General features: G+C 67.6%; 54 protein-coding genes (2 of these 54 only partly in view). 31 read left to right on the top strand and 23 right to left on the bottom strand.

Features of this window, described 5'->3' with window-relative positions:
- Positions 1–40 carry the start of a Rid family hydrolase gene (locus ASG67_RS11850; RefSeq protein ID WP_056530184.1) on the bottom strand. The gene continues 344 nt to the left of window position 1, outside the view, so only the first 40 of its 384 coding nucleotides appear in the window; it begins with the start codon at positions 38–40; its stop codon lies beyond the left edge, outside the window.
- A gap of 13 nt (positions 41–53) precedes the next feature.
- A complete protein-coding gene (rutB, locus tag ASG67_RS11845) occupies positions 54–788 on the bottom strand; it encodes a pyrimidine utilization protein B (RefSeq protein ID WP_056530620.1) in 735 nt (244 codons plus the stop codon).
- A gap of 98 nt (positions 789–886) precedes the next feature.
- Here rutB and ASG67_RS11840 point away from each other — a divergent pair, with 98 nt between their 5' ends.
- Positions 887–2044, top strand: a complete 1158-nt coding sequence (locus ASG67_RS11840; protein WP_056530617.1) for a winged helix-turn-helix domain-containing protein — start codon at positions 887–889, stop codon at positions 2042–2044.
- Between the two features lie 3 nt (positions 2045–2047).
- Here the strand turns inward: ASG67_RS11840 and ASG67_RS11835 are convergent, their stop codons facing one another.
- Complete coding sequence (locus ASG67_RS11835) at positions 2048–2698, bottom strand: TetR/AcrR family transcriptional regulator (RefSeq protein ID WP_056530181.1); 651 nt, start codon at positions 2696–2698, stop codon at positions 2048–2050.
- Between the two features lie 69 nt (positions 2699–2767).
- Between ASG67_RS11835 and ASG67_RS11830 the strand changes: the two genes are divergently transcribed.
- From ASG67_RS11830 to ASG67_RS11815, 4 genes are all read left to right on the top strand, one after another.
- Entirely contained in the window at positions 2768–4018 is a 1251-nt protein-coding gene (locus tag ASG67_RS11830) for an efflux RND transporter periplasmic adaptor subunit (protein ID WP_056530178.1), read from the top strand.
- A 2-nt stretch (positions 4019–4020) separates the two neighbouring features.
- Positions 4021–7224 carry an efflux RND transporter permease subunit gene (locus ASG67_RS11825; RefSeq protein ID WP_056530175.1) on the top strand — a complete coding sequence of 1068 codons (3204 nt, stop codon included), beginning with the start codon at positions 4021–4023 and terminating at the stop codon, positions 7222–7224.
- Positions 7196–8758: an efflux transporter outer membrane subunit gene (locus ASG67_RS11820; protein WP_056530614.1), complete on the top strand. Its 1563-nt coding sequence runs from the start codon at positions 7196–7198 to the stop codon at positions 8756–8758. Before ASG67_RS11825 ends, ASG67_RS11820 begins: the two co-directional genes overlap by 29 nt.
- Before the next feature lie 105 nt (positions 8759–8863).
- Positions 8864–10504 (top strand): inorganic phosphate transporter, encoded by a 1641-nt coding sequence (locus ASG67_RS11815; protein ID WP_056530171.1) that lies wholly within the window; start codon positions 8864–8866, stop codon positions 10502–10504.
- A 48-nt stretch (positions 10505–10552) separates the two neighbouring features.
- Here ASG67_RS11815 and ASG67_RS11810 read toward each other — a convergent pair whose 3' ends face one another.
- Positions 10553–11230 (bottom strand): hypothetical protein, encoded by a 678-nt coding sequence (locus ASG67_RS11810; RefSeq protein WP_056530611.1) that lies wholly within the window; start codon positions 11228–11230, stop codon positions 10553–10555.
- A gap of 108 nt (positions 11231–11338) precedes the next feature.
- Here ASG67_RS11810 and ASG67_RS11805 point away from each other — a divergent pair, with 108 nt between their 5' ends.
- Complete coding sequence (locus ASG67_RS11805; RefSeq protein ID WP_056530169.1) at positions 11339–12007, top strand: response regulator transcription factor; 669 nt, start codon at positions 11339–11341, stop codon at positions 12005–12007.
- Entirely contained in the window at positions 12004–13371 is a 1368-nt protein-coding gene (locus ASG67_RS11800) for a sensor histidine kinase (RefSeq protein WP_056530166.1), read from the top strand. The genes ASG67_RS11805 and ASG67_RS11800 overlap by 4 nt, the downstream gene beginning before the upstream one ends.
- Positions 13372–13379: 8 nt before the next feature.
- Here ASG67_RS11800 and ASG67_RS11795 read toward each other — a convergent pair whose 3' ends face one another.
- Both ASG67_RS11795 and ASG67_RS11790 read right to left on the bottom strand, forming a co-directional pair.
- Positions 13380–13592 carry a hypothetical protein gene (locus tag ASG67_RS11795; protein WP_056530163.1) on the bottom strand — a complete coding sequence of 71 codons (213 nt, stop codon included), beginning with the start codon at positions 13590–13592 and terminating at the stop codon, positions 13380–13382.
- A 2-nt stretch (positions 13593–13594) separates the two neighbouring features.
- The gene (locus ASG67_RS11790) at positions 13595–13858 is read right to left on the bottom strand and encodes a hypothetical protein (RefSeq protein ID WP_235535175.1); all 264 of its coding nucleotides are present in this window, start codon (positions 13856–13858) and stop codon (positions 13595–13597) included.
- Between the two features lie 89 nt (positions 13859–13947).
- Between ASG67_RS11790 and ASG67_RS11785 the strand changes: the two genes are divergently transcribed.
- Complete coding sequence (locus ASG67_RS11785; RefSeq protein WP_056530160.1) at positions 13948–15789, top strand: ABCB family ABC transporter ATP-binding protein/permease; 1842 nt, start codon at positions 13948–13950, stop codon at positions 15787–15789.
- Positions 15790–15792: 3 nt separating this feature from the next.
- Here ASG67_RS11785 and ASG67_RS11780 read toward each other — a convergent pair whose 3' ends face one another.
- Both ASG67_RS11780 and ASG67_RS11775 read right to left on the bottom strand, forming a co-directional pair.
- Positions 15793–16065, bottom strand: coding sequence for a GNAT family N-acetyltransferase (locus ASG67_RS11780; RefSeq protein ID WP_056530157.1), 273 nt, complete (start codon positions 16063–16065; stop codon positions 15793–15795).
- Positions 16066–16094: 29 nt separating this feature from the next.
- Entirely contained in the window at positions 16095–17093 is a 999-nt protein-coding gene (locus ASG67_RS11775; protein ID WP_156460777.1) for a hypothetical protein, read from the bottom strand.
- Positions 17094–17110: 17 nt separating this feature from the next.
- Here ASG67_RS11775 and recQ point away from each other — a divergent pair, with 17 nt between their 5' ends.
- From recQ to ASG67_RS11755, 4 genes are read left to right on the top strand one after another with little or no spacing between them, the layout of a single operon-like run.
- Positions 17111–18880, top strand: coding sequence for a DNA helicase RecQ (recQ, locus tag ASG67_RS11770; RefSeq protein WP_056530153.1), 1770 nt, complete (start codon positions 17111–17113; stop codon positions 18878–18880).
- 51 nt (positions 18881–18931) lie between these two features.
- Positions 18932–19360 carry a TIGR01244 family sulfur transferase gene (locus ASG67_RS11765; protein ID WP_056530150.1) on the top strand — a complete coding sequence of 143 codons (429 nt, stop codon included), beginning with the start codon at positions 18932–18934 and terminating at the stop codon, positions 19358–19360.
- Positions 19357–19776, top strand: a complete 420-nt coding sequence (locus tag ASG67_RS11760; protein WP_235535174.1) for a hypothetical protein — start codon at positions 19357–19359, stop codon at positions 19774–19776. The genes ASG67_RS11765 and ASG67_RS11760 overlap by 4 nt, the downstream gene beginning before the upstream one ends.
- The gene (locus tag ASG67_RS11755; protein ID WP_056530147.1) at positions 19773–20123 is read left to right on the top strand and encodes a hypothetical protein; all 351 of its coding nucleotides are present in this window, start codon (positions 19773–19775) and stop codon (positions 20121–20123) included. The genes ASG67_RS11760 and ASG67_RS11755 overlap by 4 nt, the downstream gene beginning before the upstream one ends.
- A gap of 176 nt (positions 20124–20299) precedes the next feature.
- On the opposite strand, the gene ASG67_RS11750 is transcribed toward ASG67_RS11755, so the two are convergent.
- The 3 genes from ASG67_RS11750 to ASG67_RS11740 form a co-directional block, all read right to left on the bottom strand.
- Positions 20300–21727, bottom strand: a complete 1428-nt coding sequence (locus ASG67_RS11750; RefSeq protein ID WP_056530601.1) for an ammonium transporter — start codon at positions 21725–21727, stop codon at positions 20300–20302.
- Between the two features lie 11 nt (positions 21728–21738).
- A complete protein-coding gene (locus ASG67_RS11745; protein ID WP_056530143.1) occupies positions 21739–22077 on the bottom strand; it encodes a P-II family nitrogen regulator in 339 nt (112 codons plus the stop codon).
- Between the two features lie 142 nt (positions 22078–22219).
- Positions 22220–22420: a DUF2007 domain-containing protein gene (locus ASG67_RS11740; protein WP_056530598.1), complete on the bottom strand. Its 201-nt coding sequence runs from the start codon at positions 22418–22420 to the stop codon at positions 22220–22222.
- A gap of 48 nt (positions 22421–22468) precedes the next feature.
- On the opposite strand from ASG67_RS11740, the gene ASG67_RS11735 reads away from it, so the two are divergent.
- Together ASG67_RS11735 and ASG67_RS11730 are read left to right on the top strand one after the other, a co-directional pair.
- Complete coding sequence (locus ASG67_RS11735) at positions 22469–22714, top strand: type II toxin-antitoxin system CcdA family antitoxin (protein ID WP_056530140.1); 246 nt, start codon at positions 22469–22471, stop codon at positions 22712–22714.
- Positions 22714–23010 carry a CcdB family protein gene (locus ASG67_RS11730; RefSeq protein WP_056530136.1) on the top strand — a complete coding sequence of 99 codons (297 nt, stop codon included), beginning with the start codon at positions 22714–22716 and terminating at the stop codon, positions 23008–23010. The genes ASG67_RS11735 and ASG67_RS11730 overlap by 1 nt, the downstream gene beginning before the upstream one ends.
- 4 nt (positions 23011–23014) lie before the next feature.
- Here the strand turns inward: ASG67_RS11730 and tldD are convergent, their stop codons facing one another.
- Complete coding sequence (gene tldD, locus ASG67_RS11725; RefSeq protein ID WP_056530133.1) at positions 23015–24436, bottom strand: metalloprotease TldD; 1422 nt, start codon at positions 24434–24436, stop codon at positions 23015–23017.
- Between the two features lie 140 nt (positions 24437–24576).
- Entirely contained in the window at positions 24577–24825 is a 249-nt protein-coding gene (locus ASG67_RS11720; RefSeq protein ID WP_056530595.1) for a zinc-finger domain-containing protein, read from the bottom strand.
- 80 nt (positions 24826–24905) lie between these two features.
- Here ASG67_RS11720 and ASG67_RS11715 point away from each other — a divergent pair, with 80 nt between their 5' ends.
- Positions 24906–25826, top strand: a complete 921-nt coding sequence (locus ASG67_RS11715) for an ABC transporter ATP-binding protein (protein ID WP_056530130.1) — start codon at positions 24906–24908, stop codon at positions 25824–25826.
- On the opposite strand, the gene ASG67_RS11710 is transcribed toward ASG67_RS11715, so the two are convergent.
- Positions 25818–27188: a hypothetical protein gene (locus ASG67_RS11710; protein WP_056530128.1), complete on the bottom strand. Its 1371-nt coding sequence runs from the start codon at positions 27186–27188 to the stop codon at positions 25818–25820. The two genes, ASG67_RS11715 and ASG67_RS11710, sit on opposite strands and share 9 nt — an antisense overlap.
- Positions 27189–27248: 60 nt before the next feature.
- Between ASG67_RS11710 and ASG67_RS11705 the strand changes: the two genes are divergently transcribed.
- The 7 genes from ASG67_RS11705 (at position 27249) to ASG67_RS11675 (ending at position 36184) form a co-directional block, all read left to right on the top strand.
- Positions 27249–27758: a hypothetical protein gene (locus tag ASG67_RS11705; protein WP_056530125.1), complete on the top strand. Its 510-nt coding sequence runs from the start codon at positions 27249–27251 to the stop codon at positions 27756–27758.
- Positions 27759–27783: 25 nt separating this feature from the next.
- Entirely contained in the window at positions 27784–28215 is a 432-nt protein-coding gene (locus ASG67_RS18915; protein WP_156460776.1) for a hypothetical protein, read from the top strand.
- A 153-nt stretch (positions 28216–28368) separates the two neighbouring features.
- Positions 28369–28686 (top strand): hypothetical protein, encoded by a 318-nt coding sequence (locus tag ASG67_RS11695; RefSeq protein WP_156460775.1) that lies wholly within the window; start codon positions 28369–28371, stop codon positions 28684–28686.
- A 128-nt stretch (positions 28687–28814) separates the two neighbouring features.
- A complete protein-coding gene (nadB, locus tag ASG67_RS11690) occupies positions 28815–30404 on the top strand; it encodes an L-aspartate oxidase (RefSeq protein WP_056530116.1) in 1590 nt (529 codons plus the stop codon).
- 115 nt (positions 30405–30519) lie between these two features.
- Entirely contained in the window at positions 30520–31641 is a 1122-nt protein-coding gene (locus tag ASG67_RS11685; protein ID WP_200940791.1) for a serine hydrolase, read from the top strand.
- A gap of 75 nt (positions 31642–31716) precedes the next feature.
- Positions 31717–34473, top strand: a complete 2757-nt coding sequence (gene polA / locus ASG67_RS11680) for a DNA polymerase I (protein WP_056530113.1) — start codon at positions 31717–31719, stop codon at positions 34471–34473.
- Positions 34474–34669: 196 nt separating this feature from the next.
- On the top strand, positions 34670–36184 hold the full coding sequence (locus ASG67_RS11675; RefSeq protein WP_056530110.1) for a lipopolysaccharide biosynthesis protein: 1515 nt from the start codon (positions 34670–34672) through the stop codon (positions 36182–36184).
- A gap of 96 nt (positions 36185–36280) precedes the next feature.
- On the opposite strand, the gene purH is transcribed toward ASG67_RS11675, so the two are convergent.
- The 4 genes from purH to ASG67_RS11655 form a co-directional block, all read right to left on the bottom strand.
- On the bottom strand, positions 36281–37867 hold the full coding sequence (gene purH / locus ASG67_RS11670) for a bifunctional phosphoribosylaminoimidazolecarboxamide formyltransferase/IMP cyclohydrolase (protein WP_056530107.1): 1587 nt from the start codon (positions 37865–37867) through the stop codon (positions 36281–36283).
- Between the two features lie 87 nt (positions 37868–37954).
- Entirely contained in the window at positions 37955–39631 is a 1677-nt protein-coding gene (locus tag ASG67_RS11665) for a heparinase II/III domain-containing protein (protein WP_235535192.1), read from the bottom strand.
- 82 nt (positions 39632–39713) lie between these two features.
- Positions 39714–40400, bottom strand: a complete 687-nt coding sequence (gene rpe, locus ASG67_RS11660; protein ID WP_056530586.1) for a ribulose-phosphate 3-epimerase — start codon at positions 40398–40400, stop codon at positions 39714–39716.
- Positions 40401–40449: 49 nt separating this feature from the next.
- Entirely contained in the window at positions 40450–41718 is a 1269-nt protein-coding gene (locus tag ASG67_RS11655; RefSeq protein WP_235535172.1) for an RsmB/NOP family class I SAM-dependent RNA methyltransferase, read from the bottom strand.
- A gap of 120 nt (positions 41719–41838) precedes the next feature.
- Between ASG67_RS11655 and ASG67_RS18395 the strand changes: the two genes are divergently transcribed.
- On the top strand, positions 41839–42000 hold the full coding sequence (locus ASG67_RS18395; protein WP_082543477.1) for a DUF1674 domain-containing protein: 162 nt from the start codon (positions 41839–41841) through the stop codon (positions 41998–42000).
- A 71-nt stretch (positions 42001–42071) separates the two neighbouring features.
- Complete coding sequence (locus ASG67_RS11650; RefSeq protein ID WP_056530104.1) at positions 42072–43913, top strand: AsmA family protein; 1842 nt, start codon at positions 42072–42074, stop codon at positions 43911–43913.
- Positions 43914–44056: 143 nt separating this feature from the next.
- Here the strand turns inward: ASG67_RS11650 and ASG67_RS11645 are convergent, their stop codons facing one another.
- Positions 44057–45034, bottom strand: a complete 978-nt coding sequence (locus ASG67_RS11645) for an NAD(P)H-dependent glycerol-3-phosphate dehydrogenase (protein WP_056530101.1) — start codon at positions 45032–45034, stop codon at positions 44057–44059.
- Complete coding sequence (gene tsaD, locus ASG67_RS11640; protein ID WP_056530097.1) at positions 45031–46059, bottom strand: tRNA (adenosine(37)-N6)-threonylcarbamoyltransferase complex transferase subunit TsaD; 1029 nt, start codon at positions 46057–46059, stop codon at positions 45031–45033. The genes ASG67_RS11645 and tsaD overlap by 4 nt, the downstream gene beginning before the upstream one ends.
- Before the next feature lie 60 nt (positions 46060–46119).
- On the opposite strand from tsaD, the gene hemC reads away from it, so the two are divergent.
- From hemC to ASG67_RS11625, 3 genes are read left to right on the top strand one after another with little or no spacing between them, the layout of a single operon-like run.
- Positions 46120–47031: a hydroxymethylbilane synthase gene (gene hemC / locus ASG67_RS11635; protein WP_056530094.1), complete on the top strand. Its 912-nt coding sequence runs from the start codon at positions 46120–46122 to the stop codon at positions 47029–47031.
- The gene (locus ASG67_RS11630; RefSeq protein ID WP_056530090.1) at positions 47028–47708 is read left to right on the top strand and encodes a uroporphyrinogen-III synthase; all 681 of its coding nucleotides are present in this window, start codon (positions 47028–47030) and stop codon (positions 47706–47708) included. Before hemC ends, ASG67_RS11630 begins: the two co-directional genes overlap by 4 nt.
- A 37-nt stretch (positions 47709–47745) precedes the next feature.
- A complete protein-coding gene (locus ASG67_RS11625) occupies positions 47746–48657 on the top strand; it encodes a hypothetical protein (RefSeq protein WP_056530087.1) in 912 nt (303 codons plus the stop codon).
- Between the two features lie 188 nt (positions 48658–48845).
- Here the strand turns inward: ASG67_RS11625 and ASG67_RS11620 are convergent, their stop codons facing one another.
- Positions 48846–49652 (bottom strand): DUF72 domain-containing protein, encoded by an 807-nt coding sequence (locus tag ASG67_RS11620; RefSeq protein WP_056530085.1) that lies wholly within the window; start codon positions 49650–49652, stop codon positions 48846–48848.
- Positions 49649–50521: a LysR family transcriptional regulator gene (locus ASG67_RS11615; protein ID WP_056530082.1), complete on the bottom strand. Its 873-nt coding sequence runs from the start codon at positions 50519–50521 to the stop codon at positions 49649–49651. Before ASG67_RS11615 ends, ASG67_RS11620 begins: the two co-directional genes overlap by 4 nt.
- Positions 50522–50611: 90 nt before the next feature.
- On the opposite strand from ASG67_RS11615, the gene ASG67_RS11610 reads away from it, so the two are divergent.
- From ASG67_RS11610 to ASG67_RS11600, 3 genes are read left to right on the top strand one after another with little or no spacing between them, the layout of a single operon-like run.
- Positions 50612–51778: an isovaleryl-CoA dehydrogenase gene (locus ASG67_RS11610; RefSeq protein ID WP_056530079.1), complete on the top strand. Its 1167-nt coding sequence runs from the start codon at positions 50612–50614 to the stop codon at positions 51776–51778.
- Between the two features lie 16 nt (positions 51779–51794).
- Positions 51795–53396 carry a carboxyl transferase domain-containing protein gene (locus tag ASG67_RS11605; protein WP_056530076.1) on the top strand — a complete coding sequence of 534 codons (1602 nt, stop codon included), beginning with the start codon at positions 51795–51797 and terminating at the stop codon, positions 53394–53396.
- A 4-nt stretch (positions 53397–53400) separates the two neighbouring features.
- On the top strand, positions 53401–55353 hold the full coding sequence (locus tag ASG67_RS11600) for an acetyl/propionyl/methylcrotonyl-CoA carboxylase subunit alpha (protein ID WP_056530073.1): 1953 nt from the start codon (positions 53401–53403) through the stop codon (positions 55351–55353).
- 15 nt (positions 55354–55368) lie between these two features.
- On the opposite strand, the gene ASG67_RS11595 is transcribed toward ASG67_RS11600, so the two are convergent.
- Positions 55369–56688, bottom strand: coding sequence for a dihydroorotase (locus ASG67_RS11595; RefSeq protein ID WP_056530069.1), 1320 nt, complete (start codon positions 56686–56688; stop codon positions 55369–55371).
- Positions 56689–56736: 48 nt separating this feature from the next.
- On the opposite strand from ASG67_RS11595, the gene ASG67_RS11590 reads away from it, so the two are divergent.
- Positions 56737–56833, top strand: the 5' portion of a protein-coding gene (locus ASG67_RS11590) for a YgfZ/GcvT domain-containing protein (protein ID WP_056530066.1). The gene runs 626 nt beyond the window's last position; 97 of the gene's 723 nt are visible here — the first part of the coding sequence; it begins with the start codon at positions 56737–56739; its stop codon lies off the right edge, out of view.

The following is a 56833-nucleotide window of genomic DNA, read 5'->3' as shown; positions in this document are numbered from 1 at the left end:
GGGTGGGAAACTCGGGCGGATTGATCGGTTCGAAGGGCATGGGGTTTCCTCGATCAGACGGCGGGTTGTTGGCCGACGGCACCGCAGAAATCGGCGACGGTCGATACCCAGCCAAAGAACTTCTCGACATTGTAGACGGTCGCCGCCTGGATGAAGTCCGGCCCCAGGTGATGCGTCGCATCCTCCAGCATCACGCCGAAATATTCGAGGTGAAAGCCGTCGCGCAGCGTCGATTCGACGCACACGTTGCTGGCGATGCCGACGAACACGATCGTGCGGATGCCGCGCGCGCGCAGGATGCTGTCGAGTTGTGAATTGAAGAACGCCGAATAACGCGTCTTGTGGACGCGGATGTCGCCGGGCTGCGGGGTCAGCGCATCGACCAGTTCGTAATCCCAGCCACCGCGTGCCAGCAATTGCCCGGCAAGCTCCGGTTGCGCGCGCATCGTCTTCAGCGCGTTCGATTTATGCCAGTTGGGCGAGGCGGGCGTGCCGGCCTCGACATACTCGCCGTCCCAGCCGTTCTGCAGGAAGATCACCGGCATCCCCGCGCTCCGCGCCGTATCCAACACCTGCGCGATGCGGCCGATGACAGAGGCGGCGCCGGCGATGTCGAAGCCGGCCAGATCGACATAACCGCCCTCGGTCGCATAAGCGTTCTGCATGTCGATCACTACGACCGCAGTATCGGCGGGCGACAGGCGAATCGGTTCGGGCCGTGCGGGCAGCACCATGGTGCCGGCGGTCTGCGCGGGACGGTGATCGACGACGCCGAGCTGTTGATCCATGTCGCGCATGATTGTGCAGATGCACAATTTGTACAAGCGCCTCGTGTCGACCCGTTCGGCGCTTGCCGTCCGGCATCCCACCGCCCACGATCGCCGCCGTGATCGAACACATCCCCCTCGCCCAGGCCCGCCGCATTGCCCTGGCCGCCCAGGGTTTTGGCGATCGTTCCGCTCTGGCCGATGCGCCGATCAATCAGGGCCATCTGCGCCGCGCCATCGACCGGCTCGGCCTACACCAGATCGACAGCGTCAACGTGCTGGTCCGCGCGCACTACCTGCCCGCCTTTTCGCGACTTGGCGGCTATGACCGGACGCTGCTCGACCGGGCGGCCTGGGGACCGCGCGGGGAACGCCGGATGTTCGAATATTGGGCGCATGAGGCATCGCTTCTCCCGCTGGCGTCGCACCCCCTGTTCCGCTGGCGCATGGCGCGCGCCGATCGCGGCGAGGCGGGTTACGGCAGCATGCGCCTGTTCGCGGGCGAGCGCCGGGCGGAGGCGATGGCGTTGCTGGACCGCATCCGCACGGACGGCCCACTCGCCGCGTCGGACATCGAAACGGGCCGCACTGGCTGGTGGACGTGGAGCGAGCCGAAACGGATGCTCGAATGGCTGTTTTATGCCGGCCATATCACCACCCTGACCCGGCGGCGGGGGTTCGAGCGGGTGTACGACCTGACCGAACGAGTGATCCCGCCCGCTATTCTCGCCCTGCCGACGCCCGACGAGGCGACCGCGCAGCGGATGCTGATCGATCGGGCGGCCCGCGCGATGGGCATCGCCACCGCCGGCGAGCTGCGCGATTATTTCCGCCTTGATCCCGCTTCCACGCGGCTGGCAATCGCCACGCTGTGCGAGGAAGGCGTGCTCCGGCCAGTCGAGATAACCGACTGGCCGGCGACCTTCCTGCACCGCGACGCCCGCCGCCCGCGGCGGATCGTCGCACAGGCGCTGTTGGCGCCGTTCGACCCGCTGATCTGGGAACGGGCCCGCACCGAACGGCTGTTCGGATACCGCTATCGCATCGAGATCTACACGCCGGCCGATCGCCGCCAGCATGGCTATTACGTCCTGCCGTTCCTGTACGGCGAGCACCTGATCGCGCGGGTCGACCTGAAGGCGGACCGTGCCGCCCGACGACTGCTGGTGCAGGCGGTGCACTGGGAAGCAGGTGCACCATCCGAGGCGATCGCGGCGCTGGAAACCGAACTGCAACGGATGGCGGTGTGGCTCGACCTCAATACCGGACTGGCTTGACCGTCAGGCGTCCGACAGGCTGGCGATCTGCTGATCGATGAACAGGCGGATGCCGCTGTCCATCTGGGCCGGGTCGTCCTGAACCAGGGCGATCCGGCGGCAGCAGACGCCCATCATCACCATCATCATCAGGTCCGCCGCGATCGCCACGCGGTCGTCCGCCGCATCGGGTACCGCCTGGCAGAGGGCACGGACGGCATTCTGCCGAATCCGCGCATCGCATTGGAGCATGATGGCGTTGATCCGCTCGTTGCGGGCCGATTCGGCGAGCAGCTCGGGCATCAGCGATGCGTCGTCCGGCGTCGTCTTGCGCAGGATCAGATCGATCATCCAGGTGCGGACAGCCGCCAGATCGCGCCGGTCGATCGCCTGCCGCAGTCCTTCCTCGTCCAGCAATGTCGCCATGTTCTGTTCGGCGATCGCGGCGACGATATCCTCCTTACAGGCGAAATCGCGATAGATCTGGCCGACCTTGATCCCGGATGTCGTGGCGATCTGGGCGATGCCGGTACCGTGAAAGCCATGTTCCGCGAACAGCGTGCGCGCCGATTCGACGACCTTGTTGCGACGAATGGCCGCCCGGTTTGTCTCGGCCGGACCCGTGACATCGACAATTTCGGCGTTGTGCACCGCAGCATCCTTCTTGACGAACATGAACGATCGGTTTAGCCGCCGAAACAGGTGAGTGAACGCTCGCTCACACCTTTGTCGCCGAGGACCCCGATGGTCAAGCATGTCGCCCCGCTCTTTTCGCTGCTCTTTCTGGCAGGTTGTGGCGGGAAGGAAGAGGCACCGCCCGCCCCGCCACCCCCGCAGGTCGGATTCGTGACGGTGCGCCAGGAACCGGTGACGCTGACCACCGAGCTGCCCGGCCGCACCAGCGCCTATGAAACATCGGAAGTCCGCCCGCAGGTGAACGGCCTGGTGACGGCGCGCCTGTTCCAGGAGGGCGATTTCGTCCGCGCCGGCCAGCCGCTCTATCGCATCGATCCCGCGCCTTACCAGGCACAGGTCGCCAGTGCGCGCGCCGCCGTGGCCCGCGCGCGCGCCGCCATCGCGTCGAGCAAGGCACTGGCACGCCGGTACGGCGAACTGGTGAAGATCAACGCCATCTCGCGGCAGGATTTCGAGAACGCGACTACCTCCGCCCAGCAGGCGGAGGCAGATGTAGCCGCGCAGCAGGCGGCGCTGCGTACCGCGCAGATCGACCTCGCCCGCACCACCATCCGCGCGCCGATCGCCGGCCGGATCGGCCGTTCGGTCTTTACCACCGGTGCGCTGGTATCGGCCGCGCAGACCAATCCGCTGACCACGATCCAGCGGATCGACCCGATGTACGTCGACATCCAGCAGTCGAGCGCGGATCTGCTGAAGCTGCGCCAGCAGATCATGGCCGGTTCGCTGTCGCGTGGCAGCGGTGCCGCCCGCGTCCAGCTGAAGCTGGAAGACGGGTCGACCTATGCGACCGAGGGTACGCTGAAATTCGCCGATGTCACCGTCGATCCGGCGACCGGCACGCAGTCGATCAGGGCGATCTTCGGCAACCCGCGCGGCCTGTTGCTGCCGGGCATGTTCGTGCGCGCCGAACTGATCCAGGGAACCCAGGCGAACGCCATGCTTGTCCCGCAACGCGCCGTGACCCGCGACGAAAAGGGCCAGCCGACCGTCCTGGTCGTCGGCCAGGGCAACAAGGTGGAGGGGCGCACACTCACCGCGCCGCGCACCATCGGGGCCAACTGGCTCGTCACCGCCGGCCTGAAGCCGGGTGACAAGGTGATCGTCGAGGGCGCACAGAATCTGCGGCCCGGTACGCCGGTGAACCCGGTCGTGTTCAGCGAGAAGCCCGCGCCGCAAGGTCAGGCGGCTCCAGGTCAGCCTGCACAGGGTCAGCCTGCACAGGGTCAGCCGGCTCAGGCCCAGCCCGCTCAGGCGCAGCCCGCTCAGGCGCAGCCCGATAACGGTCAGGCCAAGTAACGATGGCCCGCTATTTCATCGATCGGCCCATTTTCGCATGGGTCATCGCGATCATCCTGATGCTTGCCGGCGTGCTGGCGATCCGCAGCCTGCCGATCGCGCAGTTCCCGACGATCGCACCACCCGCCGTCACCATCACCGCGACCTATCCGGGCGCCGATGCGACGACGCTGGAAACCACGACGACGCAGATCATCGAACAGCAGCTGAAGGGCATCGACAACCTTCGCTACTTCTCGTCTTCGTCATCGTCGGCCGGCATCGTCACCATCACCGTGACGTTCGAGCAGGGCACCGACCCCGACATCGCGCAGGTGCAGGTCCAGAACAAGCTGCAGGCCGCCACCGCCCTGTTGCCGCAGGAGGTGCAGCGCCAGGGGCTGCAGGTCGCGAAATCGGCCGCCAACTTCCTGCTGATCGTCGGCCTCTATTCCGCCGACGGCTCGCACACCGGCAGCGATCTGGCCGACTACACTGTGTCGCGGTTGCAGGACCCGATCAGCCGTGTGGACGGCGTCGGCGAATTGCAGATCTTCGGCGCGCAGTACGCGATGCGCATCTGGGTCGATCCGACCAAGCTCAACAGTTACCAGCTGACGATCGCCGACGTGACGGCGGCGGTGCAGGCACAGAACGCGCAGGTTTCCGCCGGCCAGATCGGCGGCCTGCCATCGCCCAAGGAGCAGATGCTGAATGCGACCGTCTCGGTCCAGTCGCGGCTCCAGACGCCCGAGGAATTCGGCAACATCCGCCTGAAGACCGACACCGGCGGCGCCGTCGTGCGACTGCGCGATGTCGCGCGGGTCGAACTGGGCGCCGAGAATTACGGCTTCGACCTTCAGTATAACGGCCATCCCGCGTCCGGCTTCGGCGTGAAGCTGGCGCCGGGGTCCAACGCGCTCGACACCGTCACCCTGGTCAAGGAACGCGTCGCCGAGATCGCCAAGGGCTTCCCCGGCGACGTGAAGGTCATCTATCCGTACGACACGACGCCGTTCGTGCGGCTGTCGGTGGAGCAGGTGATCCACACGCTGGTCGAGGCGGTGATCCTCGTCTTCCTCGTCATGTTCCTGTTCCTGCAGAACTGGCGCGCGACGATCATTCCGACGATCGCGGTGCCGGTCGTGCTGCTCGGCACGTTCGGCGTGATGGCGCTGGCCGGCTATTCGATCAACACGCTGACCTTGTTCGGCATGGTGCTGGCGATCGGCCTGCTCGTCGATGACGCCATCGTCGTCGTCGAGAACGTCGAACGCCTGATCCAGACCGAGGGGCTGTCACCCAAGGAAGCCGCGCGCAAATCGATGGACGAGATCACCGGCGCGCTGGTCGGTATCGCCCTCGTCCTGTCGGCGGTGTTCCTGCCGATGGCGTTCTTCGGCGGATCGACCGGCGTGATCTATCGCCAGTTCTCGATCACGATCGTGTCGGCGATGGTCCTGTCGGTCATGGTCGCGCTGATCCTGACGCCGGCGCTGTGCGCCACGATCCTGAAGCCGCACGATCACGACAAGCCAGAGGGCAAGGGACCGCTCGCGCGCTTCTTCCGCTGGTTCAACGACAAGTTCGATCGCGGTACCGACAAGTATGAAGGCGCCGTCAAGGGCACCGCCCGCGGCTGGAAACGGTCGATGCTCGTCTATCTGCTGATCGTCGGCATCATGGCGTTCCTGTTCATCCGCCTGCCCACGGGCTTCCTGCCCGACGAGGATCAGGGCACCGTCATCGCGCTGGTGCAGGGGCCGTCCGGCGCCACCGCATCGCGCACCGACAAGGGCCTGACGCTGGTCCGCGATCACTTCCTGAACGCCGAAAAGGCGAACGTGGAGGGCGTGTTCACGATCAACGGTTTCTCGTTCGCGGGCCAAGGCCAGAACGCCGGCCTCGCCTTCATCCAGTTGAAGGAATGGGCCGATCGTTCGGGCGCCGACAACAAGGCACAGGCGATCGCCGCACGGGCAATGGGGCCGTTCTCGCAGTTCCACGATGCGATGATCTTCGCGCTGGTGCCGCCAGCCGTGCAGGAACTCGGCAACGCCACCGGCTTCGACGTCCAGCTCGTCGACACCGGCGGCATCGGTCATGAAAAGCTACTCGCCGCGCGCAACATGATGCTGGGCATGTCGATGCAGGATCAGCGGCTGGCACAAGTCCGCCCGCTCAGCCTAGAGGATGCGCCGCAGTTGAAGGTCGATATCGATCAGGACAAGGCGCGTGCGCTGGGTCTGGATCTGGCAGAGATCAATTCGACCATCTCGACCGCGTGGGGTGGTGCTTACGTCAACGACTTCATCGATCGCGGTCGCGTGAAGCGCGTCTATATCCAGGCCGATCAGCCGTTCCGCATGGCGCCGGAGGATATCGCCGACTTCTTCGTGCGCGGCTCGACCGGGGCGATGGCACCGTTCACGTCGTTCTCGACGCTGAACTGGGCGCAGGCACCGGTGCAGCTGACCCGCTATAACGGCCAGCCGGCGATGCAGATTCAGGGCTCGCCGGGTCAGGGCCTTAGCACCGGTGCGGCGATGGCCGCGTTGGAGGAGATGCACGCCAAGGTGCCACCCGGCACCGCGCTGGAATGGACCGGCCTGTCCTATGAGGAACGCTTGTCGGGTGGTCAGGCGCCGGCGTTGTACGGCCTGTCGCTGCTGATCGTGTTCCTGTGCCTTGCCGCGCTGTACGAAAGCTGGTCGGTACCGATTTCGGTGCTGCTGGTGGTGCCGCTGGGCGTCGTCGGCGCGCTGCTGGCGGCGTGGCTGACCGGGCTGAACAACGACATCTACCTGCAGGTGGGTCTGATCACCACGATCGGCGTGTCGGCAAAGAACGCGATCCTGATCGTCGAATTCGCCGAGGAACGCATCCAGACGGGCATGCACCCGTTCGAGGCGGCGGTGGAGGCGGCCCGCTTGCGGCTTCGCCCGATCCTGATGACCTCGCTCGCCTTCGTCTTCGGCGTGTTGCCGCTGGCGGTGTCGACCGGTGCGGGCGCGGGTGGCCAGAACGCGATCGGCCGGGCGGTCGTCGGCGGCATGTTGTCGGCAACGATCCTGGCGATCTTCTTCGTGCCGATGTTCTTCGTCGTGGTCAGTCGCCTGTTCGGCCACGGCAAGGAAGACCATCACGACAAGAACGCCTCATCGGACATCACGCCCGATGGCGGCAATCGATCATCCGATGGCGGCACCGCGCCGCAGGGAGCGTAACCCCGTGACCAAGCTCTCGCTTTCCGTGTTGCTCGCGGCGACGATGCTCGCTGGCTGCAACCTGGCCCCCACCTATGTCCGGCCGGCGGGCGCGATCCCGGCCACCCTGCCGCAGGGTGGCCCCTATCCCGCAGCGGCCACCGACGCGCGCGACGTGACGGCGATCGGTTACCGCGACTTCTTCGTCGATCCTCGCCTGCAAAAGGTGATCGAGACGGGGCTCGCCAACAACCGCAATCTGCGCATCGCGGCGGGCAACGTGTTGCAGGCGCGCGCGCAATATCGCGTCCAGCGCTCCAGTCTGGTGCCGACCACCAGCCTGTCGGCGTCGGGCACCTATACGAACAACATCTTCGGGGCGACCGGCGCGACGGCGGGCGGCGGCACCGGCACTGGCACCGGGGGGACGGGAACGGGTGGCACCGGCACCGGCGGCACCGGGACGGGCGGTACTGGCGGCACTGGCGGCACCGGTACAGGTGTCGGCACGGGTGCGACCTCGTCGAATATCGAGGCGTATTCGGTCAATGCCGGCTTCTCGCAGTTCGAACTCGATCTGTTCGGGCGCATCCGCAACCTGACGACGGCGGCGCAGGAACAGTATTTTGCGTCCGAAGAAGCGCAGCGGTCGACGCGGATCAGCCTGATCGCCGAAATCGCCACCGCGTGGCTGACCATGGCGTCGGATCAGGAACAGCTTCGCCTGTCGCGCGAGACGTTGAAGACGTTCCAGCAGACACTCGACCTGACACAGGCGCAGTTTCGCATCGGCGTCGGTTCGGAACTGGAAGTGCGCCAGGCGGAAACCAACTATCAATCCGCACGCAACGACATTGCCACGTTGCAGACCACGATCGCGCGCGACCAGAACGCGCTGAACCTGCTCGTCGGCACCACCGTTACCGCCGACTTGCTGCCCAGCGATTTGGGTGAGCGCGCCTATACGCTCGATGCGTTGCCCGGCAACCTGTCGTCCGATGCGCTGCTGCGCCGGCCCGATGTGTTGCAGGCGGAGCATCAGTTGATCGCACAGAACGCCAATGTCGGCGCGGCGCGCGCGGCCTTCTTTCCCAGCATCTCGTTGACCGCGACGCTGGGCACGATCAGCACCGCGCTGTCCGGCCTCTTCGGCGGTGGCAGCTTCACCTATACCGGCTCACCGGCGGTTTCCCTGCCGCTGTTCGACGGCGGCCAGCGCAAGGGCAATCTGGATTATGTCCGCGCCTCGCAACAGGTGGCGGTCGCGACCTATGAACAGGCGATCCAGACCGCGTTCCGCGAGGTCGCCGATGCATTGGCGCAGCGCGGCACGATCGGCGAGCAGGTGTCGGCGCAAACCGCGCGCGCCAATGCGGCGGGCATCACCGCCCGCCTGTCGGACGCGCGGTTCCGTGCCGGCGTCGATTCGTTCCTGACGACGCTCGACTCGCAACGCTCCGCCTATGCCGCGCGTCAGGCGCTGGTGACGACGCGGCTAACGCGGGAGAACAATACGGTGGAGCTGTACCGGTCGCTGGGCGGCGGGTTGCAGTAAGCCGCCTGCCGTCACCGTCACTTCGGCGGAGGTGGCGGCGTGCCGTTCCGAGACAGGGGCTCCCTTTGTCACGGAACTGTCGCACGCCGCGACCATAGGTCCGTCATGGCCACTACCGCGCTTTCCATCAGCGAATCCGTTCCGCGCAGTACCGGGCCACGGCTTGATCACCGCCATCACCCTGCCGGCCGCTGGCTGTTCGTGGCGGCGCTGGTCGGCGGCCTCGCCTACGCCGGCATCAGCATCCTGAACGACACGCAACAGGTCGGCGAGCAACTGGCGTTCGGCGTGTTTGCGTTCCTCGGCCTCGCGCTGGTGATCGCGCTCGGGTTCGAATTCGTGAACGGGTTCCACGATACCGCCAACGCGGTGGCGACGGTGATCTATACGCATGCGATGCCGGCACCGCTGGCGGTGGTGTGGTCGGGCTTCTTCAATTTTCTGGGTGTGATGCTGTCGTCGGGCGCGGTCGCCTATTCGATCGTCACGCTGCTTCCCGTCGATCTCGTGCTGCATGTCGGCAGCGCGGGCGGTTATGCGATGATCTTCGCGTTGCTGCTGGCCGCGGTCGGCTGGAATCTGGCGACGTGGATGATGGGTCTGCCCAATTCGTCGAGCCATGCGCTGATCGGATCGATCCTGGGCGTGGGACTCGCGAACCAGTTGCTGTCGAACGGCGGCGGCACATCGGGCGTCGATTGGGGGCAGGTGCAAAAGGTGCTGACCGCACTGCTTGTCAGCCCGCTGGTCGGGTTCGCCGGCGCGTTCGTGCTGCTGCTCGTGATGAAGCGGATGGCGCCCGATCCGGTGCTGTACGAAGCACCCCGGGCGGACCAGCCACCGCCGCGCGGCATCCGCGCCCTGCTGATCTTCACATGCACTGCGGTCAGCTTCGCGCATGGCGGCAACGACGGGCAGAAGGGCATGGGCCTCATCATGCTGATCCTGATCGGCTGCGCGCCCACCGCCTATGCGCTGAACCGCACCGTGCCCGACAGCGCCACCCCCGCCTTCGTCCAGTCCGCCAATGCCGCGACACAGGCATTCGCGCGGCAGGCGGATGGCGTGCGGCTGACCCCCGACGCGGCGCGCGCCGCGCTGACCGACGCGCTGCGCGATCGCCATGTTGAGGGACCACGCACGTTCGCCGGCCTCGCCACCCTGTCCGACGACGTATCGGACCGGATCGCGTCCTATGGCTCGCTGCGCAAGGTGCCCGCCGCCGCGACGCCGAACCTGCGTAACGACATGTATCTCGTCCTCGACGCCGCCGCGCTGGTGCAAAAGGACGAGGCAACGCGCGCCCGGATGAGCGCCGCCGATCTCGATGCGATCCACGTCCATGCCGAACGGTTGCAACAGGGCACGCGCTACATCCCCGGCTGGGTGAAGGTGGCGGTCGCGCTGGCGCTGGGTCTCGGCACGATGGTCGGGTGGAAGCGGATCGTCGTCACCGTTGGCGAGCGGATCGGCAAGTCGCATCTGACATACGGCATGGGCGCGTCGGCCGAACTCGTCGCCGCCTTCACCATCCTGCTTGCCGAGCGGTTCGGGATGCCGGTGTCGACGACGCATATCCTGTCGTCGGGTGTCGCCGGTGCCTCGGTCGCCAACGGCGCCGGCTTGCAACGCCGCACGGTGCGCAACATGGCGCTGGCCTGGGTGCTGACCCTGCCCGCCGCGATGGCGCTGTCGGGTCTGCTGTACTGGTTGCTGCTGACGATCGCGACCGCCAACGGCCTTTAATTGATCGGCAGGCCGGCTCGCGCCGACCTGCCCCTTGTCGATATCCTTTTAGCGTTGCGGCGTGGGTGCCGCCGTCGGCGTCGGTGCGGGCGGTGGCGTCACCGCGCCGCGTGCCATCGGGCGGCCGGCCATCGGCGCGACGCCGGCGGGCGGCGGCGGCGGTGCATCGGCACCGGCCGGGGGAGGCGGCGGCGGTGCGTTGCCATCGGCGGGCGGCGGTGGCGGGGGACCGTCATGACCGGGACCGTGGCCGGGGCCATGGCGCGGACCGCCATCGGGGCCGTCATCCGGTCCACCATCGCGACCGGGGCCACGACCCGGACCGCGACCCGGACCATGGCGTGGGCCGACCTCGGTGATCTGGCCCTGCGGATCGACCAGATACGACGCGCGCAACTGGCCGTCGTCGAACCGGCCCTGCACCATCACCGCGCTGCCGCGGGTCAGGTTGGCGCTCGCCTCGTGTCCGCCGGCCACCATCGTCCGGCCGGTGGCGTCCTGCACGATCAGCCGGTCGCCATAGATCTCGGCGACGCGGCCCTTCACCGTCACCACCCCGTTCGTCGCGGGCAGCTTGGCGATCGCGGTCGGCACCGTCGGCGCCATCTCGATCGTCGGCCGGGTCAGCGACACCGCCCCCGCCCCGCCAGCGGCGCCGACCGCGAGAAGAACGGCGGCACCGATGCCGAGGCGGGTGCGGGGCGTTCCAAAATTCCTGGTGTTCATCATCAACTCCTGTCGTTGGTCGATGAGGGCTTCTACCGTGCCATGGCCCACGCCCGCTGAACCGCGCGGTTCAGTTTCCGTTTAGCCTGCCGGGATAGCGAACCAGCCATGCGTATATTGCTTGTCGAAGACGATGCCGATCTGGGCCCCGCCATCGCCCGCGCGTTGCGGGCGGAAAACTTCGCGGTCGATCTGGCGACCGACGGGATAGACGGTGCGCATCTGGGCGAGACGGAATTGTTCGACGCCGCCGTGCTGGACCTGGGCCTGCCCGGCAAGGACGGCGTCACCGTGCTGGGCGAATGGCGCCGCGCCGGGCGCACCATGCCCGTCCTGATCCTGACCGCGCGCGAGGCATGGTCGGACAAGGTGGCGGGCTTCAAGGCAGGTGCCGACGATTACATGGTAAAGCCGTTCCGCGTCGAGGAACTGGTGATGCGTCTGCGTGCGCTCGTCCGCCGCGCCGCCGGCCATGCCGCCGCGCGGGTGACATGCGGACCGCTGGCGTTCGAGACGCAGACCGGCCAGTTCGAACTCGACGGGATGCCGCTGAAACTCACCGCGTTCGAATGGCGCGTGTTGTCCGCGCTGATGTTGCGCAAGGAAGCGGTCATCGAACGGCTCGACCTGCTGGAGCGGGTGTATGAAGGCGATGCCGATGTCGATTCGAACAGCCTGGAGGTCATCGTCGGCCGGCTGCGACGCAAGATCGGCGCGACGATGATCGAAACCGTGCGCGGCCGTGGCTATCGCCTGACCGCGAGCGTCGCGCCATGATCCTGCGCGCGCCGCGATCGATGCAGGGGCGTCTGTTCGCGCTGTCGCTGCTGGCGACGCTGGTGGCATTGCTGATCGCCGCCTGGGGCATCGCCGGTGTGCTAGAACGCTTCGTGATCGCCGGCATCGACCAGCGGCTGGATGCCGAGATCGCCTTGCTGGCAAGCGCGGTGGACGGGAATGGCGACATCGACCGCGCCCGGATCGAGGCGCGGCGCGGTGTCCTGCAATCGGGCGGCGGTTGGCGCTGGCGGATTGAGACACCGCGCGGTGCGATGGGATCGGCGGACCTGCCCACGCTGCCAGATGGCCCGCCGGGTCCGCCCGGACTCCACGGCCCGCGCGAGGATCAGCGGGACGGCCCGGATGTGATGGGTGGCCCGGATCGCGAGCCACGAGCGATCGATGGGCAGACCGAACAGGGTGTCCGCCTGCACGCCCGCCGCTACACCATCGTAACCGGCAGCGGCCCCGTTACGATCACCGCCGCCGCCCCGCGCCGGGTGATCGCGCGGCCGATCCGTGACGCGATCGTGCCGTTGCTGATCGTGCTGGCGATGCTGGGTATCGTGCTGACGGTGGCGGCATGGGTGCAACTGCGTCTCGGCCTGCGCCCGCTACGCCAGCTTCGCGATGCGGTGGCGGCGATCCGGGCAGGTCGAGTGGACCGGGTCGACGAGGACCAGCCGACCGAACTGCAACCGTTGGCGGCGGAACTGAACGCGCTGGCCGCCGATAACGAGGCGGCATTGGCATCCGCGCGGATGGCCGCAGCCAATCTGGCACATGCGTTGAAAACGCCCGTCGCCACGCTGGCGCTGGCGGTGCGGGACGATCCCGACCGGGCACGTCAGGTGGCGCGGATCGATGCCACCATCCGCCATCATCTGGGTCGCGCGCGCGACGGTCATGCTGGCACTCGCGTCGCCACCCCGCTGGCGCCGGCCGTCGCGGCGCTGGTTCATGTAGTGGAGCGCCTGCACGCCGATCGCCATGTGACCATCGATGCCGCGATCCCGGCGGATCTCGCCGTGCGGCTCGACGCGCACGATCTCGACGAGATCGTCGGCAATCTGATCGACAACGCCGCCCGCCACGCCGAAAGCGCGGTGCGGATCGTTGCGGCGCGCGAGGATCGGGTAGTCCGACTCTCCGTCATCGATGACGGCCCTGGCATCGCCGCTGCCGATCGCCAGCGCGCTACCGACCCCGGCGTCCGGCTCGACGAGCGGGGCGATGGCCATGGGTTCGGGCTAGCGATCGTCCGCGATCTGGTGGCGCTGCACGGTGGGACGCTGTCGCTGGACGCGGCGACGGGTGGCGGACTGGTGGTGACGGTCAACCTGCCGGCAGCGTTATCGTGAAACGTCGCTTACTCGATCGGCAACCGCCGTGCCTCACGGATCGCCACGCCAACGAGTAACGCCGTGGATAGCAATACGCCGGCAACCATCGCGCCGGTGCCAAGCAGACCGCCTGTTGTCATGTCGGTCGTGGCGCGCACGCCGACATTGCCGATACGAGCGCTGAATTCTGCGATCTGGCGCTGCTCCAGTCGCGACGACAATCGATCGGGCAATGACAAGGTCAGCTACGCGGCCGCTTTGTATCGACCTGCGCGAATTCGACGCCGGATCGGCGGCAATCCGCGCCGATTACCGGATAAGGAATGTCGGTGTTGCGCGCCAACTGGTCGGGCAACGCCGCGCGGCATTCGGCCATCGTCACATAATGCGTCGGCATCAGGCGGGCGGCCGTGCACTGCTGATTGCCATCACCACAACCCAGGATCGCCATCACGAAGAACATCGATTCCATCAGCGTCTCCAGTCGCCGATCAAAACGGGTCACCGCACCGCATGGTTCCGGTTAACCAAGTGGCGACCGCGAATGACGCGCGGTGTTGCACGCGGGCCGCATAACCACGACATAAGGATCAGATGCCGCCCCTCTCCCAATCTGCCGCCATGCCCACCACCGGGACGGAACAGCCGCTGCTCCCGACGCTGCGCCGTTTCCTGCCCTATCTATGGCCGGCGGGGGAGCCGGGGCATCGCGCCCGCATCGCCGGGGCGATGGCGCTGGTCCTGTGTTCGAAGCTGATCCAGGTTTTCGGTGCCGCCTATACCCTGAAATACGCGGTCGATCGCATGGCGGCGGGCGCCGGCGGTATCGATCGCAGTGCCGCGACGCTCGTGATCCTGCTGGTGCTCGCCTATGCCGCCTCGCGGTTCGGCACGACGTTGTTCGACAATCTGCGCAATGCGGTGTTCGAACGGGTCGGGCAGGACGCGACCCGGCGGCTGGCGGCGGACGTGTTCCGGCACCTGCATGGCCTGTCGCTGCGTTTCCACCTCGAACGCCGCACCGGCGCCGTGACCAAGGTGGTTGAGCGCGGCACCAAGAGCATCGACACGATGCTGTATTTCCTGCTGTTCAACATCGCGCCGACGGTGCTGGAACTGGGGCTGGTGCTGGGCATCTTCTGGCGCAGCTTTGGCCTGTGGCTGGTCGGGGCGACCGTGGTGATGGTGGTCGCCTATATCTGGTTCACCCGCATCGTCACCGACTGGCGCAACGCGCTGCGCACCCGGATGAACGACCTCGATACCGGCGCGGTCGCACACGCGGTCGATTCGCTGCTGAATTTCGAGACGGTGAAGTATTTCGGTGCCGAGGAGCGCGAGGCGCGGCGCTACGAAAACGCGGTCGATGCCTATGCGCGCGCCGCCACTAAGTCTGAAAACTCGCTGGCGTGGCTGAACGTCGGGCAGGCGGCGATCACCAACCTGATGCTGGGCGGCGGCATGGCCTATGTCGCCTATGGCTGGAGCCGGGGCAGCTTTTCGGCGGGCGACGTCGTGTTCGTCTCCACCCTGCTGGCGCAGTTGTTCCGGCCGCTCGACCTGCTCGGCATGGTCTATCGCACGATCCGCCAGGGCGCGATCGACATGGCGAGCATGTTCGCCCTGATCGATACCGCGCCCGACATCGCCGACGCGCCCGGTGCCGTGCCGCTGCATGTGACGCGCGGGCACGTCCGGTTTGAGGATGTGCGTTTCGGCTACGATCCCGATCGACCGATCCTGCGCGGGTTGGACATCGACGTACCCGCCGGCACCACGCTCGCCGTCGTCGGCTCGTCGGGTGCGGGCAAATCGACGCTCGCACGGCTGCTCTATCGTTTCTACGATGTCGAGGGCGGCCGCATCACCATCGATGGTCAGGATATCGCGCTGGTGACGCAAGGCTCGCTGCGCGGGGCGATCGGCATCGTGCCGCAGGATACCGTGCTGTTCAACGACACCATCGGCTACAACATCGCCTATGGTCGCGAGGGCGCGAACGACGATGAGGTCGTGCGCGCCGCGCAGGGTGCCGCCATCGCCGGCTTCATCGAACGCCAGCCCAACGGCTATCTGACCCGCGTCGGCGAGCGCGGCCTGAAACTGTCCGGGGGCGAGAAACAGCGGGTGGCGATCGCCCGCACCCTGCTGAAGAACCCGCCGATCCTGATCCTGGATGAGGCGACCAGCGCGCTCGACAGCCGGACCGAGGCGGATATTCTCGCCACGCTGGAGGCGGTGGAGCGCGGTCGCACGACTATCGTCATCGCCCATCGCCTGTCGACGGTGGTCCACGCCGACCAGATCATGGTGCTGGACGCCGGCGCGGTCGCCGAACGCGGCACCCATGCCGAATTGCTGCGCCGTGGCGGTCTGTATGCCGAGATGTGGGCGCGGCAGGCACGTGAGCGGGAACAGGCGCTGGCGGCGGAATAGCCCCTAGGCGATCAGGTCGCGCGTCTCCGGATGTTCGGCGACATAATGCGCGACGAAGCTGCATGCCGGCACGATCCGCTCGCCCCGCGCCCGCACCTGCTCCAGCGCGCCGGCGATCAGCCGCGTCGCCACTCCCTGCCCGGCCAGTGCATCCGGCACCGCCGTATGAGTAAAGACCAGCGTATCGCCCTCTCGGGTATAGGCGGCGATTGCGGTGGTGCCGTCGATCGTCAGTTCGAAACGGCTTTCGGTGGGGTTGTCGCGGACATCGGTCATGACGGCCTAACGCACCGATCGCGATGCGGTTACGCGCAGGTCAGCCGGATTTCGTGCGCCGGCTTGTCGAACACCAACGTCGAGCACTGGCGGAGCACGTCGGCGCCCAGCGACAGCCGGTCCCTTTCCGGGTCATATCGCTTGTCGCGCGCGACGACGACGATCTCGTCGGGGTCGGGGGATGGCGCATCCGCCTCCGGGATCGCGGCGGCGTTGCCGATATCGGCGGTCCGCACGCCCAGCCCGGCAATGGACAGCGGCCCGATCGCGATCGGCTGGTCGAGCCGCATCCGGCGCACCGGCCGATCGATCCCGAACGCGATCTCGGTCGTAAATCTGGCATCCTCCATCCCGCCACCATAGGCCTCGGCCAGCCGGCGCCCCGCGTTTGCGGTCGCCAGCGTGTGCGGATGATGCGGATCGAACCGCACCCGCATCGGCTTGCCGCCCACGTCGATCCGCGCGAACAGCCCGCCCCAACTGACCATCGGCCCATCCTGCTCCATCATCGGCAGCGTCACGGTGCGCTCGCCCGGCAAGGGTTTCTGAAACACGAAGCGCACCACTGGCTCGGCCAGCCCGCCGGGACCGACCACCCCGTCCAGTCCCGCCACATAAGGGCGCGGCGCCCAGGCCACCGTCGCGCGGCGCGGCGTATCGCCGAACCGCGCCATCGCGGTGTGGCCACGCACCAGTTCCGGCCCGACCGCGACCTGGAGCAGCACGTCGCCCGCCCGCAGCCGTGCCCGCTTCGCCGTCGCTTCCGTCAGGATCGGGATGCTGAACGCCGCCGGATCGATCCGCATCCGCGCCGTCGCGCGGTTGACCGGCACATCGATCTCGCCCAGCCCCGGCACCAGCCGCTCCGGCAACGGCGCCTCGGCGGTCGTGGCCACCGCCGCGAACGCCAGCCACGCCGTCACCACCATCCGCCGCGCCATCGCCATCGTCCGCTCTCCCTCGACAACGATAGCGTGGGGCACGCCGGACGCAATCGCCGCCCGCGCCATTGTGGCGGCACCCCGCACGGCCTAGATCGCCCCCAATGGTCCCCGATCCCCTCCCGATCCTGCAACGCGTCTTCGGCTTTCCTCAGTTTCGCGGTGTGCAGGCCGATGTAGTGGACCGCGTGCTCAACCACCGCCGCACGCTGGCGGTGATGCCGACCGGCGCGGGAAAGTCGCTCTGTTATCAATTGCCGGCGGTGATGATGGAGGGGACATGCGTCGTCGTGTCGCCCCTGATCGCGCTGATGCACGACCAGCTGCGCGCCGCCGAAGCGGTGGGTATCCGTGCTGCCACGCTGACCAGCGTCGACCAGAACCGCGGCGAGACGCTCGCCCGGTTCCGCGCCGGCGACCTCGACCTGCTCTACATCGCGCCCGAACGCGCCTCGACCGGGCATTTCCGCGAGCTGCTGGGCGAGGCGAAGCTAAGCCTGTTCGCGATCGACGAGGCGCATTGTGTCAGCGAATGGGGCCACGACTTCCGCCCCGATTACCGCCTGCTCGAACCGTTGATGGACGCGTTCCCCGACGTCCCCCGCCTCGCGCTGACCGCCACCGCCGATGCGCACACTCGCGCCGATATCGTCAAGCAACTGGGCATCCCGGCCGACGGCATGATCGTGTCGGGATTCGACCGGCCCAATATCCGTTATTCGATCAGCCCCAAGGCGAACACGTCGAAACAGATCGCCGACCTGATCGCCGCCACCCCCGGCCCCGGCATCGTCTATGCGCAGACCCGCGCCGCGACCGAGAAGCTGGCCGAGGCACTGGCGAAGACCGGCCGCCCGACCCGCGCCTATCATGCCGGCCTCGACCCGCACATCCGCGCGAAGAACCAGTCCGATTTTGTGGCGTCGGAGGACATGGTGATCTGCGCGACCGTCGCGTTCGGGATGGGCATCGACAAGCCCGACGTCCGCTTCGTCGCGCATGCCGGCCTGCCGAAATCGATCGAGGCCTATTATCAGGAAACCGGCCGCGCCGGGCGCGACGGCGACCCCTCGGTCGCGCATCTGTTCTGGGGAGCCGAGGATTTCGCCCGCGCCCGCCAGCGCATTGGCGAGGTCGAACCCGAACGCCAGCCCGGTGAGCGCCAGCGTCTCGCGGCGCTCGGCGCGCTGGTCGAAACCGGCGGGTGCCGCCGCCGCGTGCTGCTGAAGCACTTCGGCGAGGACCTGATCGATGATTGCGGCAATTGCGACAATTGCCTGGGTTCCCCCGATGCGGTCGACGCGACGGAGGTCGCGCGCAAGTTCCTCTCCGCCGTGTTCCGCACCGGCCAGATGTTCGGCGCGACCTATATCGAACAGGTGCTGCTCGGACAGTCCACCGACCGCAGCATCGATCGCGGCCACGAGAACCTGTCCGTCTGGGGCATCGTCGAGGGTGACGAGAGCGCGCTCGTCAAACCCGTCGCCCGCGCGCTGGCGCTGCGCGATGCGGTCCGCACCAACGAACATGGCGGGCTGGAATTCGGCCCCGGCGCACGGCCCCTGCTGAAGGGGGAGGCATCGCTGTCGGTCGTCATCCCGCCCAAGCGCGAACGCCGGGGCAAGCGTGTCGCCGCCGTCGCCGCGAACCCGGCCGACAATCCGCTGTTCGAGGCACTGCGCGCGAAGCGTCGCGAACTGGCGCAGGCAGCGGGTGTGCCGCCCTATGTCATCTTTCACGATTCGGTGTTGCGCGACATGGCGGCGCAGCGTCCCGCGTCGCGCGCGGAACTGTCGATCCTGTCGGGGATCGGCGCGCGCAAGCTCGATGCCTATGGCGACGCGTTCATCGAAGTGATCCGGAACGAGGCATGACCGGCGCCTAAAAGGGCTGACGCGGGCCTTTTCATCGCTTAGGACAAACACATGATCCGTCCCCTCAACGACCGCGTCGCGGTGGCCCCGCAGATTTCGCCCGATGACGTGGCGGCGATCGCCGCCGCCGGCTACGTCGCGATCGTCAACAACCGCCCCGATGGCGAAGAGCCGGGCCAACCCACCGGCGACGCAATCCGTCGCGAGGCGGAGGCCGCCGGCCTGACCTATATCGCGATCCCCGTGACGGCGGCGGGGTTCAGCCATCCGCAGATCGAGGCGATGACCGCCGCGCTGGCCGCCGCCGATGGTCCCGTTCTGGCCTATTGCCGGTCGGGCACGCGGTCGTGCAACCTGTGGGCGCTGGCCGCCGCACGCGCCGGTCGCGATCCGACGCTGCTCGTCGCGCAGGCGGAGAACGCCGGATACGACCTGTCGGGCATGCGACCGACGCTGGACGCGCTCGCGAGCCCGCAGTGATCGCAGCCCTGGCCGACGCCGACCCGCTGGCGATCGGCGGCGCGGCGGCCCTGGCCGCGCTGGTGGCGATCGGCATCGGCTGGACGACGATACGCCGTCGCCGCGTGGAGCCTATCGGCAGCCTGGAAGACGCCGCTGACGCGGTGGAGGCGATGCTGGGCGGCTCCCGCGTGTCGGGTGCGGTCGTCGGCGCCGACGGGATCGGCGCGCTGGCAGTGACCGACGATGGGCGGGTCGCAGCGGTCAAACGTCGTGGTGATCGCTTGATCGCACACGAGGTGACGTGGCGCAGCGTGCGCTCCACCGCCGCGGGCATATTGATAGAAACCGGCGATCCGCGGCTGGGGGAGATAGCGCTGGCTGGCGTCAACGCCCTCGACATCCGCCGGCTCGCCCCGAAAGCGAAGAATCGATGATCGGTAACACGACGGCGGCGGCCGCACAGGCACCGCACCTTTATCAGCGTTTCATCCTGTGGATCGGCGACGGCACCGGGTTGCCCGATACGGTGCTGCACATCCATGCCGGACTGGCGGTGCTGATGCTCGCCCGCCTTGCCACGCGGCGGTCACTGGGCAGTTTCATCCCGCTGTCGGTGGTGGTGGTCGCGGAGTTGTTCAACGAGGTGATGGACCGGTTGGTCTATGGATCGTGGCGCTGGCCCGATACGCTGGGCGATATCGCCAACACGCTATGGTGGCCGACCGCGATCTGCATCGGCATCCGCCTGCGTCCGATGATCGGCCGCCGCAAAACATACTGATCGCGCTCTCAGGAACGCACATCAGGCTCGCACTCGTGCTCCTGCGAAGGCAGGAATACGACGCGATCGATCACCACCTTCACCCATAAAAAAGACCCGGTGCGTCGCCGCACCGGGTTCAAGGTCGTCCGCAGGAGGAACGTCGGTGGGGGGCGGGTCGGTGCCCGCCCCCGAACTCAATAATTGTAGGCGCGCTCGCCGTGCTCGTTGATGTCGAGGCCCTCGGCCTCGACCTCGGCCGACGGGCGAAGACCCATCGTCATCTTGAGCCCATAGAACAGCACCGCGGAAACACCGCCGGACAGGACCAGCGTGACCAGCACCGCCTTGACCTGGGTCAGCACCTGCGTGCCCATGTCATAGGTGCCGGCGACCGACGGGAAGACCGTGTAGTCGAACCAGCCTTGGCCACCGAGCGAGGGGTCAGCGACGATGCCGGTGCCGATCGCGCCGATGATGCCGCCGACGCAGTGGATGCCGAACACGTCGAGCGTGTCGTCATACCCGAACTTGTTCTTCACCGTGGTGACGAAGAAGAAGCACACGCCCGATGCGACGAAGCCCAGCACGATCGACGTCATTGGTGCGGCAAAGCCCGATGCCGGGGTGATCGCGACCAGGCCGGCGACCGCACCCGATACGCCACCCAGCAGCGACGGCTTCTTGTGCACGATCTGCTCGATCACGGCCCATGCCACCGCCGCTGCCGCGGTGGCGACGAAGGTGTTGATGAACGCGACCGCGGTGACGCCATTGGCTTCCAGGTTGGAACCGGCGTTGAAGCCGAACCAGCCCACCCACAACAGGCTGGCGCCGATCATCGTCATCGTCAGCGAGTGCGGCGGCATCGGCTCGCTCTTGTAGCCGTTACGCTTGCCGATGATGAAGCAGCCGACCAGGCCCGCGATGCCGGCGTTGATGTGCACGACGGTGCCGCCAGCGAAGTCGAGCGCCCCCCAGCCATACAGCAGGCCGGTGTCGGTCGGCGCGTCGGACAGGAAGTCCGGGCCAGCCCAGTACCAGACCATGTGCGCCATCGGGAAATACACGATGGTCAGCCACAGCACGACGAAGATCAGCAGCGGCGTGAACTTCACCCGCTCCGCGAACGCCCCGACGATCAGCGCCGGTGTGATGCACGCGAAGGTCATCTGGAAACAGACGAACGCATATTCGGGGATGTAGACGTTGTTCGAGAACGTCGCCGCATAGGTGGAGGCCGAGACCCCCGCCAGAAACATCTTCGAAAAACCGCCGACGAACGAGTTACCGCTGGTGAAGGCCATGCTGTACCCCCAGCAGACCCAGACCAGGCTGGCGACCGACACGATCATGAAAACCTGCATCAGCACGCTGAGCATGTTCTTGGTCCGGACGAGGCCGCCATAGAACAGCGCGAGCGCCGGGACCGACATCATCAGCACCAGTGCCGACGAGATCAGCATCCACGTCGTGTCGCCCTTGTTGACCATCGTGGCCATCTGTTCGGCGGTCGGTGCCTTGATCGGCCCGGCCGCCACCGCCGCCTGTGCCCATGCGGGCGCGGCGACGAGTGCGGCGGCGGTCAGGCCACCCACACTCGCCATCATGCGAGACAATTTCATCATTCCCCCCTTCACAGCGCCGAATCGTCGGTTTCGCCGGTGCGGATGCGCACCGCCTGCCCGACGTCGAGCACGAAGATCTTGCCATCACCGATCGCGCCGGTGTTCGCGGACTGCTGGATCGCCTCCACCACCCGGTCGGACAGGGCGGCGGCGCAGACCACCTCGATCTTGATCTTGGGCACCATGTTGGTGCTGTATTCGGCCCCACGATAGATTTCGGTCTGGCCCTTCTGGCGCCCGAAACCCTTGACCTCGGTGACCGTCATGCCCGCCACGCCCAATGTGGTGAGCGCTTCCCTCACCTCGTCGAGTTTGAACGGCTTGATGACCGCAATGACCAGCTTCATCCCGCCCCCTTTTGGATGATGTTCCGGAATGTCGCAGTGCAACGAACGTGCCATGTCGTCCGCCTAGGCGGGAAGCCGTGGGGAGAGGGCGCCAGGCAGAAGCTAACGAATAATTAACAGGCAGCGACGGGCAATTGCCCGTTTATTGGGCAGCAATGATCCGCTCCGCCGCCGCGAGATCATCCTCGTCCACCATCACCCGCACCGGGATCAGCAGCCAGCTGCCATCGGCGATACTGCTGCCGGCGTCGAAAGCGACCGCGTCGATCCCTTCGGACTCCAGCCGTCCGACCAGAATATGCGCTTCGTTGCGATTGAAGCGGCCCAGCTCGACGAGACTCATCATTCCTCTCCCATTGACGCGCATCGGGTGTGCGCATAATTTCCGCGCATGAAACATGATCCGATCGCATCGGGCAAGCGTAAGCCCCTCAACGTCTCGGTCGATACCGGTATCGTCGATCTCGCACGCGAAGCAGGACTCAACCTCTCCCAGATTTGCGAAGCCGCGATTTCGCAGGCCGCCCGCAAAGCGCGCGACGAGAAGTGGAAGGAGGACAACCGGGAATGGATCGCCGCCCATAACGACTGGGTCGAGCAGAACGGCTTGCCGCTCGAAAAATATCGGCTGTTCTGATGGCACGCTTCGATGTCTATCGACTGTCCGACGGGGCTCTGGCGCTCGATTGTCAGGCGGATTTCCTCGACGAGATCAGCACCCGGTTTATCGCACCATTGTTACCGCCGGGCGATGCGCCGCCAGCCAACGGCCACCTCAATCCCATATTCGAGGTCGATGGCGAACGACTGGTCATGGTGACGCAATTCGCCACCGCCGTGCGCGCGGCCGAACTGAAACGCCGCATCATATCGCTCGATTACGAGCATCTGCGGATCATCCGCGCCATCGATGTCCTGACCGGCAGCGGGTGACGCCTCAGGCCGCCGTGCCGCCCACCGTCAGCCCCTCGACCAGCAACGTCGGCTGACCCACGCCGGCCGGCACGCCCTGCCCGCCCTTGCCGCAGACGCCGATGCCCTCGTCCAGCGCGAAGTCGTCGCCGATGCCCGTCACCTTGGTCAGCACCGTGGGGCCATCGCCGATCAGCGTCGCGCCCTTGATCGGTGCACCCAGCTTGCCGTCCTCGATCATGTACGCCTCGGTGCAGCTGAACACGAACTTGCCCGACACGATGTCGACCTGCCCGCCGCCGAAGCTCTTGGCGAAGATGCCCTTCTTCACGCGCGACAGCAGCTCGGCGGGATCGTCCTTGCCGCCCTTCATGAAGGTGTTCGTCATCCGCGGCATTGGCGCATGCGCATAGCTTTCGCGGCGGCCATTGCCCGTTGCCGCCATGCCCATCAGCCGCGCGTTCAGCCGGTCCTGCATATATCCCTTCAGGATACCGTCCTCGATCAGCACCGTCTCGCGCGTCGGTGTGCCCTCGTCGTCGATCGACAGCGACCCGCGCCGATCGGGCAGCGAGCCGTCATCGACGATCGTGATTCCCGGCGCCGCGACCCGCTCGCCAAGCCTGCCCGAAAATGCCGACGTGCCCTTCCGGTTGAAATCGCCCTCCAGCCCATGGCCGATCGCTTCGTGCAGCAGCACGCCGGGCCAGCCCGGCCCGAGCAGCACGGTCATCTCGCCCGCCGGTGCCGCCACCGAATCAAGGTTCACCAGCGCCTGCGCCAGCGCCTCGTCGATCCCGCGCTGCCACGTCGCTTCCTCGAACAGCCGGTCGTAGAGATAGCGACCACCGATCCCGAACGTGCCCGTTTCGCGCCGGCCGTTCTGTTCGACCACGATCTGCACGTTCAGCCGCACCAGCGGCCGCACATCGGTGGCGATGAAACCATCCGGCCGCACGATCTCGACCACGCTCCACGACCCCGACAGTCCGACCGACACCTGCGCCACGCGCGGATCGCGCGCGCGGGCGGCGGCGTCCACGGTCTGGCACAAATTCACCTTGTCGGCGAAGGGGATCAGGTCGAGCGGATCGGCGTCGGTGTACAGGTGCCGGTTGGTCCCCTGCGGCGGCGCGGCCTTCGTGGCGGTCGACGGATCGATCAGCGCCATCGTCTGCGCGGCGCGCTTGATCGCCGCCTCGGTCAGCTCGCTGGCATGGGCGAAGGCGGTCGTCTCGCCAGACACCGCGCGCAGGCCGAAGCCGGCATTGGTATCATAACTCGCGGTCTTCAGCCGGCCATCATCGAATCCGAACGCCTCGGACTTGCGATATTGCAGGAACAGTTCGCCGTCATCGGCCTTGCCCAGCGCATCGGCGGTCAGCGCCTGCGCCGCCTCTGGCGTGAGTTCACGGTAGAGGAACGAGCGGGGGTCTAGATAGGCCATGTCCCACAATATAGGCGCAGGCTGCGGAAGGTCCACGGGCGTTGCGCGTATAAGTCGCGGGGAACTCGGGGCCGCGTCATGGCGAAGCCATACCGTCGAACGGTGCGGGCGAACTCGACCGTCGGCCGATCGGCGGCCCGTTAGTGTATGTCGCGCGAAGGGCTGGCACCTTCGCTGATATCGGGCAGCTTGCCCTGGTCCTTGCCGTCCGCCGGGCCGCCGATCAGCACGAAGCGCCGGTCGCAATAGCCACAATCGACATACCCATGCTCGTCGATCTGCAACCACACGCGCGGATGGCCGAGTGCGGCACCGCCGGGAATGTCGGTGGCGCCGTCGCAGGCGACGCGGGGCTGGCTGACATGGGTGATTTCGAGCGGCGGGTGCATGGGCGCATCCGATAGCAAGTGCGGCCCCCGCCGCCAATCCCGTACTTGGCGGATCGCGTCGCGGGGCCTATCGCGCGATCATGACCGAAGCGGCGATCTCGATCCAGAACCTGTCCAAGACCTATGCCGGCGGCAAGCGCGCGCTGGACGGCGTGTCGTTCGATGTGCCGCGCGGCCAGATATTCGGTCTGCTCGGCCCCAACGGCGCCGGCAAATCGACGCTCATCAATATCCTGGCGGGCCTCGTCAACAAGACGGACGGTGCGGCCTCGATCTGGGGCTTCGACATCGACCAGCACCCGCGCAATGCGAAGGTGTCGATCGGTATCGTCAATCAGGAAATCCTGTTCGACCCGTTCTTCACGCCGATCGAGACGCTGGAGATCCAGGCCGGGCTGTACGGGGTGCCCAAGGCGCAGCGACGGTCGATGGAACTGCTGCGCGCCGTGCATCTGGAGGACAAGGCCAATGCCTATGCCCGCACCCTGTCGGGCGGCATGAAGCGGCGGTTGATGGTGGCAAAGGCCATGGTCCATTCGCCGCCCGTGCTGGTGCTGGACGAACCGACCGCCGGCGTCGATATCCAGCTGCGCCAGCAGCTCTGGGAATATGTCCGCTCGCTCAACGAGGCGGGCGTCACCGTCGTGCTGACCACGCACTATCTCGAAGAAGCCGAGCAACTGTGCGACCGGATCGCGATCATCAACCACGGCAAGGTCGTCGCCAACGAACCGACCCGCGAACTGGTCGGCCGCGCGCAGGAGAAAGTCGTGGTGGTCACGGTGGACCGCGATCTGGACGCGGCGCCCGATGCCGGCTGTTTCGACAAGGTCGTGCTGAAGGGCAACCGGATGCTGGAGATCACCTATAACAAGGCCCGCGTGAACGCCGGCGAAGTGCTGGCCGCCGTCACCCGCGACGGCCTCGGCATCGTCGATGTTTCGACGCGCGAGGCCGATCTGGAGGATGTGTTCCTCAACCTCACGCGCGCCTTAGCCTGACCGGGAGCGTCGCGGGCCGCCCTTCGCCCTCGCCGATGCGGCGGGCCGGACAGCGATCGCGCCCGCGATCAGGATCGCCGGCATATAGATGAACGAATTGAGCGTCGCATCCGCCATCGCCAGCAGCACGATCATCGCCAGCGGCAATTTCTCGTCATCGGCCGCCCACGCGGCATAGGCGCCCCGCCGCCACAGGATCGCCAGCGCCGGCGCGATCACGGCGCCGAACGCCAGCAACACGCCGATCAACCCGAACTGCCCGACGATCAGCATCGCCAGACCCCATGGCCGGGTGCCGAACCGCCGGAACCAGTCCCACTGCGCCGCCCCCTGCAACGGCGCGTCGTGGATTGCCGACAACACCTTCGTATCCTGCGATATCCGCCAGGTGAACGACCCGCGACCGATCCCGCGCATCGTCCCCAGAACCTCCTGCCCGAACGCGGTATCGCGCGCGATATGCTGAAGCGGCACGATCCCGCTCAGATGCGCGGCGGCGACCACCGCGATGACGGCGATCCCACCGGCCAGCAACGGTTTGAAGAACGCCCGCGACCGCACCACCAGAAACACCAGCCCGACGATCAGCAGCAACAACGCACCGACCGATTGGGCCGCGAACGCCATCACCGTCAGGATCGCGGCGGGCACCAATCCGCGCTGCCCTCTATCGTCCTCCGCCTGCCCGAACGCCAGCCACAGCGCCGCCAGCGCACTCAGACAAATCCAGATGCCATATTGATTGCCGTTCTCCAGCAGACCGAGCGGCCGATAGCCGACATACCGCTCCATCCCATCGGTGCGGAACGGATGCGGCCCATAGATTGCGTCATACACGAACGGTCCCACCGACGATTCCATGATCGCCACCGGCACCAGCGCCAGCCCGGCCCACATCTGCGCACGCAGCAGCGCCAGCCGGTCGTCCGTCGTCGCGATCCAGATTCGCCCCAGCAGCCACGGCAAACCCCAGCATCCGGTGACGTACAGACATGCCACCAGCGGCGATGGCGACGGTGTCGCCGCGAACATCCCGTCGATCAGCGGCCACAGGCACCACACCGCCATCGGCAGATCGATCCAGTGCGGGCGCCACCGCGATACCCGGCGCCGATCGAACACCACCCCCCACAACAACGCCGCCACCGCGACCACCCACGCCTTGGTGACGAGCATGTCCGACGGCAGCGCCGTGCCGACGATCCACCACGGCAATCCATCGGTAGCGTCCGGGGGATAGCGTCCCACCGGCAGCAGCATCCACCCACCGAAAAAGACAATCAGCATCGCGGTCCGCGCCGGCAACCGCAGGAACGGCAACGCGGCAATGGCAACGAACAGGGCATAGATGGCGTAGAGCAAAATCGATATCCGTTGACGGCGGGGCCTCGATACCGCGCGGCAAACGGGCTAGGCGGACGCGTGCCGCAGATCAATTGGACGCAGACCGCCGGCCTGACCGGTTTCGCCCTCGCCGCTATTTTCTGCTGGCGCGCCGCCGACCGCCAGCGGGGGCCGTGGCGGATGCTGGCGATGTTCTACGCGCTGCTCTGCGTCGAACTGGTCGCGAACACGCGGCACACGTTGTTGCGGACGATCGGCGGGATATTCGGCCTTGGCAGCTATTACATGGATCGCCGCCCGGTCCAGCTTGCCGCGCTCGCGATCCTGGTCGGACTTGTGGTCTGGCTCGCATGGCGGACGATGCGCACCGCCGCGCGGCGACCGGGCGTCCGATCCGCCAGGATCGTCGCGCTCGCCGCCACCAGCCTGTTCGCCGCCGAGATCGTCTCGCTGCATCAGATCGATGCCGTGATGTATCGCCGGATCGGCCCGGTCATGCTGATCGGCTGGCTATGGCTGGCTTGCGGTGTCTGCGCCGCGATCGTCGCGGTCGGCGCGCGGCCGGCACGGAAACGACGATCACGATAGCCACTATTGGGCTTTCAGGGCCGATTTGGCCGAATCGGCCCATTCCGGGACGGGTCAAGCCCTTTCACCATTTCCCTTCACGATGATCGCGACGATTTTCGCCATTCCTGTTCCGTTCCGGGATTCAACGGTCCGGCAATTGGCTGGATCACCCTGTTGTCCGCTCTCTATTCAGAACCGGTCGGTTCCATCTGGAATCGTCCGGAGTAACCGTGCGTTGGCGATAAATATCAATTGGTGGGGCGTCGCGGTGCTGAGTCTGCGGGGAGCCGATGGATGGTCGCCCGCGCACGAAGTCAGCCGGGGCAACGTCGCCGAGATGATTTCCCTCGCCCTGTCATGGCCCGAAGACGAGCAGTCCCGCCTATTCCTCACCATCGAACAGCCGAGCCGCCGACTGTCGTGGACGAAGATTCAGGAACTGGCCACGAGACCCGACTTCCCGGTCTTCATCTGACAGTCTTCATCTGACAAGCGTCCGTGGTTCGATCGGCCGTGCATGGCATGCGATCGATGGTCGTTTCGGGTTTACCGTGAATCCGCCATAATCCACGCATCTCTTTGCTGCGCTAAGTCGTATCTTCGACCCAATAGCGGGGAAAGAGAGATCTTGAGCGCGTTTTCGATGGCATCGCCGGGACCATCAGGTACCCCACGACCGATCGCGGATCCCGTCACGACCGGCCTTCATGTGCGCGCCGATGGCGCCTGGATCGACCAGCATTCGCGGTGCATGCCGGCGTTCGATGACACCGGGCCACTAACCGTGCTGGTCGCACTGAAGATCTGGGACAGCTTGGTGCGGATGCATCCCGGCGCCACCGACGCCCTGATCGCCCAGGTAACGGAGCTTGCCTCCCACCACGGCCGCTGGTGCACGTTGTACGGCCTGCGCGCGCTGGCGATCGAGGCGGATGGCACGGTCTGATACCGGCCCCCCGATAATCGCGACCACCGCCGCTGTCCTAATCGCGTGGTTCATGCCACACCGCCGCGCATGTTTGCGCAATGCCCAGATCCGAACCGCCCGAACCGCCCGACCCCCGGTTTCCCTCGATGAGCGCTCCTGTGCATACGGCCGATGTCCTGATCGTCGGGTCCGGCGCCGCCGGCCTCACCGCCGCGCTCAATCTCGCTGATCGGTTCACGGTAACGGTGCTGGCCAAGGGTGCGCTGAACGAAGGATCGACCGCCTGGGCGCAGGGCGGGATCGCCGCCGTGCTGGAGCCGGGCGACACGTTCGACAACCATGTCGAGGACACGATGGTCGCCGGCGCCGGGCTGAACGACCGCGCCATCGTCGAATTCGTCGTCGAACGCGCCCCCGCCGCGATCGAGCGCCTGCGCAAGCTGGGCGTCCCGTTCGAGACCGAGGGAGACGCGCTGCACCTGACGCGCGAGGGCGGCCATTCGCACCGCCGCATCGTCCATGTCGCCGACGCCACCGGCTGGGCCGTGCAGGAAGCATTGCAACGCGCAGCCGAGGCGCATCCCAACATCACCCTCGTCCCCGATCAGGTCGCGATCGACCTGGCCACCAGCCGGCACGAGGAGCGCTACTCAGGCGCCGGCAATGTCTGGGGCGTCTATGCGGTCGATCGCCGCTCGGGCAAGGTCGCGCTCTACACCGCCCGCGCGACGATTTTGGCGACGGGCGGGGCGGGCCGCACCTATCTGTTCTCCACCGCCCCGCGCGGCGCGACCGGCGACGGCATCGCGATGGCGTGGCGCGCCGGCGCGCGCGTGTCAAACATGGAATTCATGCAATTCCACCCGACCTGCCTCTACAATCTGGAGGTCAAGAACTTCCTGATTACCGAGGCGGTGCGCGGCGAGGGCGGGCAGTTGAAGAACCCGAACACCGGCCACCGCTTCATGCCCGATCTCGATCCCCGGGCCGAACTGGCCCCGCGCGACATCGTCGCCCGCGCGATCGATGCGGAGATCAAGCGCTACGGCCTCGATTACGTCCATCTCGACATCAGCGACCAGTCGCCCGACTTCATCCGCCACCATTTCCCCAACATCCACGACAAGTTGCTGGGTCTGGGCATCGACATGACGAAGGAGCCGATCCCCGTCGTCCCCGCCCAGCATTACACCTGCGGCGGTATCGTGGTGGACCGCGACGGCCGCACCGACCTGCCCGGTCTGTATGCCGCAGGCGAGTGCACGCAATCCGGCCTGCATGGCGCCAACCGGCTCGCGTCCAACTCTCTCCTCGAATGCTTCGTGTTCGGCGAGGCGGCGGCCGAACACATCGCCGCACACTGGGATGCGCTGCCCCCCGTCCCGCCGATCCGCGTCTGGGACGAAAGCCGCGTCACCGATTCTGACGAAGAGGTGGTCATCAAGCAGAACTGGACCGAAATCCGCCGCTTCATGTGGAATTACGTCGGCATCGTCCGCACCACCAAGCGGCTGCAGCGCGCCGCCAGCCGCATCAAGCTGATGACCGACGAGGTCGCGGATTATTACGGCCATTTTCGCGTCACGCCCGACCTGATCGAACTGCGCAACCTGCTCCAGACCGCTGACCTGATCGTCCGCTCGGCGCTGCACCGCAAGGAAAGCCGCGGCCTTCATTACACGCTGGATTACCCGGAAAAACTGGCCGAAGCGGCCGATACGATCCTGGTTCCCTGACCCGCGACTCGGATCGGCGCGGCGTTGCGGCATTTCGCCGCAGCGACCGCCGTCGTCTGTTTCGCTCGTCGCCAGGAAGGATAAGGTCGGGCAAGCGGTACGGGTGCCCAATTTGATGTTGTTTCCTAAGGTGGCGGTTCCTCTCCTGTTGATGCTCGCGGCGTGCGGCTCGTCGTCGCGCCCCGGCGCCAGCAGCCCCGCGCCGCAGGCACAGGAACCGCGAGCGGCGGTGTCGATCACCGTACCGCCGCCGATCGCCCGCCCCACGGGCAACATCCCCCGCGCGCTGCAGGCCAGCATCGAAACGCTGGCCCGCAATTTCGACGGTCGCGCCGGCATCGCCGTGCGCGCGGTCGACGAGGGCTGGACGGTCGAGGCCGGCGGGCGCCAGCGCCTGCCCCAGCAATCCGTGTCGAAACTATGGGTCGCGATCACTGTCCTCGACCAGCGCGACCAGGGCAAGGTCAGGCTGGACCAGCCGATTACCGTGCTGCCCACCGACCTGACGCTGTTCCACCAGCCGATCGCCTATCTCGTCGCCAAGACCGGCCGGTTCGACACCACCGTCGGCGGTCTGCTGACGCGCGCCCTGACCCAGAGCGACAACACCGCCAACGACCGGTTGCTGACGCTGGTCGGCGGGCCGGAGGCGGTGCGCCGGATGATCGCGGCCAAGCGGCTGGGCGATATCCGGTTCGGCCCCGGTGAGCGCATGTTGCAGGCGGGCACCGCCGGCCTCGTGTGGCAACCCGCCTTCGCGATCGGCAACGGGTTCGAGATCGCCCGGTCGCGCCTGTCGCCGGAGGCCCGTGCCGCGGCGCTCGACCGCTATGTCGCCGATCCGCCGGACGGCGCCGCACCGCTGGCGATCGCCGACGCCATCTCCCGCGTCGCGCGCGGTGAGTTGCTGTCGGAAACCTCGACGCGCATCCTGCTCGACACGATGGGCGCGTCGATCACCGGCCGCGCTCGCCTCCGCGCGGCGATCCCCGCCGGATGGAAGATCGCGCACAAGACCGGCACGGGTCAGGATCTCGGCGGTCGCAACGCCGGGTTCAACGATGTCGGCCTGCTGACCGCCCCCGACGGTCGCCGCTATGCGCTGGCGGTGATGATCGGCGACACCCGCCGCCCGATCCGCGAACGCCAGATGCTGATCCAGAATGTCGCCGCCACCGTCGCGAGCTATGCCGGCAGCCACCCCGGCAGCGCGTTTGCCTCGACGATCGCGAACTGAGCGGGACATACGCCTTGTGAGGTGAGGGCTTATGGCTTGGTGCGCCCCCGCGAACCGGCTACATCGCCAGGCACCATGCCTCATCTCTATCTCGTCGACGGCTCCGGCTATATCTTTCGCGCGTACCACCGCCTGCCGCCGCTCACCAACGTGCATGGCGAGCCGGTCGGCGCCGTCTATGGCTACACCACGATGCTGTGGCGCCTGGCCGATGAGGTCCATGCCGCGGAAGGGCCGACGCATATGGCGGTCATCCTCGACAAATCGTCGAAGACGTTCCGCAACGACCTGTACGACCAGTACAAGGCGCACCGCCCGCCGCCGCCCGAAGACCTCGTCCCCCAGTTCCCGATGATCCGCGACGCCACCCGCGCCTTCTCGCTGCCCTGCATCGAGACCGAGGGGCTGGAGGCGGACGACATCATCGCCTGCTATGCCAAGGCCGCGCTGGCGCAGGGCTGGTCGGTCACGATTGTGTCGAGCGACAAGGATCTGATGCAGCTGATCGAGCCGGGCCTCGACCTCTACGACACGATGAACAACCGCCGCCTCGGCGCGGAGCATGTCGCCGAGAAATTCCACGGCATTGCCCCCACCCAACTGGGCGACGTGCTCGCGCTGATGGGCGACAGCGTCGACAACGTCCCCGGCGTCCCCGGCGTGGGGCCGAAGACCGCCGCCAAACTGATCCTTGAGCATGGCGATCTCGAATCCGTCCTCGCCGCCGCTGAGGGGATGAAAAAGGGCAAGCTGCGCGACAACCTGATCGAACATGCCGATATGGCCCGGCTCAGCCGCGAACTCGTATCGCTGCGCTGCGATGTCGCGCTGCCAGAGCCGCTGGAGGACCTGGAGCTCAAGGGCATTCCCGACGCGCCGATGCGTGCCTTTCTCGAACATCACGGCTTCCGCTCGCTCCTGACCAAGCTGGGTCAGGTCGCCGATGCGCCCGTGCCTGCCCCGGCGTCGGCGCCGATGGAGGAAGACCCGCCCTGCAACCTCGATGAATACGAGACCGTGCAGGATCTGGACGCGCTCGACCGCTGGATCACCATCGCCCGGCATCAGGGCTGGATCGCGGTCGACACCGAAACCAGCTCCACCGATGCGACGCAGGCCGAACTGGTCGGCGTCAGCCTGGCGCTGCACCCCAACCTCGCCTGCTACATTCCGCTGGGGCACGGCGGCAACGATCTGCTCGCCGAGGTGCCGGTGCAGATCGACGTCAAGGCGGCGCTGGCGCGGCTGAAGGAGCTGATGGAGGACCCGTCGGTCCTAAAGATCGGCCATAACCTGAAATTCGACATGATCGTGCTGGGCGAACGCGGCATCGACGTCGCGCCGCACGACGACACCATCGTCATGAGCTTCGATCTCGATGCGGGTCTGCACGGCCACGGCATGGATGAGCTCGCCGCCACGCATCTGTCGCACAGCTGCATCGCGTTCAAGGACGTGGTCGGCACCGGCAAGTCGCAGCGCGGCTTCCATGAAATCGACCTGAAGACCGCCACCCGCTATGCCGCCGAGGATGCGGACGTGACGTACCGGCTGTGGAAACGCTTCAAGGCACGCCTGCCTGCCGAGGGCGCGACCCGCGTGTACGAGATGGTCGATCGCCCGCTGATCCCCGTCATCGCCCGCATGGAACGGCGCGGCATCATGGTCGATCGTGAGCGGCTCGCCGGCCTGTCCGCCGAATTCGCCGGCCAGATCGCCGGGCTGGAAACCGAGGTCCACGCCCTCGCCGGCGGCCCGTTCACCATCGGCAGCCCCAAGCAGCTGGGCGATGTGCTGTTCGAGCGCATGGGCCTGAAGGGCGGTCGCAAGGGCAAGTCCGGCGTCTATTCCACCGACGTGACCGAACTCGAACGGCTCGCCCGCGACAAGGACGCGCCCGGTGTCGATCTGGTCCGCAAGGTGCTGGAATGGCGCCAGCTGTCGAAGCTGAAAAGCACCTATACCGATGCGCTCCAGGCGCAGATCAACCCGAAGACCGGCCGCGTCCACACCTCATACAGCCTCACCGGCGCGCAGACCGGCCGGCTGTCGTCCACCGAGCCCAATCTCCAGAACATCCCGATCCGCACCGAGGTCGGCCGCCAGATCCGCGACGCCTTCGTGGCCGAACCCGGCAACGTCATCCTCGCCGCCGACTATTCGCAGATCGAACTGCGCCTCGCCGCGCACATGGCCGACGTGCCGGCGCTGCGCGACGCGTTCGCCAACGGGGACGACATCCACTCGCTCACCGCGCAGGAACTGTTCGGCGAGGTCAACCGCGACACGCGCGGCCGCGCCAAGACGATCAACTTCGCCATCCTCTACGGCATCAGCCGCTGGGGGCTGGCCGGTCGGCTCGACGTGACGCCGGACGAGGCACAGGGGATGATCGACCGCTATTTCGAACGCTTCCCCGGCGTGAACCGCTACATGGCCGACACGCTGGAGGGTGTGCGCGAGCGCGGCTTCACCGAGACACTGTTCGGCCGCAAGACGCACTTCCCGCGCATCAAGTCGAAAAACCAGGGCGAACGACAGGGCGCCGAACGCGCCGCGATCAATGCCCCTATTCAGGGCACCAGCGCCGACATCATCAAGCGCGCGATGGTCCGCATGGAACCCGCGCTTGACGCCGCCGGCCTTGGCCATGTCCGGATGCTGTTGCAGGTCCACGACGAACTCGTGTTCGAGCTGCCCGAGGGCGACGTGGCGGCGGCCAGCGTCGTGATCCGCGACGTGATGGAAAGCGCCGCGACGCCGGCGGTGACGCTGACCGTGCCGCTCGGCGTCGAAATCGGTACCGGCCTCAGCTGGGGCGCCGCGCATTGAACCATGCTCGACATGGCACAGGCGGGCGATCGACACGGTCCGCCAGCCATCATGCCTCCCCGGCGGAGGCCGGGGTCCAGTTGGGGGACGCTGGTGATACCTTACAAGCGCCATCCCAACTGAACCCCGGCCTCCGCCGGGGATGTGCTGGTTTGGCGGGGATGACGTCTTCCCCACCCCGACAAGCCACCCCCCAATGACCCCCACGAAGGACATCGACGCCCTCGCCAAGGGCGGCCGCACCAACATCGCCGGCTTCGCGCTGCGCCTGCTCGCCCGCATCCCGTTCCTGTTCATCGCCGGCCGCTTCTATGGCCCCGATCTGGTCGGCCGTTTCGCCATCGCGGTGGTGGTCGTCGAACTCGCCGCCCTGCTCGCCACGCTCGGCATGAAGCGCGGACTGGCGCAGGCCTTGGCGAAGGCCGATCGCCCGCACGTCCATGTCGTGTGGGATGCGATGGCGCTGGCGCTGGCCGCCTCGCTGATCGCTAGTGCGGTGCTGTGGTCGATGCCGCAGCTGCTCTATCCCAACACGCCCGTCACCGGGCTGGATCGCTGGCTGGCGCTGGTCGTCGTCGCCATCGCGTGGTCCGACGTCAGCCTCGCCGCGCTCGCCTATCGCCTGAACGTAAAGGCGGCGGTGACGGCGCGGGCGGTGGTGGAGCCGTGGACGATCTCGATCGCGGCCTATGCGTTCTCGTTCTTCACGATCCGCGACGGGCTGGTCCTGTCCTATGTCGCATCGATGAGCGCGGCGCTGATCGCCAGCATGGTGCCGTTCCTGCGCTCCTATGGCCTGCCGCATGGCTGGTCGCCGCGCCTGCGCGAACTGGCGCGGCTTGGCTGGGTCAACGCGCCGCTCGCCGGTGCGGACGCGCTGGAATGGGGCAGCCGCAACGTCGATCGTTTCATTCTCGGCCTACTGTTCGCCCCCAGCGTCGTCGGCATCTATTACATGGCGCAACAGGTCGCCTCCCTGCCGCAGAAGCTGAAGACCAGTTTCGATCCCGTCCTCGGCCCCGTCATCACCCGCGCGCTGGCGGCGGACGACCGGCCGGCGATCGCCGAACAGGTGCGCCAGGTCGCGTTCTGGATCATCGCCGCGCAGCTGCTGCTGGCGCTGATGGGCTCGATTCCGGGTAAGGCGGTGATGGGCGTCGTCGGCCCGCAATTCGTCGCTGGCACCGCCGCGCTCGCCTTCCTGCTGGCGGGCGAGGTCTTCGCCTCGACCGGATCGGTGTGCGAAACCGCGCTCGTCTATGTCGCGCGCCATCGCAATCTACTCATCTCCAGCATCATGCTGGCCTTCCAGATCGGTCTCAGTTTCGCGCTCGTCCTGCTGATGCGCGGCTGGGGCTGGCCACCGACATGGCAGGCGGCGGGGCCGGCGGTGGCACTGGCGACCAGTCTGGCCATCACCTCGATCGTCAAGGCGTCGTTGCTGCGCCGCCTGCTGGGCGCGCCGGTGTCACCGCTGCGCTGGCCGCTGGTTTGGGCCGGGCTGGCGGCGATCGTCGTGGGCGGTGCCTTCACCGCCCTGCCGCACGAATATGAATGGGCGGAGCTGCTGATCGGCGAACCCGCGCTCGCGGCGACCTATCTCTACATCCTGTGGAAATGGGCCTTTCGACCAGCCGACCGCGCCCTGTTCGGCGGGACGGACAAGGCGGCGGGGGCGACCCTGCCCAACGTCGGGTCGCCCGTTAGATAGCAGAAAACGGGAAGTCAGCTAAGCCGTTGTTATTGTTTTACATTTATAAAACAAGGGCCGGTTTAGGCCTCACTTTCCCCTAACTTTCCGGCTCGCTCAATGCCGGAAATGGCGCATCCCCGTGAACACCATTGCCAGCCCGGCCGCATCCGCGGCGGCGATCACCTCGTCGTCACGGATCGATCCGCCCGGCTGGATCACCGCCGTCGCCCCCGCCTCGACCGCCGCCATCAGGCCATCGGCGAACGGGAAGAACGCATCCGACGCCACCGCCGACCCGGTCGTCCGCGCCTCTGACCAGCCGGCCTTGTCCGCCGCGTCCTTCGCCTTCCACGCCGCGATCCGCGCCGACTCCAGCCGGTTCATCTGCCCCGCACCGATCCCGGCGGTGCTGCCGTCCTTGGCATAGACGATCGCGTTCGACTTTACATGCTTGGCCACCGTCCAGGCGAACCGGCAATCCGCCAGCTCCCGCTCGGTCGGCGCCCGCTTCGTCACGACCTTCAGCTCGCCCAGCCGACCGCCATCGCGCGACTGGACCAGCAACCCGCCCGCGATCGACTTGATCGCCAGCCCCGGCCGCCCCGCATCGGGCAGGTCGCCCGACACCAGCAGCCGCAGGTTCTTCTTCCTCGCGAACACCGCCCGCGCATCGGCATCCGCCGCCGGCGCCACGACCACCTCGGTAAAGATGCCCGCGATCGCCTCGGCCGTCGCGCCGTCCAGCGGCCGGTTGCAGGCGATGATGCCGCCGAAGGCCGACACCGTGTCGCACACGAACGCCGCCTTGTACGCCTCGATCAGCGTCTCGCCGCTCGCCACGCCGCACGGGTTGGCGTGCTTCACGATCACCACCGTCGGCGGCCCGTCGCGGAACTCCGCCACCAGCTCCAGCGCCGCATCGGCGTCGTTCAGGTTGTTGTAGCTGAGTGCCTTGCCCTGCACCTGTTCGGCCTGCGCGATGCCGCGGGCCGATGGCCCCTGCGGCAGATAGAGCGCCGCCGACTGATGCGGATTCTCGCCATAGCGCAGCTCGTCCGCCGCCCGCGCGAAGGCGAGGGGCAGCGTCTGCGGGAACTGTTCGCCCTGATCGGCAAAGGCGAACCACTGCGCGATCGCCGAGTCATACGCCGCCGTCGCCGCGAACGCCTTGGCCGCCAGCCGTCGCCGCGTCGCCAGCGTCGTGCCGCCCGCCTCTACCTCGGCCACCACGTCGGCGTAATTGGCCGGGTCGGTCAGGATCGCGACGAACGCGTGATTCTTGGCGGCGGAGCGGACCATGCTGGGACCGCCGATGTCGATGTTCTCGATCACCTCATCCCGCTCCGCCCCCTTCGCGACGGTCTGCTGGAACGGATAGAGGTTCACCACGACCAGATCGATCGCGCCGATCGCGTGCTCGGTCATCGCCGCGACATGCGCGGGGTCGTCGCGCACCGCCAGCAAGCCGCCGTGCACCATTGGATGCAGCGTCTTCACCCGCCCGTCCATCATCTCGGGAAAGCCGGTCAGCTCGGATACGTCCTTCACCGGAAGGCCGGCGTCGCGGATCGCCTTGGCGGTACCGCCGGTCGACACCAACTCGACCCCCGCCGCCGCCAGCGAACGGGCGAGATCGACGATGCCGGTCTTGTCCGACACGGACAACAAGGCGCGGGTGACGGGGACGGTATCGACGGTCATGATGATCTCCCCCCTTGGCCGATCGGGCGGCAAGGGGCCGGGGTGGGCGTTATCTGCCCGCGCCCATAGGCGTCCTGGCGCGTCGAATCAAAGCGCGCGCTTCAGCACCCAGCTGATATGCGCGCCGCCCGCCGCCGCCTCGCCACCCACGACCAGTTGCTGAATCTCGATCGGCCGCCCCTCGCCGTCCATCCACACGCTGTCCTCGATGCCCAGCGTCCCGCCCCGGCAGCGGAATTGCCACATCGCCCCGCCCGGCAGGCGGAGCAGCGCCGCCTGCCCATCGGCGGTCGGTGACACCTCGACCCCACGTCCCAGATGGAACCGCAGCGCGAATTCAGTCATGTCCGCCCGCCGCTTGCGACCGGCGGGCAGCAACGCATCCTCGCCGCGAAGCTCGCGCCCGTCGCCTGTCAGCATCAACTGGCGACGGTGCAGGAAGCCCCAACGGCGGACATAACCGTCATGACTCGCCTCGATCCGGCTGGCCGCTTCCGACTCCTGCCGCGACAGTTCGACCTGCGCGACGCCGCGGCCCAGCGTGCCATCGGCATGGATCGCGGTGGAGTTGCTGTCGCCCAACGTCAGCGTCGAATGCGCGGCCGTGGAGCGCAGCCCTTCCAGCAGTTCCGCCGGCATCGCCGCATGCGCCTCGCGCGCGCCGCCGCAATTCACCACCAGCCGCACCGGCCCGTCGGAGAATTCGAACGCCAGCGTCGACGCACAGCCACCCGTCACGACACGCGCGACCGGCGGCGGCGCGGCATCGACGATCAGCACCGTGCTGCCCGCCGCCAGCCGCTGATATCCCCAGTCACGCGACTGGCGCAGCGGCCGGGTGCGAATACCGGTGGCGCGGATCACCGCCGCGACATGCTCGGCGGTCGCGGGGCCGCCGCCCTGCCAGCTCGACAGCATCTGATCGCCGTGCAGGCTGCCCAGCAGCGCCGGCATCGCCCGCGCCATCGCCGCCATGACCGGTTCCGGCAACGCGATGCCGCGCGCCTCGTACGCCGCGCGCAGCGTCGCCAGCAGCATCATCGTGTCGAGCAGCATCGCCGGGCTGCGCGACACCGATCCGCCATCGTCCAGCAGCCCGCTGCCGATCGCGCGCGCCAGTCCCGCCTCGCCGAACGCCAGCCGCGGCTCACCGCCGGGGATCAGCAGTCCTGCCGCGACGACGCCGCACCACGCCGCGATCCGGTCCGCGCCCGGCGCCGCCTTGTCCGCGCCGCGATCCAGATGCCGCGCCCCGCGCGCCAACGTGTCCAGCACCCGCGACCGATAGACCAGATCGTCCGACGACAGGATCAGCGGCGCATGGGCGGTCCAGTACAGAATGCGCCGCCCCCACAGGTCAGGCGCCCAGGCCGGCCCTTCGACCTTGTCTGCATGCACCGCCAGCCACTGTGCCATCAACCGCTCGGCGATCGGCGATCCCTGATCCCGCGTCGCCACGCTCGAAAGGTCGCGCAGCCAGGCGAAGCTGTGCCAATATGCCGCGAACGGCGTCCCCCAATCCGCCTGCGCCGGATCGAACGTGTCGAGCGACCGCGTCTCGCCCCGATACGTGATCCGCCCCGCCAGCAACGCCAGCCCGCGCGGCACATCGCCCATCACCGGATCGTCCGGCACCGCGATCAGCTTCAGCGGAAACCGCCCATTCAGCCGCATCGTGTGCAGCGGCGTGCGCCAGGTCAGCTTGTGGAACGCATCGGCCAGGCGATCGGCCAGCGATCGGCCCTTGTCGGCACCGACCGACATCAGCCAGTGACCCTCATCGATGCCCTGCACCTCGGGATCGACGGTCACAACACCGGCCTCGGTCTCGTCTATCGGGCGATGCTCACCCACCGTCGCGCCCGTTACCGCCCCCATGACCCCGCAGCGCCGCGATGTTGGCCGCATAGGCGGACGGGCCGCCCCGGAACACCGCCGTCCCCGCCACCAACGCGTCCGCCCCCGCCGCGATGCAGCGCGGGGCGGTTTCGGGGTCGACGCCGCCATCGACCTCCAGATCGATCGCCCGCCCGCTGGCGTCGATCATCTTGCGGATCGCGGCGATCTTCTTCAGCTGGCTGTCGATGAAATGCTGGCCGCCGAAACCGGGGTTCACGCTCATCACCAGCACCAGGTCGACCATGTCGATCAGGTAATCGAGCATCTTGGCCGGCGTACCGGGATTGATGACGACGCCAGCCCGCTTGCCCAGCGACTTGATGTGCTGGATCGACCGATGGATATGCGGTCCCGCCTCGACATGCACGGTGATGCAATCCGCCCCCGCCTCGGCAAAGGCATCGAGATAGCGGTCGACCGGCGCGATCATCAGGTGGACGTCGAACGGCTTGGTCGTGACCGGGCGGATCGCCTTCATCACCGCCGGCCCGAACGAGATGTTGGGCACGAAATGCCCGTCCATCACATCGACATGGATCCAGTCGGCGCCCGCCTCGTCGATCGCGCGCACCTCCTCGCCCAGACGGGCGAAATCGGCGGAGAGGATCGATGGGGCGATGCGGACGGGCTGCATGCCGACGCTTTCTATCACCGCCTCCGCGCGCGGCAAGTCATGGGGCAATTCAGCTACGCACCAGTCGGGCGATGAAGAAGCCGTCATTGCCGCCCTCCGCGATGTCGCCCGGCATGGTCCGCACCCAGCCGCCCTCGGTCGCGGCGACCGGCAATACCCCCTCGGCCACCGGATCGATCCCGTAATCGCCTCGCGCGTTCAGGAAGCGCTCCAGTTGCCGCTCGCCCTCCTCCGGCTCCAGCGAGCAGGTGGCATAGACCAGCGTCCCGCCCGGCTTCACCCAGTCGGCAGCACGGACCAGCAACTGCGCCTGCAATTCGGCCAGTTCCGCCACCATCGACGGGCGCACCCGGTGCAGCACGTCGGGATGTCGGCGGAAGATGCCGGTGGCGCTGCACGGCGCATCCAACAGCACCGCATCGACCGGCGCATCCGGCTTCCACTCGCGCACGTCAGCCTTCACCACCTCGGCCTTCAGGTGGGTGCGGAACAGGTTTTCGCGCAGCCGCTTGATCCGGCCCTGCGACGAATCGACCGCCACCGTGGTCCAGCCCGCCGCCGCCAGCTGCATCGTCTTGCCACCGGGCGCCGCGCACAGGTCGAGCACGGTGCCGCGTCCGGTGCCCAGCAACCGGGCGGGGAACGACGCGGCGATGTCCTGCACCCACCACGCGCCATCGGTATAACCCGGCATATCCGGCACCGAATCATGATCGCGCAGTCGCAGATGGCCCGGCGCGAACGACACGCCGCCCAGCTTCCCGCGCCATTCGTCGGTCTCGGCCGGATCGGTCAGCGTGATGTCCAGCGGCGGCGGCGCGGCGATCGCGCGCTCGGCCGCCTCGACCATCGCCTCACCCCAGGCCTTTTGCCAGCGCGCCTCGACCAGCGACGGCAGCGCCGGCACTTCGGGCAGCAGCGCATGGCCGCGCATCAGCGTGCCGAACACACCGTGGACCAGCTTGCGCGGACCGCCATCGACCAGCGGCAGCACCGTCGAGATCGCGGCATGCGGCGGCGTGCCCAGCACCAGCGCCTGCACCAGCGCGATGCGCAGCGCCATCCGCGCCTTCGCATCGTCGGGCAGCGCACGCTCGGTCGCGCCATCGATCAGCGCGTCGAGATCGGGCAGCCGGCGCAGCGTTTCGGCGGCGATGGCATGCGCCAGTCCGCGATCTGGGCCATGGACCATCCGCGTGGCCGCCGGCAACGCGGCCTCCAGCGCCTCGCCCCGGCGAAGAACGGCGTCGAGCAGCTTGATCGCGGCACGGCGGGTGGGAACGCCGAGCGGCTCGGGTGCATGGGTCTGGTGGGTCAAGCGGTCATCGTCGATTCGGGTTGGGCGCCATCGCGCGGGGTTGAACGGAGCGCGGCTCCCTTGGGATTGCGCGGTCGCGTGCCTATGTGGAGCAGAACCGCCGCAACCGAAAGAGCCGTCATGGGCCAGCGCCCCGACCATGTGAAGCCGCCCGCCTATCTGTCGCCCAATCCGCCGGTCCCCGAACCCGCACCGGCGCCCGAGGTTAAGGACGATTCGCTCGGCCGTGATCCGGTGCGCTACGGCGACTGGGAATTGAAGGGCATCGCCATCGACTTCTGAGGTCAGTCTGACCTTCCTGAGACCCGGACCGTCAGCGGAACGAAGGCCTTCGCTGAACGTCCGGTCAGGCGATGAGCATTATCAGGAACAGGACGGTCCGCATCGTGGCGGGTACGGGGGTGGTGGTCGTTGCACTGTTGCTGCTGATCCTGGCCGCTTTCCCCTGGGGTATCCTACGCGGCATTGTTGAGCGGGAGGCGACCGAGCGGTTTGGTCGGCCCGTCAGCATCGGCGCGTTCGAACGTGTTGATCATTTCGGTTTCACCCCCACCATCGCCATCCGCAACGTGCGCATCGCACAAGCCGACTGGGTTGGCCCTGGCGATTTTGCCCGGATCGGCGGGGTCACGGTCAGCTTCCCCGTCTGGCCACTACTGACCGGCGATTTCCGGCCGCATGACGTGATGGCCGACGGCCTGCGCCTCGCCCTCGCCCGCGACGCGCGGGGGCGGACCAATTGGGGGCGACCGGGCAAGCAGGAAAGCGGCGGTGGCTCCACCGATCTCGGCGCGCTGACCGTGCGCAACGCCGTCATCAGCTATGTCGATGCCAAACAGGACCGGCAGGTAACCGTCGCGGTCGCCGCCGATCCGGTCGGCGGGCTGCGCGTCAAGGGGCGCGGCCGAATCAACGCCGTCCCCGTCGCGCTCACCGTCACCGGCCCCGCCCCCGTCGCCGGCAAACCATGGCCGTTCACCGCGACGATCGACGGCGACGGGCTGGCGATGCGGACGACCGGCACGATGGACCGACCGCTCGATACCGACGCCATGACGCTCGACGTCACCGCCCGCGCCAACGACCTGAAACTGATCGACGCGGTGATCGAGGCGGGGCTGTTCCGCACCCGGCCCGTCGCCCTGCGCGCGCAGGTTCGTCGCGATCCCGACACATGGACGATCACCGGCCTGCGCGGCACCATCGGCCAGTCCGACATCGCCGGGCATGTGACGGTGAAGAAGGTCGACGGGCGGTCGAAGATCGACGGCGAAATGACGTCGCAGAGATTCGACTTTGCCGACCTCACCTCCGCCGAGGGACGCGCAGAGGCGGCGGCGCTCGAACGGCGGATCGGACCCCGCCTCGTCCCCAATACCCGCATCGACATCGGCAAGATCGACAACACCGATGGCCGCCTGTCGTTCAAGGTCGGCCGCATCATCGGCAGCAGCTCTCCGCCGATCGTCAGCATGGCCGGTACGCTTGTAATGGATCATCGCCTGCTGACCCTTGCGCCATTGCGGCTCAGCCTGGCGCAGGGTCACGTCACCGGTCGCGCTGTCGTCGATCAGCGTCGCGGGCAACGCTCGCCGACGCTGACGCTGGATCTGCGGCTGGCCGATGGTGAGGTCGCCGCCTTTGCGGCCGATGGCCAGTTCACCGGCAGGCTGGCGGCACGGGTGCGATTGGCGGGCGTCGGCGACACGATCCGCGCTGCGGTCGGCCGATCGGACGGATCGGTCGGCTTCGTCGTCGTCAACGGTCGCCTGCCCGCGCGCTATGCTGCCGCTTTGGGCTTCGATGCCGGCCGCGCCTTGCTGGCGGGCTCGAGCGACCGGTCGGCGCTGCGCTGCCTCATCACCCACCTGTCGATGCGTGGCGGCACCGGTCGCGCCGATCCGCTGCTGATCGACACCGCGGTCAGCCAATTGACGGGGACGGGCACCGTCAGCTTCCCCGACGAACGCCTCGCCTTCGTCCTGCACGGCGCGCCCAAGCAGAGCGTCCTCCTGCGCATCCCCGGCTCGGCGACGGTCGGCGGTACACTTCAAAACCCGGTCCTGTCGGTGCCCCCGCAGGTCAAATCGATCGGCAACATCTTCAAAGCCATCGGCAACCGCATCACCGGCCACAGCGGCCCCATCGCCACCGACGCCGATTGCCAGTCCCTGACGGCGAAGGCGTTACGCTAACGGATTAACGCTTCCCCTTGATCCGTCATTGCGAGCGCAGCGAAGCGACCCAGTGTTCCGTGCGCTGCCCCTGGGTTAATTCGCTGCGCTCACGGTGTGACTTTAGTGACTTTCCGTGCCGGCCCTCAGCGAAGCGAAGGAGCCTAAACCCCCTCCTCCCGCAACGGCCGTGCCAGCAACGCGCCGATCACGTCCTCGACCGCCGCACCTTCCAGTAACCGGCACACCGCCTCGCACACCGGCATGTCGACCCCCACATCCGCCGCCGCCTGACGCAGTACAGGCGCGGTGAACGCCCCCTCCGCAACCGTCCGTCGATCCGCCATCAGCACCGCCGCCGGCTGACCCCGGCCCAGCCCAACGCCGAGCGAGAAGTTGCGGCTGCTCGTGGACGAACAGGTCAGCACCAGATCGCCCAGTCCCGACAGGCCGGCCAGCGTCTCCACCCGCGCACCGCGCGCCAGTCCGAACCGCGTCATCTCGGCAAAACCGCGCGCGATCAGCGCGGCGCGGGCATTCTGGCCGAGCCCCGCGCCCTCGACCACGCCGCACCCGATCGCCAGTACGTTCTTCACCGCGCCGCCGATCTCGGCGCCGACCACGTCGCTGCTGGCATAGGGCCGGAAATGCGGCGCGGSGAGCCGGTCCGACAGCCGCGTTCGCAGCCCCGCATCCTCACAAGCTAGCGTCACCGCGGTCGGCAATCCCGCCGCGACCTCATGCGCGAAGGTTGGGCCGGACAGCACGGCGATCGGCGCCGCCGGATGAACGACACGGGCAATCTCGCCCACCAGCCGCTTGCTGCCCGCCTCGATCCCCTTGGCGCAGAGTACCAGCGGCGTGGTGCCGACCGGCGTCTCTGCCAGCACCGCGCCGACATGTTGTGCCGGGGCGACCACCAGAATGGCGTCTCGGTCCGCCAGTTCGCCCAGATCGCCGGTCGCCCGGATCGTCGGCGACAGGTCGATACCGGCCAGGAACAGCGCGTTGCGATGCTCGCCGTTGATCGACGCGACCACCGCCTCCTCGCGCGCCCAGAGCAGTACATCCTGCCCGCCGAACGCCGCGACCTGGGCCAGCGCCGTGCCCCATGCACCGCCGCCGATGACACCGATCTTCATGCCTTCACTCCCGCACCACGCACCGCTTCCGCCGATGGGTCGAGGGGCCAGCGCGGTCGCGCCGGGATGTCGAGCGGATCGGTCAGGCCGGCGGCGAACCGCTCCACCCCGGCCCATGCGATCATCGCGGCGTTATCGGTGCATAACCACAAGGGCGGCGCGACGAAGCGGCGGCCATGCGCGGTCGCCAGTCCTTCCAGCGCGGTCCGCACCGCCGTGTTCGCGGCGACGCCGCCCGCCACGACCAGCGTTGCGGCCTGCGGCACCGCGTCCAGCGCGCGCGTGGTCCGGTCGAGCAGGCAATCGACCACGGCGGCCTGAAACGAGGCGGCCAGATCCTCCGGCGAATGATCGTCCTTCGCCCGCGCGACCGCGCTTTTCAGACCGGCGAACGAGAAATGCGGTTCGGCAGAACCCTTCAGCGGCCGTGGCAACGGCACCGCCTTCGGATTGCCGAGGAGCGCCGCCCGCTCCACCGCCGGGCCACCGGGAAAGCCGAGGCCGAGCAGCTTGGCGGTCTTGTCGAACGCCTCGCCCGCCGCATCGTCGATCGTCGTCGCCAGCCGCCGGTATCGCCCGACGCCCTCGACCAGCAACAACTGGCAATGGCCGCCCGATACCAGAAGCAGTAGATAGGGGAACTCAAGGTCCGGATCAGACAGCCGCGGGCTGAGCGCATGACCCTCCAGATGATTGACCGCGATTAGCGGCTTGCCGACCGCATGCGCCAGCGCCTTGCCCGTCACCAGGCCGACCATGACGCCGCCGATCAGGCCGGGGCCGGCGGTGGCGGCGATCGCATCGACCTGATGGAGCGCCACCCCGGCATCGGCGAGTGCGGCGGCGATCAGCGGTTCCAGCGCCTCGACATGCGCACGCGCCGCGATTTCGGGGACGACGCCACCATAGGGTGCATGCGCCGCCTCCTGCCCCGCGAGACGATGGGCAAGGACGCGACGATCGCCGGTGACGAGCGCGGCAGCGGTCTCGTCGCAGGAGGATTCCAGACCAAGGATCAACATCATCCTCTTCTATCCGCTCGCCCGCCGCTTGTCGAAGCCGCGGACGTGCGGCAAGAAAGGGTGATGGTGCGTTTCAGGCTAGGCACGCGCGGCTCACCGCTGGCGCTCACTCAGGCGGGCATGGTCCGCGATGCGCTATGCGCCGCGCATGGCTGGACCCCGGACATGGTCGAAACGGTGGTCATCCGCACCACCGGCGACCGGGTGCAGGACCGCGCGCTGGCCGATATCGGCGGCAAAGCGCTGTGGACCAAGGAACTGGACCGCGCGCTGCTGGCCGGCGAACTCGACGCCGCCGTGCATTCGATGAAGGACGTCGAAACCATGCGCCCCGCCGCAATCCGCATCGCCGCGATGCTGCCCCGCGCGGACGTGCGCGACCGGTTGATCGGCGTCGATTCGATCGAGGCGCTGCCCCCCGGCGCGGTTGTCGGGACGAGCAGCCCGAGGCGGCGGGCGCAGTTGCTGCGGCATCGGGCCGACCTCAGCATCGTGCTCTTTCGCGGCAATGTCGATACGCGGCTGGCCAAGCTGGCGGCGGGGGAGGTCGATGCGACGCTGCTCGCCGCCGCCGGGCTCGACCGCCTGGGCCGCATCGATACGGGAACCGCCGTGCCGACCGCCGCGATGCTACCCGCTCCAGCGCAGGGTGCGGTCGGGATCGAGGTGCGGGCCGACGATGTCGAGGCGCTGGCGCACGTCGCCGCGATCGATGATCCGGCGACGCATGCCTGTGTCATCGCAGAGAGGGCGTTGCTGGCGGCGCTCAGGGCGGACTGCCACTCGCCGGTGGCGGCGCTGGCCAGCCTGTCGGGCGAAATGCTGTTGCTGCGCGGTGAGTTGCTGTCGGAAGATGGAGCCGAACAGGTGTCGGGCTATGTCGAGGGCACCGACGGTGCCGCACTCGGTGCCGCGCTCGCCGACGATCTGCTGGCACGAGCGCCCGCGGCGGTGCGGCGCCTGTTCGAGGGATGAGGCGACCGCTGATCGTCCTGCGGCCGGAACCGGGCAATGCCCGCACCGCGGCGGCGATCGAGGCGCTGGGCGGCAAGGCGATCCGGCTGCCGCTGTTCACGATCGAGCCACGGCCATGGGAGGCGCCTGATCCGGCGGCGTTCGACGTGCTGTTGGCGACGAGCGCCAATGCCTTTCGCCACGGCGGCGGAGCGCTTGCGGGTCTGCGCGGCCTGCCGGTCTGGGCGGTAGGTGCCACCACGGCTGAGGCGGCGAAGGCGACAGGCTTCACGGTCGCGCGCATCGGTGAGGGCGATGGGCGGACGCTTGCGGCGACGGCACCGGCGGGTTTGCGGATGCTGCATCTGGCCGGGAAGGAGCGGATCGCGCCTGCCGGGATCGCGGCGATCATCACGACACGATCCGTCTATGCGGCACCACCGATCGATATCCCGGCCACAGCGATGGCCGGCACGGCGGGCGGCGTCGCAATGCTGTATTCGACGCGGGCGGCGCGGCGATGGGCAGAGTTGGTCGACCTGCACCGCCTTCCCCGCGACACGATCCGGCTGGCGACGATCGGCGGGGCAGTGGCGACGGCCGCCGGCGACGGCTGGGATCGCGTCGTCGCCGCACCCGTTCCCACCGACGCGGCGGTGGTGGCGCTCGCGATGGGACTGTCGATCGATGCTGAGTGATTGACCGGCGGGCACGCGGCGAGGATAAACGCCCGCAATGAGCAGCACCGCGCCCTTCGATGCCCCCACGCGCGGGCGCCGTCTTGGTCCGATCATCGCCCTGATCGTGATCGCCTTTGTCATCGGCGGCCTGCTGGTCGGCTATGCGATGCGATCCGGCTGGGCCGCCGGACTGCTCGACACGCGAGCGGCAGGGAGCAGCGATCGCGGCGCGACGAATTTTGTACCGGCCCAGCCGCTCAATTCGTCGGGCGGCACGCCGGCGATCGATCCGGCGATGCTGGTGACGCGCGAGGCAGCGCTGGCCGGGCAGCTTTCAGCGCTGGAGGCGCGGGCCGCCGCCATCGCCACCGATGCCGCCGCCGCCGGGGCGCAAGCGACGCGGGCGGAAGCACTGATGGTCGCCTTCGCCGCGCGCCGGTCGATCGATCGCGGCACTAGTCTGGGCTATCTGGAAGAGCAGTTGCGCAGCCGCTTCGTCGCCGCGCAGCCTCGCGCCGTACAAGTGGTGATCCAGGCCGCGCGGACGCCGGTGACGGTGGAGGACCTGCGCCAGGGTCTCGATGCGATCGCTCCGGACCTGCAATCGGCGAGCGGGGGCGACTGGCTGGCGGATACGCGGCGCGAGATCGGCAATCTGATCGTCGTGCGCCGTGAAGGCACCCCTTCTGCCGCGCCCGCCGAGCGATTGGCACGAGCGCGCCGGCTGCTCGACGATGGTCAGGTCGCCGCCGCCCGCAGCGAAGTGTCCCGCCTGCCCGGCGCGGCGCAGGCCGGCAACTGGATGGCCGCCGCCCGTCGTTATATGCTCGCGCATCAGGCGCTCGACGTGATCGAGACGGCCGCAATTCTGGGCCAAGCGCAGGGGCCGCAGGCGCCGGTCCGCACCGAAGCGCCAGTGGCGACGACGACGATGTCCGCCGAGGGGGCGGGGGAAGGTTCGCGTTAGATCGCGCGGAAAGTCTCGAAAGTCACACCCCCGCGATCGCGCGTGCCCGCCCGCGCGCGAGGGCGGCTGGAGTTTAACCGGACCGTGTGAAATAGCAGTTGGTTACGGCGTAACTCATCCCTGCCCCTGTAGGACAGAGGGTTTAAAAGGTTTTTTTGGCACGCCCCCTTGGCAAGCGGGGACGATTTTCAGATGCGTTCGATCAGCGCCATCGCTCCATGAGGCGCGCGGATCTTGGCGCCGTTGATGAAGAAGATGAAGGTGTCGCGCGCCTGTTTGGGCGGCGCTTCGGTCGTGACGTAGGGCAGGCCGGCGGGTCGTCCGCCGGTTGCCCATGTCCTCGCCTTCGTCGCCCAATGGTCGAGCGCGGTGTCGCTGTAGCCGGTCGTTTCCTCTTCCACCGCGTTTTCCAGCCGGGCGTAGACGAAGTCGCCGGTGATGTCGGCGATCGCGGGATAGTCGCCTGAGTCCGCGAACACGATCGCCACGCCCGCGTCGCGGCACAGCGCGATGAATTCGGGGCAGGCGAAGCTGTCGTGGCGGACCTGGATCGCGTGGCGCAGCGCGACGCCGTCATGGCTGGCGGGCAACAGTTTCAGGAGAGCGCTGAAATCGTCCGCGTCGAATTTCTTCGTCGCCATGAATTGCCACAGGATGGGTCCGAGGCGGTCGCCGAGTTCGACGATACCCTGCCCGACGAAACGCTGGATCGATTCGCCGGCGTCGGCCAGCACCTTGCGGTTGGTGGCGTAGCGTGACGCCTTGACCGCGAAGACGAAGCCATCGGGTACGGTCTTGGCCCAACCGGCAAAGGTTTCCGGCTTGAAACCGGAGTAATAGGTGCCGTTGATCTCGATCGCGGTGACGTGATTGGCGGCATATTCCAGCTCGCGCTTCTGCGGCCATTTCGCCGGGTAGAAACTGTCGCGCCACGGTTCGTAGGTCCAGCCGCCGATGCCGATCAGGATGGGCGCGCGAGTCGGATGTGTCGTCATGCCCCCGGTATAGCGCAGGCGACGGCGCGTATCGCGCCTTCGAACCGGGCGAATGCCTCGCTGTCGCGCAGGCGGCCCGCGCCGTCGCGGTCGGTGCGGATGCCGATCGCGCGGGTCGCGGTGAAGCCGGTCAGGAACGGCATCGCGATCCCTGCCCCGGCGAAACCGCGCGGCATCACCGTGATGCCCAGACCTGCGCGGACATAGGCAAGCGCGCGGTCGTCGCTGGTGGTGCGCGCCGCCATGAACGGGCGGACACCGCGACTGGTGAAGAAACGGCTGATGGCGGGCAGCGCCTCGCACTGGCGGCGGACCAGCATCGTCTCGCCGGCGACTTCGTCCGCGCCGATCTGTTCGCGGGTGGCCAGTGGGTGATCGACCGGGAGCGCCAGCGCGTAGCGCTCGGTGAACAGCGGCTCGACGGGCGTGCCGTCGACCAGCCCCAGCACCGCGTCGATCCGGCCGCGATCGAGCATCGGTCCCAGCTCGCGCATCCGCCCCTCGACCAGCTCCAGCCGCTCCGGCGCACCAACGGCGGCGGCAACCGCCTGTTCGATCCAGGCGGTGGGCAGCGTCGGGATGACGCCCAGCCGGATGACGGGCGCGGGCCGATCGTCCGCCACGGCGCGCTCCGCCTCGGCGAATTCAAGTTCGATGCGGCGGGCGTGGGTGGCGAAGCGGGTGCCCGCGGCGGTCAGTTCGACGCGGCGATTGCTGCGGATGAACAGCGGACGGCCGAGCAGCCCCTCCAGCTTGGCGATGCCCACCGACAGCGTCGGTTGCGACACGCCGCACTGGCCGGCCGCGCGCGAGAAGTTGCCGTGATCGACGACGCTGAGGAAATAACGCAGCAGATAGCGGTCGATCATAGACACCGTCTATCGTGTCCATCCGCCACGTTCAATTTTCGCCTTAATCATCTTGATGCTATCATAACGGCAAAAGTGCTTGGAGAGGCCATGACCGTCGATTTCGATTTCGCGCTGGGCGACAGCGCCGACATGATCCGTGACGCCACGCAACGCTTCGCTGCGGAGCAGATCGCGCCGCTGGCGGTGCGGGTCGACGCGGAAGACTGGTTCCCGCGTGATCTGTGGCCGGCGATGGGCGCGCTGGGCCTGCACGGCATCACCGTGGCCGAGGCCGATGGCGGCCTCGGCCTCGGTTATCTGGAACATGTTGTGGCGGTGGAGGAGGTCAGCCGGGCGTCAGCCTCGGTCGGACTGTCTTACGGCGCGCATTCCAATCTTTGCATCAACCAGATCGCGCGCTGGGCGAATGCCGAGCAAAAGGCGAAGTATCTGCCAAAGCTTATTAGCGGCGAGCATGTCGGCAGTCTGGCGATGTCGGAGGCCGGCGCAGGCTCGGACGTCGTATCGATGCGGTTGCGCGCGGAGCGGGACGGCGACGGATACCGGCTGAACGGCACCAAATTCTGGATCACCAACGCCGCCTATGCCGACACGCTGGTTGTCTATGCCAAGACCGGCGAAGGCAGCCGCGGCATCACCGCCTTCCTGATCGAGGCGGGAATGCCCGGTTTCTCGATCGGGCAGAAGATCGACAAGATGGGGATGCGCGGATCGCCGACCGCGGAGCTCGTCTTTAACGATTGCCATGTGCCGGCGGCGAATGTGATGGGGCCGGAAAATGGCGGCGTCGGCGTGCTGATGAGCGGGCTGGATTACGAGCGCGCGGTGCTGGCGGGTATCCAGTTGGGGATCATGCAGGCGTGCCTCGACACGGTCATCCCCTATGTCCGTGAGCGGCAGCAGTTCGGGCAACCGATCGGCCATTTCCAGCTGATGCAGGCCAAGATCGCCGACATGTACGTCGCGCTCAATTCGGCGCGGGCCTATGTCTATGCCGTCGCGCGCAGTTGCGATGCCGGGCGGACGACGCGGTTCGATGCGGCGGGGGCGATCCTGCTGGCGTCCGAGAATGCGGTGAAGGTGGCGCTGGAGGCGGTGCAGGCGCTGGGCGGTGCGGGCTATACGAAGGACTGGCCGGTCGAACGCTATCTCCGCGATGCCAAGCTGCTCGATATCGGCGCGGGGACGAACGAGATCCGGCGGATGCTGATCGGGCGGGAACTGATCGGCGTGGCGCAAAAGGTGGCGCAGTGAGCGGCGGGCATCGCGCATGACCGCGCCGGTTCTGGATACGAAGCTGTCGCCGGACAGCGATGGCTTCCGCGCCAATGCCGCGCATAATCGCGCGCTGGCGGATCGGCTGCGCGCCGACGTCGCGACGGCGGCGTTGGGCGGTGGCGAGCGATCACGTGACCGGCATGTGGCGCGAGGCAAACTGCTGCCGCGTGATCGCGTCGAGCGGCTGCTCGATCCCGGTACGCCGTTTCTGGAAATCGGCCAGCTTGCCGCGCACGATCTGTACGATGGCGAGGTGCCGGGAGCGGGGGTGATCGCCGGCATCGGTCGCGTATCGGGGCGGCAGGTAATGATCGTGTGCAACGACGCCACCGTGAAAGGCGGCACCTATTACCCGACGACGGTGAAGAAGCATCTGCGGGCGCAGGAGATCGCGCAGGAGAACCGGTTGCCGTGCATCTATCTGGTCGATTCGGGCGGCGCGAACCTGCCACATCAGGCGGAGGTGTTTCCCGATCGTGAGCATTTCGGGCGCATCTTTTACAATCAGGCGCAGATGAGCAGCCTGGGCATCCCGCAGATCGCGTGCGTGATGGGCAGTTGCACCGCCGGCGGCGCCTATGTCCCCGCCATGTCGGACGAGACGATCATCGTGCGCGGTCAGGGTACGATCTTCCTCGCCGGCCCGCCGCTGGTGAAGGCGGCGACGGGCGAGGTGATCTCGGCCGAAGAACTGGGCGGCGCGGATACGCATGGCCGCGTGTCGGGTGTCGTCGATCATGTCGCCGAGAATGACGAGCATGCGCTGGCGATCGTGCGCGACATCGTCTCCACGCTGCCGCCGCCGATGCTGGCCGAGGTCAGCCGGCAGGCGCCACGACCGCCGAAACACGATCCGGCCGAACTGTACGGCGTCATCCCGCAGGACGTGCGTGCACCCTATGACGTGCATGAGGTGATCGCGCGGCTGATCGACGGATCGGAGTTCCACGAATTCAAGGCGCTGTATGGCGCCAGTCTGGTGTGCGGTTTCGCGCATATCCATGGCCAGCCGGTGGCGATCCTTGCCAATAACGGCGTGCTGTTTTCGGAAAGCGCACAGAAGGGCGCACATTTCATCGAGCTGGCGTGCCAGCGGCGCGTGCCGCTGTTGTTCCTCCAGAACATCTCCGGCTTCATGGTCGGTGGGAAATACGAGGCGGAGGGAATCGCCAAGCACGGCGCGAAGCTGGTCACAGCGGTCGCGACCGCGCAGGTGCCCAAGATCACCGTGCTGATCGGCGGCAGCTTCGGCGCGGGCAATTACGGGATGTGCGGGCGCGCCTATTCGCCGCGCTTCCTGTTCACCTGGCCCAATGCGCGGATCAGCGTGATGGGCGGCGAACAGGCAGCCAGCGTGCTGGCGACGGTACACCGCGACGCGGATGGCTGGACGCCCGACGAGGCGGAGGCGTTCAAGGCACCGATCCGCGCGCGCTACGAGGAAGAGGGCAATCCGTGGCACGCGACGGCGCGGCTGTGGGACGACGGCATCATCGATCCGGCGCAGACGCGCGACGTGCTGGGACTGGCACTGGCGGTGATGCTGGAGGCGCCGATACCGGAGCGTGCGCGCTTTGGCCTGTTCAGGATGTGATGCGATGATGAAATCCCTGCTCATCGCCAATCGTGGCGAGATCGCGTGTCGCATCATCCGCACCGCGCGGCGGCTCGGTATCGAGACGGTGGCGGTGTATTCTGCGGCGGATGCGGGCGCGTTGCATGTCAGGTCGGCGGATCGGGCGGTCGCGATCGGCGCGGCGCCGGCCAGCGAGAGCTATCTGGTCGGCGAGCGCATCCTGGCCGCCGCGCGCGATACGGGCGCGGCGGCGATCCATCCCGGTTATGGCTTCCTGTCGGAGAATGCGGATTTCGCGCAGAGCGTGATCGATGCCGGCCTGATCTGGGTCGGACCCCGCCCCGCCAGCATCCGGGCGATGGGGCTGAAGGATGCCGCCAAGGCGCGGATGATCGCGGCGGGCGTGCCGGTGACGCCGGGATATCTGGGCGACGACCAGAGCGCAGACCGATTGTTGGCAGAAGCATCCGCGATCGGCTGGCCCGTGCTCATCAAGGCGGTGGCGGGCGGCGGCGGCAAGGGGATGCGCCGCGTCGACAGCGCCGATGCGTTCGTCAATGCGCTGGCGTCATGCCGGCGCGAGGCGACGGCGTCGTTCGGCGACGATCGCGTGCTGATCGAGAAGTATATTCCCAGCCCGCGCCATATCGAGGTGCAGGTGTTCGGCGATACGCACGGCAATGTCGTGCACCTGTTCGAGCGCGACTGCTCGCTGCAGCGCCGCCACCAGAAGGTGATCGAGGAGGCCCCCGCCCCCGGCATGGATGCGGCCACCCGCGCGGCGGTGTGCGACGCGGCGGTGCGCGCGGCGCGCGCGGTCGATTATGTCGGGGCGGGGACGATCGAGTTCATCGCCGATGGCTCGCAAGGGCTGAGCGCCGATCGCATCTGGTTCATGGAGATGAACACGCGGCTGCAGGTCGAACATCCGGTAACAGAGGCGATCACCGGGCAGGATCTGGTCGAATGGCAGTTGCGCGTCGCGGCGGGCGAGCCTTTGCCGTGTCGGCAGGAGGACCTGGCGATCGACGGCTGGGCGATGGAAGCGCGACTTTATGCCGAGGATCCGGCGACCGGCTTCCTCCCGTCGACCGGGCCGCTGACGCGTCTGCGGCTGCCGGCTGATATTCGCATCGATACCGGTGTGGAACAGGGTGACGTCGTCACGCCCTTCTACGACCCGATGATCGCCAAACTGATCGTTCATGCCTCCACGCGGGAGGCGGCGGCGGAAGCGTTGAGCGCTGCCTGCGCACAAGTGGAGGTTGCCCCGGTGCGCACGAACGCGGGGTTCCTCGCGCGATGCGCACGGGCCGATGCCTTCCGCGCCGGCACAGCGACGACCGGGTTCATCGCGGCGGCGGGGGACGATCTTTTACGGACGACGGACGATGCGCCTGCGATGGCCGCGCTCGGCTGGCGGCTGGAAGAGATGATGGAGCCGGATGCCTCGCCCTGGGCGCCATCGCCCGATGCGCTGTTCGGATTCCGCCTCAACCACGCGCCGATGCCGGCAAGGATCGCATTTCGCCAGAACGGCACGGCGCGGGTAGCCGATGTCCGGCCCGATGGCGCCGGTTGGTCGATCGCGCTCGACGGGCAGGCGCCCGTGATGCGCGGCGAGACGCTGCCGACGACGCATGGACTGCTGCCCGCCGCGCCATGGACCGGACCGATCCAGATATTCGCCGATGGCGATCTGCATATCGTCGATTTTCCGAATCGGCCCGAACTGGCGGGCGGCACGACCGTTAACGGCACGATCCGCGCGCCGATGCCGGGCCGCATCGTCTCGATCGACGTGGCCGAGGGCGACACCGTGACGAAGGGCCAGACACTACTGGTGCTGGAGGCGATGAAGATGGAACAGGCGCTGATCGCACCGTTCGACGGCATCGTCGCCACCCTGACCGCCGAACAGGGCGGTCAGGTGGTCGAAGGCGCGATGCTCGCTGAGGTGACGCGGGACGCCTGACGCGCCCGCTTTACCTCAGCCATATTCGACCGCATCGAAGCGGATCGGCGCCCCAGCCGCCGCCTCGCCCAGCTCGCCATCCCACATCGCGACATGGCCGCGCACGATCGTGCCGATCGGCTTGCCGGTCATCTCCATGCCGGTGAAGGGCGACCAGCCAGACCGGGATTGCAGCCACGATTCATCGACCGTCCATTTCTTCGCCAGATCGACGATGGTGAAATCGGCATCATAACCGACGACGATCCGGCCCTTGCCGGTGATGTTGAAGATGCGCTGCGCGCCCGCGCTGGTCAGCTCGATCAGCCGCTGCAACGTCATCCGCCCCGCCGCGACATGCGTCAGCAGCAACGGCAACAGTGTCTGCACACCGGGCATGCCGCTGGGCGAATCGGGATAGGCCTTGGCCTTCTCCTCGACGGTGTGGGGGGCATGATCGGACCCGATCACGTCAGGCACACCCTGGTTCAGCCAGTACCACAACCCGTCACGATGCGCGCCCGACCTGATCGGCGGGTTCATCTGGGCATAGGTACCGAGGCGTGGATAGGCTTCCTCACCGGCCAGCGTCAGATGCTGCGGCGTCACCTCGCAACTGGCCACGTCCTTGTGCTGGCCGAGCAGCTCCAGCTCCGCCGGGGTCGTGACGTGAAGCACATGGATACGACGGCGCGCGGCCTGTGCCAGCGTCAGGATGCGCTGCGTCGCCAGCAGCGCGCTCGTATCGTCGCGCCACACGGGATGCGACGAGGCGTCGCCGGTGATGCGATGATCGAGTCGCGCCTGCATTCGCGCCTCATCCTCGGCATGGATCGCCACGCGGCGATGGCCCGATGCCAGCACGCGGGCCAGTTCCGAATCCTCGGACACCAGCAGGTCGCCGGTCGATGCGCCCATGAATATCTTGACGCCCGCCGTGCCGGGCAGCCGCTCCAGTTCGGCCAGACTGTCGGCATTGGCGCTGGTCGCCCCGACATAGAAGGCGTGGTCGCACCACATCCGCTTCGCGCGCGCCAGCTTGTCGGCGATCGCCGCCTCGCTGTCGGTATTGGGTTTGGTGTTCGGCATCTCGAACACCGCCGTCACGCCGCCCATCACGGCGGCGCGGCTGCCGCTTTCCAGGTCTTCCTTGTGGACAAGACCCGGTTCGCGGAAATGCACCTGCGTGTCGATCACGCCGGGCAGGATATCGAGGCCCGTGCAATCGATCGTCCTGCCCGCATCGCCCGGCGCCCCGATTGCCACGATCCGGCCGCCGCTGATCCCGACATCGGCCTGTATGGGACCGCCGGGCAGATGGACGGTGCCTCCGACGAGTTTGAGATCGAACGACATGCTTGCAGGGTCCTTTCGCCGGCGACGCGGCCCTCCTACCTTGGGTCCATGGAGCATACCAGCCTGCGAACCACGCTTGTCGATCGTGCGGTCATCCGCGTTGCGGGGGACGATGTCCGCGGCTTCCTGCAGGGACTGGTCACGG

The sequence above is a fragment of the Sphingomonas sp. Leaf339 genome (assembly GCF_001426195.1).
Lineage (GTDB): Bacteria > Pseudomonadota > Alphaproteobacteria > Sphingomonadales > Sphingomonadaceae > Sphingomonas.
This window is presented reverse-complemented; position numbering and strand designations above follow the sequence as displayed.

Coding starts and splice junctions, on each gene's coding strand:
- recQ (WP_056530153.1), top strand. CDS start 17,111: ATGGTCCCCGATCCCCTCCCGATCCTGCAACGCGTCTTCGGCTTTCCT.
- ASG67_RS11825 (WP_056530175.1), top strand. CDS start 4,021: ATGGCCCGCTATTTCATCGATCGGCCCATTTTCGCATGGGTCATCGCG.
- ASG67_RS11600 (WP_056530073.1), top strand. CDS start 53,401: ATGATGAAATCCCTGCTCATCGCCAATCGTGGCGAGATCGCGTGTCGC.
- rpe (WP_056530586.1), bottom strand. CDS start 40,400: ATGCAGCCCGTCCGCATCGCCCCATCGATCCTCTCCGCCGATTTCGCC.
- ASG67_RS11755 (WP_056530147.1), top strand. CDS start 19,773: ATGATCGGTAACACGACGGCGGCGGCCGCACAGGCACCGCACCTTTAT.
- ASG67_RS11735 (WP_056530140.1), top strand. CDS start 22,469: ATGAAACATGATCCGATCGCATCGGGCAAGCGTAAGCCCCTCAACGTC.
- polA (WP_056530113.1), top strand. CDS start 31,717: ATGCCTCATCTCTATCTCGTCGACGGCTCCGGCTATATCTTTCGCGCG.
- ASG67_RS11780 (WP_056530157.1), bottom strand. CDS start 16,065: ATGACCGATGTCCGCGACAACCCCACCGAAAGCCGTTTCGAACTGACG.
- ASG67_RS11610 (WP_056530079.1), top strand. CDS start 50,612: ATGACCGTCGATTTCGATTTCGCGCTGGGCGACAGCGCCGACATGATC.
- ASG67_RS11605 (WP_056530076.1), top strand. CDS start 51,795: ATGACCGCGCCGGTTCTGGATACGAAGCTGTCGCCGGACAGCGATGGC.
- ASG67_RS18395 (WP_082543477.1), top strand. CDS start 41,839: ATGGGCCAGCGCCCCGACCATGTGAAGCCGCCCGCCTATCTGTCGCCC.
- ASG67_RS11805 (WP_056530169.1), top strand. CDS start 11,339: ATGCGTATATTGCTTGTCGAAGACGATGCCGATCTGGGCCCCGCCATC.
- rutB (WP_056530620.1), bottom strand. CDS start 788: ATGGATCAACAGCTCGGCGTCGTCGATCACCGTCCCGCGCAGACCGCC.
- ASG67_RS11800 (WP_056530166.1), top strand. CDS start 12,004: ATGATCCTGCGCGCGCCGCGATCGATGCAGGGGCGTCTGTTCGCGCTG.
- ASG67_RS11785 (WP_056530160.1), top strand. CDS start 13,948: ATGCCGCCCCTCTCCCAATCTGCCGCCATGCCCACCACCGGGACGGAA.
- ASG67_RS11630 (WP_056530090.1), top strand. CDS start 47,028: ATGAGGCGACCGCTGATCGTCCTGCGGCCGGAACCGGGCAATGCCCGC.
- ASG67_RS11730 (WP_056530136.1), top strand. CDS start 22,714: ATGGCACGCTTCGATGTCTATCGACTGTCCGACGGGGCTCTGGCGCTC.
- ASG67_RS11830 (WP_056530178.1), top strand. CDS start 2,768: ATGGTCAAGCATGTCGCCCCGCTCTTTTCGCTGCTCTTTCTGGCAGGT.
- ASG67_RS11665 (WP_235535192.1), bottom strand. CDS start 39,631: ATGTCGGTCGGTGCCGACAAGGGCCGATCGCTGGCCGATCGCCTGGCC.
- ASG67_RS11815 (WP_056530171.1), top strand. CDS start 8,864: ATGGCCACTACCGCGCTTTCCATCAGCGAATCCGTTCCGCGCAGTACC.
- nadB (WP_056530116.1), top strand. CDS start 28,815: ATGAGCGCTCCTGTGCATACGGCCGATGTCCTGATCGTCGGGTCCGGC.
- ASG67_RS11720 (WP_056530595.1), bottom strand. CDS start 24,825: ATGCACCCGCCGCTCGAAATCACCCATGTCAGCCAGCCCCGCGTCGCC.
- ASG67_RS11650 (WP_056530104.1), top strand. CDS start 42,072: ATGAGCATTATCAGGAACAGGACGGTCCGCATCGTGGCGGGTACGGGG.
- ASG67_RS11835 (WP_056530181.1), bottom strand. CDS start 2,698: ATGTTCGTCAAGAAGGATGCTGCGGTGCACAACGCCGAAATTGTCGAT.
- ASG67_RS11620 (WP_056530085.1), bottom strand. CDS start 49,652: ATGACGACACATCCGACTCGCGCGCCCATCCTGATCGGCATCGGCGGC.
- ASG67_RS11595 (WP_056530069.1), bottom strand. CDS start 56,688: ATGTCGTTCGATCTCAAACTCGTCGGAGGCACCGTCCATCTGCCCGGC.
- ASG67_RS11745 (WP_056530143.1), bottom strand. CDS start 22,077: ATGAAGCTGGTCATTGCGGTCATCAAGCCGTTCAAACTCGACGAGGTG.
- ASG67_RS11820 (WP_056530614.1), top strand. CDS start 7,196: ATGGCGGCACCGCGCCGCAGGGAGCGTAACCCCGTGACCAAGCTCTCG.
- ASG67_RS11750 (WP_056530601.1), bottom strand. CDS start 21,727: ATGAAATTGTCTCGCATGATGGCGAGTGTGGGTGGCCTGACCGCCGCC.
- ASG67_RS11740 (WP_056530598.1), bottom strand. CDS start 22,420: ATGAGTCTCGTCGAGCTGGGCCGCTTCAATCGCAACGAAGCGCATATT.
- ASG67_RS11625 (WP_056530087.1), top strand. CDS start 47,746: ATGAGCAGCACCGCGCCCTTCGATGCCCCCACGCGCGGGCGCCGTCTT.
- hemC (WP_056530094.1), top strand. CDS start 46,120: ATGGTGCGTTTCAGGCTAGGCACGCGCGGCTCACCGCTGGCGCTCACT.
- ASG67_RS11615 (WP_056530082.1), bottom strand. CDS start 50,521: ATGATCGACCGCTATCTGCTGCGTTATTTCCTCAGCGTCGTCGATCAC.
- tldD (WP_056530133.1), bottom strand. CDS start 24,436: ATGGCCTATCTAGACCCCCGCTCGTTCCTCTACCGTGAACTCACGCCA.
- ASG67_RS11675 (WP_056530110.1), top strand. CDS start 34,670: ATGACCCCCACGAAGGACATCGACGCCCTCGCCAAGGGCGGCCGCACC.
- ASG67_RS11715 (WP_056530130.1), top strand. CDS start 24,906: ATGACCGAAGCGGCGATCTCGATCCAGAACCTGTCCAAGACCTATGCC.
- ASG67_RS11765 (WP_056530150.1), top strand. CDS start 18,932: ATGATCCGTCCCCTCAACGACCGCGTCGCGGTGGCCCCGCAGATTTCG.
- purH (WP_056530107.1), bottom strand. CDS start 37,867: ATGACCGTCGATACCGTCCCCGTCACCCGCGCCTTGTTGTCCGTGTCG.
- ASG67_RS11685 (WP_200940791.1), top strand. CDS start 30,520: ATGTTGTTTCCTAAGGTGGCGGTTCCTCTCCTGTTGATGCTCGCGGCG.
- ASG67_RS11810 (WP_056530611.1), bottom strand. CDS start 11,230: ATGAACACCAGGAATTTTGGAACGCCCCGCACCCGCCTCGGCATCGGT.
- tsaD (WP_056530097.1), bottom strand. CDS start 46,059: ATGATGTTGATCCTTGGTCTGGAATCCTCCTGCGACGAGACCGCTGCC.